Here is a 56962-nt window from a genome sequence, read left to right on the forward strand (position 1 = left end):
CATAGCGTGTCGGAGCTGAGCCGCCACAATTGCCTGATCGGCAGCTCCGACATCTGGCAACTGGAGCAGAACGGGCGGGAGTTTTCCCAGCGAGTACAGGGGAACTGGCGCTGCAACAGTGGGCAAGCGGTGCTCGACGCGGCGCTGCAAGGGGTGGGCTTGTGCCAATTGCCGGACTATTACGTGCTGGAACATTTGCACAGCGGTGCGTTGATCTCGCTGCTGGAGGCGCATCAACCGCCGAATACGGCCGTCTGGGCACTGTATCCGCAGCAGCGGCACCTATCGCCGAAGGTGCGCAAGTTGGTGGATTATTTGAAGGGGGGGTTGGCTGAGCGGCCTGAATATCGGGGTTAGGCCAGTTTCTGCCCGGAGTTTATCCGGTGCCTGCATGATCGCCTTCGCGAGCAAGCCCGCTCCCACATTGACCCTGTGTCTGGCCACACTCTTATGATCAACATAGACCTATTGTGGGAGCGGGCTTGCTCGCGAAGGGCGCGACGCGGTGTTCGAACATAGATAGGAATTTACTAGCGACGATTCGCCCACCGCTGACGCAACCACTCCAGGTCTTCCGGCCGGGTGACCTTGATGTTGTCCGAGCGCCCTTCAATCAACCGAGGCGCCTGCCCCGCCCATTCCATGGCAGAGGCTTCGTCGGTAATCACCGCATCCGCCACCAGGCTGTCAGCCAGGGCCCGATGCAAGGCACCGAGGCGGAACATCTGCGGCGTGTAGGCTTGCCAGATCACGCTGCGATCAACGGTTTCCAGCACACGGCCATGCTTGTCGACGCGCTTGAGGGTGTCGCGCGCCGGGACGGCCAGCAGGCCGCCAACCGGGTCGTTCGCCAACTCGCTAAGCAATGTGTCCAAGTCGTCTCGGGACAGGTTGGGCCGGGCGGCGTCGTGCACCAGCACCCAATCGAAATCATCGGCGCCCTGCTCGTGAAGATGCAACAAGGCATTGAGTACAGAATCCGAACGTTGCTCGCCACCGTCGACGCGCTGGATGCGTGTGTCGTTGGCACAGGCCAGGGTCGGCCAGTAAGGATCGTCGTGGGCAAGGCTGACCACCACACCCTTGACGGTGGGGTGATCGAGGAAACAGCCGAGGCTGTGTTCAAGAATTGTGCGTCCGCCCAACTGCAGGTATTGCTTGGGACGGTCGGCGGCCATCCGGGCACCAACGCCCGCGGCGGGAATCACGGCCCAGAAGGCCGGTAGACGAATGCTCATTGGGCCAACTGGTAGAGGGTTTCGCCCTCCTTGACCATGCCCAATTCATGGCGAGCCCGCTCTTCAACGGTCTCCATGCCTTTTTTCAACTCGGTCACTTCGGCGTCCATCACCCGATTACGTTCCAGCAACGCCTCGTTCTCAGCGTGTTGATCGGCAATTTGCTGAGTCAGGTCGGCCACTTGCGCCAGGCTGCCATTACCCACCCACAGGCGGTACTGCAGGCCGGCCAGCAACAGGAGCAAGACAAGAAACAACCAATTGGGACTGCGCATCGAATATCAGGTATCCAGTGAAAAAAGACCGCCATGCCAAACTTTGAAGCGTCTGATAGCACGAAGCCTGGAGAACCCAGGCTTGTGCTTGATAAGGCATCAGGTTAGAGGCAAAACCGCCGTCATGGCGACCTTTACGACCTAACCCGCTGTCTTTTTACCATTTACCGCTTAACCGCGAAACTCGGCGCGACCGTTGTACTTGGCCTTGCCATTCAACTGCTCTTCGATACGCAGCAGTTGGTTGTACTTGGAAACGCGGTCGGAGCGGCACAGCGAACCGGTCTTGATCTGGCCTGCCGCGGTGCCCACGGCCAGGTCGGCAATGGTCGAATCTTCGGTTTCACCGGAGCGGTGGGAGATCACGGCGGTGTAGCCGGCAGCCTTGGCCATCTGGATGGCTTCCAGGGTTTCGGTCAGGGTGCCGATCTGGTTGAACTTGATCAGGATCGAGTTGGCGATCTTCTTGTCGATGCCTTCTTTCAGGATCTTGGTGTTGGTCACGAACAGGTCGTCACCCACCAGTTGGGTCTTCTCGCCGATCTTGTCGGTGAGGATTTTCCAGCCGGCCCAGTCGGACTCGTCCAGGCCGTCTTCGATGGAGATGATCGGGTAGCGTTCGGTCAGGCCCTTGAGGTAGTCGGCGAAACCCTCGGCGGTGAACACCTGGCCTTCGCCGGACAGGTTGTACTTGCCGTCTTCGTAGAACTCACTGGCGGCGCAGTCCAGGGCCAGGGTGACGTCGGTGCCCAGCTTGTAGCCAGCATTGGCCACGGCTTCGGAGATCACTTTCAGCGCGTCTTCGTTGGACGCCAGGTTCGGTGCGAAACCGCCTTCGTCGCCAACGGCGGTGCTCAGGCCACGGGCTTTCAGCACGGCCTTGAGGTGATGGAAAATCTCGGTGCCCATGCGCAGGCCTTCGGAGAAGGTCTTGGCGCCAACCGGCTGCACCATGAATTCCTGGATGTCGACGTTGTTATCGGCATGCTCGCCGCCGTTGATGATGTTCATCATCGGCACCGGCATCGAATAGACACCTGGGGTACCGTTGAGGTTGGCGATGTGGGCGTACAGCGGCAGGTCCTGGTCCTGGGCGGCGGCCTTGGCGGCGGCCAGGGACACGGCGAGGATTGCGTTGGCACCCAGGGTGGCTTTGTTCTCGGTACCGTCGAGCTTGATCATCGCGTGATCGAGGGCTTTCTGGTCGGCAGGATCCTTGCCCAGCAGCAGTTCGCGGATCGGACCGTTGATGTTGGCAACGGCTTTGAGCACGCCCTTGCCCAGGTAACGGCTCTTGTCGCCATCACGCAGCTCCAGCGCTTCGCGCGAGCCAGTGGAAGCACCGGACGGCGCGCATGCGCTGCCGATGATGCCGTTGTCGAGAAGCACGTCCGCTTCAACAGTGGGGTTGCCACGGGAGTCGAGAACTTCACGACCTTTGATGTCGACGATTTTTGCCATTGTTGTAAACACTCCAAAGTTGACTAGACGTTGCAGAAAACGTGCTCGCTCTCAGTTGCGATTCAGCCAAAAGAGACCGAATGGGAGCGCTTCGCGCTCCAGCGGGAGCAAGCTCCCTCGCCACAGCAAGCCATGCTCCCACAAGAGCAGTGCGGCCAGCGGGCCAGAGCGATAATCGAGCGGTACTTTACCGGAGAAAACCGCGTTACGCGGTTTCTATCGTCGGAAAACCCTTGACCAGCTCATCCAGCGACTTGAGCTGAGACAGGAAAGGTTCCAGCTTGTTCAAGCGCAAGGCACAAGGGCCGTCGCACTTTGCGTTGTCAGGGTCAGGGTGGGCTTCAAGGAACAGGCCAGCCAGGGACTGGCTGATACCGGCCTTGGCCAGGTCGGTGACCTGGGCACGACGACCACCCGCGGAATCGGAGCGACCGCCAGGCATTTGCAGCGCGTGGGTCACGTCGAAGAACACCGGGTACTCGAACTGCTTCATGATGCCGAAGCCGAGCATGTCCACCACTAGGTTGTTGTAGCCGAAGCTCGAACCCCGCTCGCAGAGGATCAACTGGTCGTTGCCAGCCTCCTCGCACTTGCTCAGGATGTGTTTCATTTCCTGGGGCGCGAGGAACTGGGCCTTCTTGATGTTGATCACCGCGCCAGTCTTGGCCATCGCGACCACCAGGTCGGTCTGGCGCGACAGGAAGGCCGGCAACTGGATGATGTCGCAGACCTCGGCGACGACCGCGGCCTGGGCAGGCTCGTGGACGTCGGTGATGATCGGCACGCCGAAGGCTTGCTTGATGTCCTGGAAGATGCGCATGCCTTCTTCCAGGCCCGGGCCACGGTAGGACGTCACGGACGAGCGGTTGGCCTTGTCGAAACTGGCCTTGAACACATAAGGGATCCCCAGTTTCTGGGTGACCTTCACATACTCCTCGCAGACCTGCATCGCCATGTCGCGGCTTTCCAGTACGTTCATGCCGCCGAACAGCACCATGGGCTTGTCGTTGGCAATCTCGATATCGCCGACGCGGATGATTTTCTGGGCCATCGTCTTATGCCTTTTTCTGGTGTTGAGCCAAAGCGGCCTTCACGAAACCGCTGAACAACGGATGACCGTCCCGTGGCGTCGAGGTGAACTCGGGGTGGAACTGGCAGGCGACGAACCATGGATGGTCCGGGGACTCGACCACTTCCACCAGCGCGCCGTCACCGGAACGACCGGAAATCTTCAGGCCGGCCTCGATCAGTTGTGGCAGCAGGTTGTTGTTCACTTCGTAGCGATGACGGTGACGCTCGACGATCACATCCTTGGCGTAGCAATCGTGCACCTTGGAGCCGGCTTCGAGCAGGCATTCCTGGGCACCGAGACGCATGGTGCCGCCCAGGTCCGAGCTTTCGGTACGCACTTCCACGGCGCCGGTGGCATCTTCCCACTCGGTGATCAGGCCGACGACCGGGTGGCCGCTGGCGCGATCGAATTCGGTGGAGTTGGCGTCTTTCCAGCCCAGCACGTTACGGGCGAACTCGATGACCGCCACTTGCATGCCCAGGCAGATCCCCAGGTAAGGCACCTTGTTTTCACGAGCGTATTGCACGGCGGTGATCTTGCCTTCCACGCCCCGCAGGCCGAAGCCGCCCGGCACGAGGATCGCATCGGCGCCTTCGAGCAGGCCGGTGCCCTGGTTCTCGATGTCTTCGGAATCGATGTAGCGCAGGTTGACCTTGGTGCGGTTGCTGATACCGGCGTGACTCATCGCTTCGATCAGCGACTTGTAGGCGTCCAGCAGCTCCATGTACTTGCCGACCATGGCGATGGTGACTTCGTGTTCCGGATTGAGCTTGGCATCGACCACGGCGTCCCATTCGGACAGGTCGGCGCCGGCACACTGCAGGCCGAAACGCTCGACGACGAAGTCGTCCAGGCCTTGGGAATGCAGGATGCCCGGGATCTTGTAGATGGTGTCGGCGTCTTCCAGGCCGATGACCGCGCGCTCTTCGACGTTGGTGAACTGGGCGATTTTGCGGCGCGAAGAAATGTCGATCGGGTGATCGGAGCGGCAGATCAGCACGTCCGGCTGCAGGCCGATGGAACGCAGTTCCTTGACGGAATGCTGGGTAGGCTTGGTCTTGGTTTCGCCGGCGGTGGCGATGTACGGCACCAGTGTCAGGTGCATCAGCATCGCGCGCTTGGCGCCGATTTCGAAACGCAACTGGCGGATGGCTTCGAGGAACGGCTGGGACTCGATATCGCCCACGGTACCGCCGATTTCCACCATCGCCACGTCGGCGTCGCCGGCACCCTTGATGATGCGGCGCTTGATTTCGTCGGTGATGTGCGGGATGACCTGGATGGTCGCGCCCAGGTAGTCACCACGACGTTCCTTGCGCAGCACGTGTTCGTAGACACGGCCGGTGGTGAAGTTGTTGTTCTGGGTCATGGTCGTGCGGATGAACCGCTCGTAGTGGCCCAGGTCCAGGTCGGTCTCGGCGCCGTCGTGGGTGACGAACACTTCACCGTGCTGGAACGGGCTCATGGTGCCCGGGTCGACGTTGATGTACGGGTCCAGCTTGAGCATGGTGACCTTAAGTCCCCGCGCCTCCAGGATGGCCGCCAATGAAGCCGAGGCAATGCCTTTCCCCAATGAAGAAACAACACCGCCCGTGACGAATATGTAGCGCGTCATGAAAAACCCTAGAAGTCTGCGTTAAAGCGGTCCGAGCCGCCGGGGAAAGCGAAGGAAGGCCGAAGCCCCCGATCACCTGCATTAATCACAGTGCACCTTTCAAAAAAACCGCCGCGTTGGGACAGACCGGAAGTGAAATCACCGGTACGTTGCTCGCTACACATTTTTTGGAATCGCCCAGCAAAGACTGCTTGGTAATCGGCAACTCCTGCAATTCAGGCGAATCCACAGAAGTTGTATCAAGAAGGGAGCGTAGTCTACCGGAAAGCCCCTTTCAGCTCAAACCCAGATCTTGGTTTCCTGGCGTCCAGATCAATTGCCAACTGCCATCAGCCTGTGCATCGAGGCCGGCCAGGTTGGCCACCGCCAGCAATTGCTCGCCCTGATAGAGCAGCGGCAATCGGTCGCGAACGAACGCCGGCACGCCCTTTTCGTTGAGCAAACGCTTGAGATCACGATGACCACGGCCAGGTAGCACCATCACTTCGCCGCCTTGACGATAGCGCACGCTAAGCGGTCCCGCAGGCGGCTTGCCGTTGAGCACCAGCTGACCATTGCCCGGCAAGCGCAGCGCAACCGCCGGATCCGCCCAATCGACGGCGCCTGGCGGCGAAGACAGCCAGTGGTCGGATAACCACCAGACCCGCCCGCCGGCCCGGTGCAATTCGCCACCGGCCAGGCGCCAGACTGGCCGGGAATCGTCCGCGGCATCGCGCAACGAATCCCAGCTCGCCCAGTGATCGCTGTCGGGCAGCAGGGTCAGCGGCGCCAGCCAGTGGCTCAAGGCATTGCGCTGACGGGCCGGCGACAACGCCCGCAAAGGCGCCAGCGCCAGGGATTGCAGCCCAAGCCAGTCGAACGCACACGGGGTGGCGGCCTGGGCCAGGTCGATCCGCGCCAAGTCGTCCAGCAAGCCTTGGGCCTCGCCCATGTGCGCTGCGCTGCGAGCCAGGGTTGACGAGGCTTGCGGCCAGTGCTCGGCCAGCATCGGAAAAACCCGCTGGCGCAGGTAATTGCGCGCGTACCGGTGATCGTCATTGGACGGGTCGTCGATCCAGCTCAAGCCTTGCTGTGCCGCATAGGCTTCCAGCTCCAAGCGGGACACATCGAGCAACGGCCGCAGCAGATGCCCCTGGCCCAATGGCCGCTGCCGTGGCATCGCCGCCAGCCCCCTCACCCCCGCCCCCCGCAGCAGGCGAAACAACAGGGTCTCTGCCTGATCATCAAGATGTTGGGCGGTGAGCAGCACTTCATGACTGCCGATCGCCGCGACGAAGGCGGCGTAACGCGCCTCGCGGGCAGCGCGCTCGACACTGGCGCCGGGACGCACGTGTACATTCACCACGTCCAACGGCACGCCCAGGGCCGCACAGACCGAACGGCAATGCTCCGGCCATGCATCGGCCACAGCTTGAAGGCCGTGATGCACATGGATGGCGCTCAGCGCGGGCAAGGCGTGGTGTTGCGAAAGGGTCGCGAGCAGGTGCAACAGGACGGTGGAGTCGAGACCACCGGAGAAGGCGATGCGCCAGGTGGCGGCGTTGCGCCAGGGAATGAGCTGGGTCAGCAGGCGGCTTGGCAGATCGTTGCTTGCGTTCATCGGTCTCAGCCTTGGCACAAATCAAATGTGGGAGCGGGCTTGCTCGCGAAGGCGGTAAATCAGTCAACACATGGGTTGAATGTTAAACCGCTTTCGCGAGCAAGCCCGCTCCCACATCGGCTCCCCACAACTGCTGGAGGCTTGGTCAGATCAGAGACCGTAGCTCATCAACCGCTCATAGCGACGGGTCAGCAGCGCGTCGTTGTCGAACTTCTTGAGCATCGACAGCTGCGAACTCAGCTCCGCACGGATCAGTGCAGCGGCTGCGGCTGGGTCGCGATGGGCGCCGCCCACTGGCTCGTTGATCACTTTATCAACGATGCCCAGCCCCTTGAGACGCTCGGCGGTAATGCCCATGGCTTCGGCGGCATCCGGCGCCTTCTCGGCGGTTTTCCACAGGATCGAGGCGCAGCCTTCCGGCGAGATCACCGCGTAAGTGGAGTATTGCAGCATGTTCAGCTGGTCGCAGACACCGATGGCCAACGCACCGCCGGAACCGCCCTCGCCAATCACGGTGGCAATGATCGGGGTTTTCAGCCGCGCCATGACGCGCAGGTTCCAGGCAATCGCTTCGCTCTGGTTGCGCTCTTCGGCATCGATGCCTGGGTAGGCACCCGGGGTGTCGATGAAAGTCAGGATCGGCATCTTGAAGCGCTCGGCCATTTCCATCAGGCGGCACGCCTTGCGGTAGCCCTCCGGACGCGGCATGCCGAAGTTGCGGCGCACCTTCTCACGCACTTCGCGACCTTTCTGATGACCGATGACCATCACCGGCTGGTCGTCCAGGCGGGCAACGCCGCCGACGATCGCGGCGTCGTCGGAGAAGTGACGGTCGCCGTGCAGCTCATCGAACTCGGTGAAGATGTGGTCGATGTAGTCCAGGGTATAGGGACGACGAGGGTGCCGCGCCAGGCGGGCAATCTGCCAACTGGTCAGCTTGCCAAAGATGTCTTCGGTCAGCGTGCGGCTTTTGTCCTGCAGACGAGAGATTTCATCGCCGATATTCAGCGAATTGTCATTACCGACCAAGCGCAACTCTTCGATCTTGGCTTGCAGGTCGGCGATCGGCTGTTCGAAATCTAGAAAATTCGGGTTCATAGGCGTCCGTCTAGGGTCGACGTCCAAGAGAGCTTGGGCCGGCCGGTTGTCTATTCGCGCCTACCTTAAGGGAGAGGCGCGTTCAGGTCGAGATTAAAAATTCGGGTCGAGATCAGGGGCTTTCCGGTTTCAACAGTGGCCCCTGGCCGTCAACGGTATTGGAGGAAGACGTTGTCTTTGCCGAACTGGTCACGCAAGGCTTGAATCAACGCATCCGCCGGATCGATCCGCCAGCCTTCGCCGAACTGCAGCACGGCCTTGGCATCGGGGCGTACGTACTCCATGGTGATCGGGCAAGCACCGCGATGGCGCTTGAACAACTCGCCCAACCAGCGTAGCTGATCGCCCTTCAGATCCTGGGTCTGCAACTTCAGGCGCAGGCTCTCGGCCAGGTTGGTGCGGGCATCTTCCATGCTCATCACCCGCTTGACCCGCAGCCGCAGGCCACCGGAGAAGTCATCGTTACTGACCTCGCCTTCCACCACCACCATCGCGTCGGTCTGCAACAACGACTGCGCCGAATGGAACGCGTCGGCGAACAATGAGGCCTCGATACGCCCGGAGCGGTCGTCGAGGGTGATGAAGCCCATCTTGTCGCCCTTTTTGTTCTTCATTACCCGCAGGGCGATGATCATGCCGGCGACGGTCTGGGTGTCGCGCGCCGGCTTGAGGTCAATGATGCGCTGGCGGGCGAAACGGCGGATCTCGCCTTCGTATTCGTCGATCGGGTGACCGGTCAGGTACAGGCCCAGGGTGTCTTTTTCACCCTTGAGACGTTCCTTGAGCGTCAGCTCCTTGGCCTTGCGATGGTTGCCGTAGACATCGGCGTCCTCCTCGACGAACAGCCCGCCGAACAGGTCGGCGTGGCCGCTGTCGTGGGTGCGGGCGGTCTGTTCGGCGGCCTTGATCGCCTCTTCCATCGCCGCCAGCAAGACCGCGCGGTTGCGGTCGATGTTGGCCTGGTAGGCCTTCGGCTCGTCGTGGAAGTAAGGTCCGAGCCGGTCCAGGGCGCCACTGCGGATCAAACCGTCGAGGGTGCGTTTGTTGATGCGTTTGAGGTCGACCCGCGCGCAGAAGTCGAACAGGTCCTTGAACGGCCCATCTTGGCGCGCTTCGGTGATGGCTTCCACCGGCCCCTCGCCCACGCCCTTGATCGCGCCGAGGCCATAGATGATCCGGCCCTCGTCGTTCACCGTGAACTTGAACTCCGAAGCGTTCACGTCCGGCGCGTCGAGGCGCAGCTTCATGGTTCGCACTTCTTCGATCAAGGTCACGACCTTGTCGGTGTTGTGCATATCCGCCGACAGTACCGCCGCCATGAACGGCGCCGGGTAATGCGCTTTCAGCCACGCGGTCTGGTACGACACCAGGCCATAGGCGGCGGAGTGGGATTTGTTGAAGCCGTAGCCGGCGAATTTTTCCACCAGATCGAAAATGTTACCGGCCAGGTCAGGGTCGATGCCGTTGGTCGCGCAACCTTCAATGAAACCGCCGCGCTGCTTGGCCATTTCCTCGGGCTTTTTCTTACCCATGGCCCGGCGCAGCATGTCCGCGCCGCCGAGGGTGTAACCGGCCATGACCTGGGCAATCTGCATCACCTGTTCCTGATACAGGATGATGCCATAGGTCGGTGCCAACACCGGTTTCAAGCCTTCGTACTGATAATCCGAGTGCGGGTAGGCCAGCTCGGCGCGACCGTGCTTACGGTTGATGAAGTCATCCACCATGCCCGATTGCAGAGGCCCCGGACGGAACAGGGCCACCAGTGCAATAAGGTCTTCCAGGCAGTCGGGCTTGAGCTTTTTGATCAGCTCCTTCATGCCCCGGGATTCAAGCTGGAACACCGCCGTGGTTTCGGCTTTTTGCAATAGGCTGTAGGTCGGCTTGTCATCCAGTGGGATGAAGGCAATGTCCAGCGGTTCTTCGCCGACCTTGGCCCGGTCGCGGTTGATGGTCTTCAGCGCCCAGTCAATGATCGTCAGGGTCCGCAGGCCGAGGAAGTCGAACTTCACCAGGCCTGCCGCCTCGACGTCGTCCTTGTCGAACTGGGTCACCAGGCCGTCGCCTTCTTCGTCGCAATAGATCGGCGAGAAGTCCGTCAGCTTGGTCGGCGCGATCACCACGCCACCGGCGTGCTTGCCGACGTTACGCACCACGCCTTCGAGCTTGCGGGCCATCTCCCAGATTTCCGCGGCCTCTTCGTCGACCTTGATGAAGTCCCGCAGGATTTCTTCCTGCTCGTAGGCTTTCTCCAGGGTCATGCCGACTTCGAACGGAATCATCTTCGACAGACGATCCGCCAAACCGTAGGACTTGCCCTGCACCCGCGCCACGTCACGCACCACCGCCTTGGCGGCCATGGAACCGAAGGTGATGATCTGGCTCACCGCGTTGCGGCCGTACTTCTCGGCCACGTAGTCGATCACCCGGTCGCGACCGTCCATGCAGAAGTCGACGTCGAAGTCGGGCATGGAGACCCGTTCCGGGTTGAGGAAACGTTCGAACAGCAGGTCATATTCCAGCGGGTCGAGGTCGGTGATCTTCTGCACGTAGGCCACCAGCGACCCGGCACCCGATCCACGGCCAGGACCCACCGGCACGCCGTTGTTCTTGGCCCACTGGATGAAGTCCATCACGATCAGGAAGTAACCGGGAAAGCCCATCTGGATGATGATATCCAGTTCGAAATTCAACCGATCGACATAGACCTGGCGCTTGGCCTCGTAGTCTTCGGTGGTGTCCTTGGGCAACAGGACACTAAGGCGCTCTTCGAGACCGTCGAAGGACACCTTGCGGAAATATTCATCTATGGTCATGCCATCGGGAATCGGGAAGTTGGGCAGGAAGTGCTTGCCCAGCTTCACGTCGATGTTGCAGCGCTTGGCGATCTCGACGGTGTTTTCCAGCGCCTCGGGCAGGTCGCTGAACAACTCGGCCATTTCCTCAGCGCTCTTGAGGTATTGCTGATTGCTGTAGTTCTTTGACCGACGCGGGTCGTCGAGGGCGCGGCCCTCACCGATGCAAACCCGCGTTTCGTGGGCTTCGAAATCTTCCTGCTTGATGAACCGCACATCGTTGGTCGCCACCAGCGGCGCGCCGATCTTGTCGGCCAAGGCCACGGCGGCGTGCAGGTGTTCTTCGTCATTGGGACGGCTGGTGCGCTGCACTTCGATGTAGAAGCGATCCGGAAACACCGCCATCCAGTCGCGGGCCAGGGTCTCGGCTTCCTCGGGGTTGCCGCTGAGCAGGGCCAGGCCGATTTCACCTTCCTTGGCCGCGGACAACATGATCAGCCCTTCGCTGGCCTCGGCCACCCACTCGCGTTCGATGATGATCGAGCCGTTGCGCTGACCGTCGATAAAGCCGCGGGAAATCAACTCGGTGAGGTTGCGATAACCGAGGGCGTTCATCACCAACAGGCTGATCCGGCTCAGCGGCGCGTCCGGGTCCTTGTTCGACAGCCACAGGTCGGCGCCACAGATCGGCTTGATCCCGGCGCCCATGGCAGCCTTGTAGAACTTGACCAGCGAACACATGTTGTTCTGGTCGGTGACCGCCACGGCAGGCATGTTCATGCCCACCAGGGTCTTGACCAGGGGCTTGATCCGCACCAGACCGTCGACCAGGGAGTATTCAGTGTGCAGGCGTAGATGAACGAATGAAGCCGGCATAGTGATCCTGCGTTAAGTCATGAAAACAACAAGGCCCGGATTGTACCGGGCCTTGGGTAAAACATCAGCCAGCAACCCATTCTCTTGAGGATTGAACCCGTGGCGAGGGAGCTTGCTCCCGCTGGGCTGCGCAGCAGCCCCCTTCTTATGGGCGCTTCGCACCCAAGCGGGAGCAAGCTCCCTCGCCACGATCAGGTGAACCCCTCGCTCACGATCAACCCATCACGGGCTTCATAAGCCAGCCGCACCGGAGCGAACGAACGCCTGTGGATCGGCGTTGGCCCAAGGCGCGCCAGGGCTTCGAGGTGCACGGGGGTCGGGTAGCCCTTGTGGCTGCCGATGCCGTAGCCCGGGTAGATCAACTCGAAGGCGGCCATTTCCCGGTCGCGACTGACCTTCGCCAGGATCGAGGCCGCGGCGATGGCCGGTACCTTGCCGTCGCCCTGGATCACCGCTTCGGCGCGCATCGACAGTTTCGGGCAGCGATTGCCATCGACCATCGCCAGCTTCGGCGTGATATGCAGCCCTTGCACGGCACGCTGCATGGCGAGCAGGGTGGCGTGCAGGATATTGAGTTCATCGATTTCTTCGACTTCGGCCCGGGCGATGCACCAGCTCAGGGCCTTCTCGCAGATTTCGTCGTAGAGTTTTTCGCGACGGGCTTCCGTGAGTTTCTTCGAATCATTCAGGCCGAGGATTGGCCGCTTAGGGTCGAGAATCACCGCCGCCGTCACCACCGCGCCACACAAAGGGCCGCGCCCCACTTCATCGACACCGGCCACCAGCTCTTCCACTTCGGCGACCAGGTTGAAGTCCAGGCCCATCTGTAGCTTTACGTTGCTCATGGTTTTGCGCCAATCAGGGTCAGTACCGCGTCAGCCGCCTGGTTGGAGGCATCGCGACGCAGGGTACGATGGATTTCGTCAAAGCCCCGGGTCTGTTCCTCGCCGCCATCGATCAAGGGCAACAGCGTAGTGGCCAGCGCCTCGGCGGTCGCATCGTCTTGCAGCAGTTCCGGCACCAACAGACGCTGGGCCAGCAGGTTCGGCAAGGAGACGTAGGGGCTCTTGACCATGCGCTTGAGAATCCAGAACGTCAGCGGCGCCAGGCGATAGGCGACCACCATCGGGCGTTTGAACAGCAACGCCTCAAGGGTAGCCGTGCCAGAGGCAATCAACACGGCGTCACAGGCCGCCAGTGCGTCATGGGAGCGACCGTCGAGCAACGTCACCGGCAAATCGCGACCGTCCAACAAGGCTTCCAGTTGGACGCGACGCTGGGCACTGGCACACGGCAGGACAAACCGCACACCGGGGCGCAGCGCCAGGAGGCGTTCGGCGGCGTCGAAGAACAAGCCCCCCAGGCGACTCACTTCGCCGCCCCGACTGCCGGGCATCAAGGCCACCAGCGGTCCTTCGGACAGGCCCAACGCCTGGCGAGCGGCCTCGCGGTCGGCTTCCAGGGGAATGGTGTCGGCCAGGGTGTGCCCGACAAACCGCACCGGCACGCCCTTTTCTTCGTAAAAGCGGGCCTCGAACGGCAGCAGCGTCAGCATCAGGTCGCAGCCTTCGCGGATCTTCAGCACGCGCTTCTGCCGCCAGGCCCAGACCGAGGGGCTGACGTAGTGCACGGTCTTGATCCCGGCCTGACGCAACTTGAGTTCAATATTGAGGGTGAAATCCGGCGCATCGATGCCGATGAACACATCCGGTTTTTCGTCGATCAGGGTCTGGATCAGCTTCTTGCGTCGAGCCAGCAGCTCACGCAGGCGACCGAGCACTTCCACCAGGCCCATCACCGACAGGCGTTCCATCGGAAAATAGGAGGTCAGGCCCTCGGCCTGCATCAAAGGCCCGCCAACGCCGATGAATTCCACCGCGGGGTGCTGCGCCTTGAGCGCTCGCATCAGACCCGCGCCCAGAATGTCACCGGAAGCCTCTCCCGCCACCAGTGCAACGCGCACGTTAGCCATGGTCAGCGAGTGATGCCGCGGGTCGAAGACTGGATGGAATCGCGGAAAATCGCGACTTCCGGGTGCTGTGCCGACGCCTCGGCCAGTTCGGCGAGCGCCTGCTCGACGGTCAGGCCCTGGCGGTACACCACTTTGTAGGCACGGCGCAGCGCGGTAATCGCCTCTTCGCTGAAACCCCGACGGCGCATGCCTTCGAAGTTCATGCTGCGGGCTTCGGCCGGGTTGCCGAACACCGTGACATAGGCCGGGACATCCTTGCCGATGGCGGTGCCCATGCCAGAAAAGCTGTGGGCGCCGATATGGCAATACTGGTGCACCAGGGTGAACCCGGACAGGATCGCCCAATCGTCCACGTGCACATGACCGGCCAACGCGGTGTTGTTGACCAGGATGCAATGGTTGCCAATCACGCTGTCATGGCCGATGTGTGCGTAAGCCATGATCAGGTTGTGGTCGCCCAGGGTCGTTTCGGAACGGTCCTGGACAGTGCCACGGTGAATCGTCACGCCTTCGCGGATCACGTTGTGATCGCCAATGACCAGGCGGGTTTCTTCACCTTTGTACTTGAGATCGGGCGTGTCCTCGCCTACCGAGGAAAACTGGTAGATGCGATTGTGACGACCAATCCGGGTCGGTCCCTTGAGAATTACGTGGGGACCGATCACCGTACCCTCGCCGATTTCCACACCTGCGCCGATAATCGACCACGGGCCGACCTCGACATCGGCGGCCAGGACGGCCGTCGGATCGATGATTGCGCGAGGGTCAATCAAACTCATAGTTTGCGTTCCGCACAGATGATTTCAGCGGAGCAGACTGGCTTGCCGTCGACCGAAGCCTGGCATTCGAACTTCCAGATCTGGCGCTTGCAACTGATGAACTTGGCTTCGAGGATCAATTGATCGCCCGGAGTGACCGGCTGGCGGAAGCGCAGCTTGTCAGAGCCGACGAAGTAATAGAGCGTGCCGTCGGCAGGCTTTACGTCGAGCATTTTGAAACCAAGGATCCCGGCAGCCTGGGCCATCGCCTCGATGATCAATACGCCCGGCATGATTGGGTGCGCGGGGAAGTGACCATTGAAGAACGGCTCGTTGATGCTGACATTCTTATAGGCGCGAATGCGCTTGCCTTCAACGTCCAGGTCCACCACCCGATCCACCAGCAGGAACGGGTAACGGTGAGGCAGGTATTCGCGAATCTCGTTGATGTCCATCATTTCGGGGGGAAGCCTATGTAAAGATTGGGAGCGCACGAGTGACGCGCACTCCGCTAGCAAATCAAGATGCCCTAACGGCTGTGCACACTTGATATGGAAATGGTATCAGCCATCTGATGAAGCATTACCGCCAGGGGTCACGTCCCCTACACGCTTTTCCACCTGCTTGAGGCGCCGCGCGATGTCGTCGAGCTGGCGGATACGCGCCGCGCTCTTGCGCCATTCGGCTGCCGGCTGCATGGCTGTGCCGGAAGAATAGGCACCCGGCTCGGTAATCGAGTGGGTCACCATGGTCATCCCGGTCAGGAACACGTTGTCACAGATATCGATATGGCCCACCAGGCCTACGCCACCGGCGAGCATGCAGTGCTTGCCGATCTTGGTGCTGCCGGAGATGCCCACGCAGGCGGCCATGGCGGTGTGGTCACCGACCTGGACGTTGTGGGCGATCTGGATCTGGTTGTCGAGCTTGACGCCATTGCCGATGACCGTGTCGGCCAAGGCACCGCGGTCGATCGCAGTGTTGACGCCGATCTCCACGTCATCGCCAATGGTGACACCGCCGATCTGGGCGATCTTCTGCCAGATGCCCTTCTCGTTGGCAAAACCGAACCCTTCCCCGCCCAGCACGGCACCGGACTGGATCACCACCCGCTTGCCGATGCGCACGTCGTGATACAGGGTGACCCGTGGCGCCAGCCAGCCGCCTTCGCCGATCTCGCTGCGCGCACCAATGACACAATGGGCGCCCAGCGTGACACCAGCGCCGATTCGGGCCGCGCTTTCGATGACCACGAACGGGCCGACGCTGGCCGTGGGGTCAACCACGGCATCTGCGGCGATCACAGCGCTGGGATGAATACCGGCGGCCGATGTCGGCTTGGGATCGAACAGATGGGAAATGCGGGCATACGCCAGGTACGGATCGGGCACGATCAAGGCATCGCCGGCAAAACCATCGGCATCGGCAGCCTTGAGCAACAACGCAGCCGCCCGGCAGTCAGCCAGATACTTGCGGTACTGGGGATTTGCCAGAAAGCTCAACTGAGCTGGGCCAGCCTCTTGCAAAGTGGCTAGCCCAGTAATTGCCTTCTCCGGGTCGCCACGCAGGGTGGCGCCGAGGAACTCGGCCAACTGGCCGAGCTTGATAGTCGCTGTCATGGATTACTTCAGCTGATTCATGCGCTCGATCACTTGGCGCGTGATGTCGTATTGAGGCTTGACATCGATCACTGCGCCACGCTCGAACACCAGGTCAAAACCACCTTTCTTGATGACTTCTTCCACAGCGCTGTCGAGTTTCGGCTTGAGTTGCTTGAGCATTTCGCGGTCAGCAACAGCTTTCGCTTCGTTCAGCTCCTTGGACTGGAACTGGAAGTCACGGGCCTTTTGCTTGAATTCAAGCTCCAGACGTTCGCGCTCACCCTGGGCCATCTTGTCGCCACCGGCGACCAGACGGTCCTGGATACCCTTGGCGCTGCTTTCCAGGCCCTTGAGCTTGGTCAGTTGCGGGCCGAATTTTTTCTCGGCATCCACGGCGTATTTCTTCGCCGCGTCGGATTCCAGCAGGGCCATCTGATAATTCAGCACGGCAATCTTCATGTCGGCAAAAGCCGGACCGGCAACCAGTACGGTCGCCAGGAGAACCAATTGAGTCAACTTACGCACGATGCACTCCTACAAAATCCATTGTCGTTATCTTGGGCCGGACGCTTAGAACGTCTGGCCGAGGGAGAATTGGAACACTTGGGTTTCAGCGTCATCCGGTTTCTTGATCGGCATCGCCAACGCGAAGCTCAAAGGACCCAGTGCGGTGACCCAGGTCACGCCCACACCGACGGAGCTGGCCAGGTTGCTGAGGCTGATGTCGTTGCACTCTGCGTTGGATGACGTGCCATTGTTGTTGGTAGGTTTATCGCAACTGGAATCGAATACGTTACCCACGTCCCAGAATACCGAGGTACGCAGGGAGCGCTGATCCTTGACGAACGGCATGGGGAACAGCAATTCAACCCCGCCCTGAATCAGGACGTTACCACCGAATGGCAGCGGATCCTGATCCGGGTCCCGGATGGTCCCCTGGTTGCCAGTCTCAGCTGCACCGCGACTCGGCGTACTGCGTGGGCCTAAGGTACTGTCCTTGAAGCCACGTACCGAGTTGAAACCACCGGCGTAGTAGTTCTCGTAGAACGGCAGGCCGTCGGTCGAACCGTAGCCATCGCCATAACCAAGCTCGGTGTGCAGGCGCATGGTGTAGTTGTCAGACAGCGGCTGGAACAGCTGGCCGCGGTAGTCGAGCTTGAAGAACGACAAGTCGCTGCCAGGCGTGGTGGTTTCCAATACCAGGCTCTGGGAACGGCCACGGGTTGCCAGCACACCCTTGTTCAAGGTCGACTCGGACCAACCAACAGAGGCTTTGAAGTTCAGGTACTTGTCGCCTTCCTTATCGACGAAATCGAAGATCTCGTCAACGGTGTAGCGACCGGTGCTGATCTCGTCCTGCTGGGCGGTGAGGCCGAATGTAAGACGCGAAGTCTCGCTGATTGGATAACCTACGTTGACGCCGGCACCCAAGCTGTCTACTGCATAGCTGGAGACATCGGAATCGAGTTCGTCATAGTCGGTGGTGCGGTAGAAGGCGTTGTAGCCCAGGCTCACGCCGTCAGCGGTCCAGTAGGGGTCCACGAAACCGAAGTTATAGCGGGTCTGGTATTCGCTGCGGGTCAAGCCGATGCTGACCTTGTTACCGGTACCCAGGAAGTTGTTCTGGGTGATCGAGCCACCGAGGATCAAGCCGGCACTCTGGGCGAAACCGACGCTGGCGGTGATCGAACCGGAAGCCTGCTCTTCGACGCTGTAGTTCACATCGACCTGGTCATCGACGCCCGGCACGGCCGGCGTCTCGACGTTGACTTCCTTGAAGAAGCCCAGGCGCTCGAGACGGGTCTTGGACTGGTCGATCAGGTAGGTCGACGCCCAGCCACCTTCCATCTGGCGCATTTCACGGCGCAGCACTTCGTCCTCGGACTTGGTGTTGCCACGGAAGTTGATGCGGTTGACGTAGGCACGCTTGCCCGGGTCCACGGCGAAGGTGATGTCGACGGTATGGTCTTCATCGTGCGGCTGCGGCACGCCGCTGACGTTGGCGAAGGTGTAGCCCTCGTTACCCAGGCGGCGGGTGATCAGCTCGGACGTGGTGGTCATCAGCTTGCGCGAGAACACCTGGCCCTTCTGCACCAGCAACAGCGACTTGACCTGGTCCTCGGGAACCTTCAGGTCACCGCTGAGCTTGACGTCACGAACGGTGTACTTCTCGCCTTCGTTGACGTTGACGGTGATGTAGACGTGCTTCTTGTCCGGGGTGATGGACACCTGGGTCGAAGCGATGTCCATGTTGATGTAGCCACGGTCCAGGTAGTAGGAACGCAGGCGCTCCAGGTCACCGGAGAGTTTTTCACGGGCGTACTTGTCGTCGTTCTTGAAGAACGACAGCCAGTTGGTGGTCTTGAGTTCGAACAGGTCGATCAGGTCTTCATCCGGGAAAACCGTGTTGCCCACCACGTTGATGTGCTGGATGGCCGCCACGGTGCCTTCGTTGATGTTGACCTTCAGGCCGACGCGGTTGCGCGGCTGCGGCACCACTTCGGTGTCGACGGTGGCCGAGTAGCGGCCCTGGGCGACGTACTGGCGTTGCAGCTCGTTACGCACGCCTTCGAGGGTGGCGCGCTGGAAGATCTCGCCTTCGGCCAGGCCGGACTGCTTGAGGCCTTTCATCAGGTCTTCAGTGGAGATCGCCTTGTTGCCTTCGATCTCGATACTGGCGACCGACGGGCGCTCGACTACCGTGATGACCAGGACATTGCCGTCACGGCCCAGCTGGATATCTTGAAAGAAGCCGGTCTTGAACAGCGCACGCGTGGATTCCACCAGGCGCCGATCATCCGCCTGCTCGCCGACGTTCAACGGCAAGGCACCAAAGACGCTACCCGCGGAAACCCGCTGGAGGCCGTTGACGCGAATATCAGAGATAGTGAAGGACTCGGCGTGAACTTCGGCGATCATCAATACGGTGAGAACCGCAGTTAGCAGCAGACGTTTCATGAAGTCCTTTCTTATTCCAACTGGCAATAAACAAACTGCCGCAAAATGCGGCAGATTCGCAATTCAGCGAAGCGTTACAGACGACCCAGATCGTTGACGAGGGCAAGCAACATGACCCCGACCACCAAGCTGATACCGATCTGTATCCCCCAACCTTGCACCCGATCCGACAAGGGACGACCACGCGCCCACTCGATCAGATAAAACAGCAGATGCCCCCCATCCAGTACCGGGATGGGCAGCAAATTCAGAACCCCCAGGCTAATGCTCAGATAAGCAAGGAAATTCAGGAAATCAGCGACGCCCGACTGGGCAGAAGCGCCCGCCACTTTAGCAATGGTTATCGGTCCACTCAAGTTTTTTACCGAGAGCTCGCCGAACAACATTTTCTTGAGCGAGTCCAGCGTCAGGATGCTCATGGTCCAGGTACGACGCGCACCCTCGCCAATCGCCGCCACAGGGCCGAAACTGACTTCGCGGATCATTTCCGGTGGCCAGTCGACCGCCTTGACGCCCGCCCCCAGGTAACCGGTCGGCGCCTTGCTTTCGCCACGGGCGGCCAGGGTCACCGGGACGTCGATTGGAGCACCGTCGCGCTCGATGCGCAGCAAAATCTTGGTATCAGGACGTACACGAACCGAATCGACCACCTGCTGCCAGTCGCTGACCGGCTGGCCATCGAGGGCCAGCAACCGATCGCCGGTCTTCAGGCCGGCAGCCTGGGCCGGGCCTTTCGGGTCGAGTTCGGCGAGAACCGGCGGCAACGCCGGACGCCAAGGCTTGATCCCCAGGGAACGGATCGGATCCGGCTCGTCGGCGCCCTTGAGCCAGTTGTCCAGGATCAGTTCGCGAGGCGAATCCACCGTGGAACCCTGCTCGCGCACCATTAACTGCAACGAACCGCTCTCACCCAGGCGACGTACCAGCTGCAGGTTGACCGCCGCCCAGCCCGATGTCGGCTCGCCGTCGATCGCGACGATTTCCTGCCCGGCACCCAGCCCGGCACGAGCGGCAACGCTGCCAGCCTCTACGCCACCGATGACCGGACGCACCTGCTCGCTACCCAGCATCGCAAGGCCCCAGAAAAACACCAAGGCCAGCAGGAAGTTGGCAATCGGTCCCGCCGCGACGATGGCGATACGCTGGCGGACGCTCTTGCGATTGAAGGATTGGTCGAGCTGATCGGCCGGGACTTCGCCTTCGCGCTCGTCGAGCATCTTGACGTAGCCGCCCAACGGGATAGCCGCCACGACGAACTCGGTGCCTTGCTTGTCGTGCCAACGCAGCAATGGCATGCCAAAGCCCACGGAAAAACGCAGGACCTTGACGCCACAGCGACGCGCGACCCAGAAATGACCGAATTCGTGAAAGGTGACCAACACCCCCAGCGCAACCAGGGTGCCGACAATCATATAGAGCGCGCTCATCTGTTTTCTCCGCAATCCTGTCCAAGGCAACCCTGGCTAACGTATCGCAGCTTCAACGCCCGTGGCGCTGCAGCCATTGGCCCGCCAACTCACGAGCCCTGGCATCCGCCGTGAATACCGTATCGAGGTCCTCGACCGAAACCACGGCTTCGAGGTTCAAGACTTCCTCGATGATACTCGCGATCTCGAGATAACGGACACGTCCATCGAGAAACGCGGCAACGGCCACCTCATTGGCAGCGTTAAGCATGGCCGGTGCACTGTTGCCCGCCTCGGCCGCCTGGCGCGCCAGGCGCAGGCAGGGGAAACGCTGCTCATCGGGCGCCTGGAAATCCAGGCGCGCGATGGCGAACAAATCCAGCGGCGCAACGCCCGAGTCGATGCGCTCCGGCCAGGCCAGGGCGTTGGCGATCGGCGTGCGCATGTCCGGATTGCCCAACTGGGCCAGCACCGAACCGTCGACGTAGTCCACCAGGGAGTGAATCACGCTCTGGGGGTGAATCACCACCTCGACCTGCGCCGGCTTGGCATCGAACAGCCAGCAGGCCTCGATCAGCTCCAGCCCCTTGTTCATCATGCTGGCCGAATCCACCGAGATCTTGCGCCCCATGGACCAGTTCGGGTGCGCACAGGCCTGCTCGGGAGAAACATGCACCAATTCTTCCAGCGGCGTCTGCCGGAACGGACCACCGGAGGCCGTCAGCAAAATCCGCCGAACCCCTACCGCACCGAGACCACGGGAAAAATCCTGCGGCATGCATTGAAAAATCGCATTGTGTTCGCTGTCGATGGGCAACAACACCGAGCCGCTTTTGCGTACAGCCTGCATGAACAGTGCGCCGGACATCACCAGCGCTTCTTTATTGGCCAGCAGGATCTTCTTGCCGGCTTCCACCGCCGCCAGCGTCGGACGCAAGCCCGCCGCACCGACGATCGCCGCCATCACGGCGTCGACTTCGGGGTCGGAAGCCACTTGGCAGAGGCCCTCCTCCCCTACCAACACGCGGGTTTGCAAGCCGGCTGCGCGCAGATCGTCCTGCAACGCCCGCGCCACGCCAGCCTCAGGCACCACGGCAAACCGCGGGGTGTGGCGAATGCACAACGCCAGCAATTCACTCAAGCGCGTGAAGCCACTGAGGGCAAACACCTGGTAGCGCTCCGGATGCCGACCGATGACGTCAAGCGTACTCAGGCCAATCGAACCGGTCGCGCCAAGAACAGTGATCTGCTGGGGGCGACTCACGATGCCGCCACCCACAACAGCACCGCAAAGATCGGGATCGCCGCCGTCAGGCTGTCGATGCGATCCAGCACGCCACCGTGACCGGGCAACAGGTTACTGCTGTCCTTGATCCCGGATTGACGCTTGAACATGCTTTCGGTCAGGTCGCCGACCACCGACACAAAGACGATCAGGGCCGCGCCAATAAGGCCCATGAACAGTTGCGCGACCGTCCAGTCCCGTACGAAGCCGACCACCGTGGTGATCACCAGGCTCAGGACCAGGCCACCATAGACCCCTTCCCAGCTCTTGCCGGGACTGACTTTCGGCGCCAGCTTGCGCTTGCCGAAGGCCTTGCCGGAGAAGTAGGCCCCGACATCGGCGCCCCAGACCAACACCATCACGGCCATGATCTGCCAGTTGCCCAGCGGACCTTGCTTGATCCAGATCAGCCCCTGCCAGGCCGGCAGCAGGATCAACAGGCCGATGACCAGCTTGGTCGCCGCGTTGGCCCAGTGATGCGTGGTCCGTGGGTAGGTCAGGACCAGGAAGGTCGCCGTCGCCCACCACAGCACCGCAGCACCCAGCACCCAAGGCGCGAGGCCGGGCACCACGTACATGATGAACAGCATGGCCGCCACGGTCGCTGCGTAGGCCACCCGCGCCGACTGTGCAGGAAAACCCGCCAGCCGCGCCCACTCCCATGCGCCCAGGGTCACGACCAGCCCGATGAACAGCGCAAAACCGGCGCCTTCGAGCAGGAAGAAACCACCCAGGGCGATGGGCAACAGGATCAAGGCAGTGATGATTCGTTGTTTAAGCATTAAATCCGGGCTCCAGCTTCGATCTGCTCGCTCGTTTTACCGAAACGACGCTGACGGGAAGCGAAATCGGCCAATGCGGTGCGCATGGCTTCGTGTTTGAAGTCCGGCCAGAACAGGTCGGAGAAGTACAGCTCGGCATAAGCCAATTGCCAGAGCAGGAAGTTGCTGATGCGATGATCGCCACCGGTACGGATGCACAGGTCCGGCAACGGCAGGTCACCGGTCGCCAGGCAAGTCTGTAGCAGCTCAGGGGTGATGTCTTCTGGACGCAAGTGCCCGGCCTGGACTTCCCGCGCCAGCCGCTGCGCAGCCTGGGCAATGTCCCATTGGCCACCATAGTTGGCGGCGATTTGCAGGACGAACCGATTGGCACCCGCCGTCGCGGCTTCGGCTTCACGCATCGCAGCCTGCAACTCAGGATGGAAGCGCGAGCGGTCACCGATGATGCGCAAGCTGATCTTGTTATCGCTGAGGCGCTTGGCCTCGCGACGCAGGGCCTTGAGGAACAGGTCCATCAAGGCGCTGACTTCATCCGCCGGGCGCTGCCAGTTCTCGCTGGAGAAGGCGAACAGGGTCAGCACCTCGACCCCTGCCTCGGCGCACACCTCGATGACCGCACGAACAGCGTCGACCCCCGCCTTGTGCCCGGCGACGCCAGGCATAAAGCGTTTCTTGGCCCAGCGGTTGTTGCCGTCCATGATGATCGCCACGTGGCGCGGCACCGCGAACGGCACGGCCTGCTTGGTCTTTTCCATGAAAACGAGACCCTTATACGGCCATCAGGTCTTTTTCTTTCTCGTCCGTGGCCTTGGTGATCTGGGCCTCGGATTCCTTGGTCAGCTTATCGATATCAGCGATGGCACGACGCTCTTCGTCTTCACTGATTTCCTTATCCTTGACCAACTTCTTCAGCTCACCCAACGCGTCACGACGGATATTGCGCACAGCGACACGCGCATCTTCCGCTGCGCTACGGGCTTGTTTGGTGAAGCCTTTGCGCGTCTCCTCGGTGAGGGCCGGCATCGGGATCAGCAGCAGCTCCCCCAGGTTAGTTGGGTTGAGGTTCAGGCCGGCGCTCTGGATCGCCTTGTCTACAGCAGCGAGCATGTTGCGCTCGAAAGCCACGACCTGCAGGGTGCGCGAGTCTTTCACGGTGACGTTGGCAACGCTGCTCAGCGGTGTGTCAGTGCCGTAGTAAGGCACCATGACGCTGCCGAGGATGCTGGGGTGAGCCTTGCCGGTACGAATCTGGCCGAATGCGTGGTTCAGGGAGTCCAGGGATTTCTGCATGCGCTCTTGAGCGTCTTTTTTGATTTCATTGATCATTGTTGAGCTTCCTCGATCAGTGTTCCTTCGGCGCCGCCATGGACGATATTCAGCAGGGCGCCCGGCTTGTTCATGTTAAAGACGCGCAACGGCATCTTGTGGTCGCGGCACAGGCAGATAGCCGTCAGGTCCATGACACCCAGCTTGCGATCCAGCACTTCATCGTAGGTCAGATGATCGAACTTCTCGGCATGCGGGTCCTTGAACGGGTCAGCGGTATACACGCCGTCGACCTTGGTTGCCTTGAGCACGACATCGGCATCGATCTCGATCGCTCGCAGGCAGGCGGCCGAATCCGTGGTGAAGAACGGATTACCGGTACCGGCGGCAAAAATCACCACTTCCTTGGAATTGAGGTGGCGCATGGCTTTGCGGCGGTCGTAGTGATCGGTCACGCCAACCATGGAAATGGCCGACATCACGATGGCCGAGATATTGGCACGCTCCAGCGCGTCGCGCATAGCCAGGGCGTTCATCACAGTGGCCAGCATGCCCATGTGGTCGCCCGTGACCCGATCCATGCCGGCCGCGCTCAGCGCTGCGCCGCGGAACAGGTTGCCGCCGCCGATGACCAGGCCGACCTGAACGCCGATCCCGACCAACTGGCCGACTTCCAGGGCCATGCGATCCAGCACTTTCGGATCGATCCCGAACTCTTCCGAGCCCATCAGGGCCTCGCCGCTAAGCTTGAGTAGAATGCGTTTATAGCGAGCCTGATAACCACTGCCCTGCTGAGCCATTGCGAATCTCTCCTGCGGCGTATGTGTTCAAAAAATTCTTTGCAAGCTGTTTTCAGCCTGCGTTCACTCTAGCCTTTGCACGAAAAGTGCCTGCGCGACGATCATACTGCGTTGAAAACTGGCTCGGAATGCTCATTTACAACCAGTAAACTCCGCTTCCTCGCCAGTTTTCGCCTTGCCTGATCGCCGCTCGGCGACTTTTCGTACAAAGCCAAGCTTGACGCTGACACAGCGCCATCGGAACACGGCTTTGTAAGCCAGTTCCGACAGGAAACCAATAAAAATCGGCATCCCCATCCAAAAAGAGGCTGCGCGCATTAAGCGGGCAGCCTCTTCAGGGCGACAGTTATACAAACTGTCTTATTGCTTGCTGGCAGCCAGCTGAGCAGCTACTTCTTCAGCGAAGTTGTCTACTGGCTTCTCGATGCCTTCGCCCACTTTGAAGTAAGTGAAGGAAACGATTTCAGCGCCGCCCTTCTTGGCCAGTTCACCGACCTTGATTTCAGGATTCTTGACGAACGCCTGCTCAACCAGGCTGGCTTCAGCCAGGAACTTGGTGATACGACCGGCAACCATTTTTTCAACGATTTCGGCAGGCTTGCCTTTGATCTTGTCTTCGTTGAGCTGCATGAACACGGCTTTTTCGCGCTCGATGGCATCAGCGGAAACTTCCGACGGCAGCAGGAACTCAGGGTTGCTGGCAGCGACGTGCATTGCGATGTCCTTGGCCAGCTCGACGTTGCCGCCTTTGAGGGCCACAACAACACCGATCTTGTTGCCGTGCAGGTAAGAACCGACAACATCGCCTTCGACACGAACCAGACGACGGATGTTGACGTTTTCGCCTACTTTGGCAACCAGGGCCTCACGAGCCGATTCCTGAGCGGCGATCAGCGGAGCTGCGTCGGTCAGTTTGTCAGCGAATGCTTTTTCGACGCTGGCGGCAACGAATGCTTTGAAGTCGTCTTGCAGGGCCAGGAAGTCAGTCTGCGAGTTGACTTCGATGATAACGGCAGCTTTACCGTCATCCTTGATACCGATAGCGCCTTCAGCGGCAATGTTGCCAGCTTTCTTGGCAGCCTTGATGGCGCCCGAAGCACGCATGTCATCAATGGCTTTTTCGATGTCGCCGCCAGCCTTGGTCAAGGCTTTCTTGCAATCCATCATGCCTTCGCCGGTACGCTCGCGCAGTTCTTTGACCAACGCTGCAGTAATCTCTGCCATTTCAAAATCCTCTTGGATAGGTTTTCAACCATTCCACCCGATCGAACGGGCGATCAATTCTTCCTGGAAAACCACTGCTTATAGGCCACGGCAGGTTACAAACAAGTCACTGCGCTGGCGGCAAATGGTTTTCGAGGTGGCAAAAAGGGGGCCAAGCCCCCTTTTTGCTTACTGAGTCAACGCCAGGGGCGTCGATTACTCAGCAGCTGCTGCCGGAGCTTCTTCAGCGAAGACTTCGGTGCCGCCGTTAACGTTGTTGCGACCACGGATTACAGCGTCAGCCATCGAACCCATGTACAGCTGGATGGCGCGGATGGCGTCATCGTTGCCTGGGATGATGTAGTCAACGCCTTCCGGGCTGCTGTTGGTGTCGACAACGCCGATGACCGGGATACCCAGCTTGTTGGCTTCGGTGATCGCGATGCGCTCGTGGTCAACGTCGATCACGAACAGTGCGTCAGGCAGACCGCCCATGTCCTTGATACCGCCCAGGGAGCGGTCCAGCTTCTCAAGATCGCGAGTGCGCATCAGCGCTTCTTTCTTGGTCAGCTTGGCAAAAGTACCGTCTTCGGACTGGACTTCAAGGTCACGCAGACGCTTGATGGAAGCGCGAATGGTCTTGAAGTTGGTCAGCATGCCGCCCAACCAGCGGTGATCGACGTACGGCGAACCGCAACGTGCTGCTTCTTCAGCAACGATCTTGCCAGCGGAACGCTTGGTGCCGACGAACAGAATCTTGTTTTTGCCCTGGGCCAGGCGCTCTACGAAGGTCAGTGCTTCGTTGAACATCGGCAGGGTTTTTTCAAGGTTGATGATGTGGATCTTGTTACGCGCGCCGAAAATGTACTTGCCCATTTTCGGGTTCCAGTAACGGGTCTGGTGACCGAAGTGCACACCGGCCTTCAGCATATCGCGCATGTTGACTTGGGACATGATAGTTCCTTGATAAGTCGGGTTTGGCCTCCACGTATCCCAATGACCAACCAGCGGCTATATAAGCCGAAGGCACCCAGGTCATCGTGTCGACACGTGTGTGGATTTAAGCTTACGGGGTCATCCCCGGAAAGCGGCGCATTTTATACCACAGCAAGGGCGAAAACGGAACACGGATTCTCAAATCCCTGTGGCGAGGGGATTGTGGGAGCAAGGCTTGCCCGCGAAAAGGCGATGCGGTCCTTTAGAAATCGAGTCGCCTGGATCGCGAGCAAGCTTTGCTCCCACTCTCGCGCCCTGGCCACAGAGTTCCGGGCTGGGGAGTTCTTTGCGCTGATCGTCTGTTAGAATCGCCTCTTTCAGGGCCACGCGAGTCATCATCCGCTGCCCATTTCGTTTTGAACAGCGCCGTCGGGCGCAGAGAGAGCCTGTATGACCGTTACCCTCAAGACGCCTGAGGACATCGCCAAAATGCGTGTCGCCGGCAAACTCGCCGCCGAAGTGCTGGAGATGATCGCCGACTACGTCAAGCCGGGCGTGACCACCGAAGAGCTGGACCGTATCTGCCACGACTACATCGTCAACGAGCAGAAAGCCATCCCCGCCCCGCTCAACTACAAAGGCTTCCCGAAGTCGATCTGCACGTCGATCAACCACGTGGTCTGCCACGGCATCCCCAACGAAAAACCGTTGAAGGATGGCGACACCCTGAACATCGACGTCACCGTCATCAAGGACGGCTATCACGGCGACACCAGCCGCATGTTCCATGTCGGCAACGTGCCGGAGTGGGCCGAGCGCCTGTCCAAGGTCACCCAGGAATGCATGTACATGGCCATCGAACTGGTGAAACCGGGCTGCCGCCTGGGCGACATCGGCGAAGTGATCCAGAAGCATGCGCAGAAGAACGGTTTCTCGGTGGTGCGCGAGTTCTGCGGCCACGGCATCGGTAAGGTGTTCCACGAAGAACCGCAGATCCTGCACTACGGCCGCGCCGGTACCGGCATGGAGTTGCAGGCGGGCATGACCTTCACCATCGAGCCGATGATCAACCAGGGCCGCGCCGACACCAAGGTGCTGGGCGACGGCTGGACCGCCATCACCAAGGACCGCAAGTTGTCGGCCCAGTGGGAACACACCCTGCTGGTCACCGAGACCGGCTACGAAATCTTCACCCTGCGCAGCGATGACACCATCGCGCGCGTTTCCGCCTGATCCGTACCCAGCCTATAGATCCAACAGATATAGATAGAAAGGAAAGCCATTCAATGCCGCAGGTGGATCCCGAACTCTTCGACCGCGGCCAGTTCCAGGCTGAACTGGCCCTGAAGGCAAGCCCCATCTCGGCATTCAAGAAGGCCATCCGCCAGGCCCACGAAGTGCTCGACCAGCGCTTTCGCAATGGCCGGGACATTCGTCGGCTGATCGAGGACCGCGCCTGGTTCGTCGATAACATCCTGCAAAAGGCCTGGGAGCAGTTCGATTGGAGCGAGGATGCCGACATCGCCCTGGTGGCGGTGGGCGGCTATGGGCGCGGCGAGCTGCACCCCTACTCCGACATCGACCTGCTGATCCTGCTGGACAGCGCCGATCATGAAATTTTCCGCGACTCCATCGAGCGCTTCCTGACGCTGTTGTGGGACATCGGCCTGGAAGTCGGCCAAAGCGTGCGTTCGGTGCAGGAATGCGCCGACGAGGCCCGCGCCGACCTGACAGTGATCACCAACCTGATGGAAAGCCGCACCGTTGCCGGCCCCGAGCACCTGCGCCAGCGCATGCTCGATGTCACCAGCACGGCGCACATGTGGCCCAGCAAGGACTTTTTCCTGGCCAAGCACGCCGAGCAGAAGGCCCGTCACCACAAGTACAACGACACCGAATACAACCTGGAACCCAACGTCAAGGGCTCGCCCGGCGGGCTGCGTGACATCCAGACGATCCTGTGGGTCGCCCGCCGCCAGTACGGCACGCTGAACCTGCGCGCCCTGGCCGGGGAAGGTTTCCTGGTGGAAAGCGAAAACGCCTTGCTGGCCTCGTCCCAGGAATTCCTGTGGAAGGTCCGCTACGCCCTGCACATGCTCGCCGGGCGCTCCGAGGACCGCCTGCTGTTCGATCACCAGCGCTCCATCGCCGGCCTGCTGGGTTTCGAGGGGCAGGATGCCAAGCAGTCCATCGAAAACTTCATGCAGCAGTACTACCGGGTAGTGATGAGCATCGCCCAGCTCAGCGAACTGATCATCCAGCACTTCGAGGAAGTCATCCTCGCCCCCGAGGACGAAGAACCGCCGCTGCCGATCAACTCACGTTTTCAGTTGCACGACGGCTACATCGAAGCGCGTAACGCCAACGTGTTTCGCCGCACGCCCTTCGCCATGCTCGAGATTTTCGTGCTCATGGCCCAGCAGCCGGAAATCAAGGGTGTACGCGCCGATACCATCCGCCTGCTGCGGGAAAACCGTCATCTGATCGACGAGGATTTCCGTCACGACATCCGCAACACCAGCCTGTTCATCGAGCTGTTCAAATGCAAGATCGGCGTGCACCGCAACCTGCGCCGGATGAACCGCTACGGGATCCTCGGGCGCTACCTGCCGGAGTTCGGCTTCATCGTCGGGCAGATGCAGCACGACCTGTTCCACATTTATACGGTCGATGCCCACACGCTGAACCTGATCAAGCACCTGCGTAAATTGCAGTACACCCAGGTGTCGGAGAAATTCCCACTGGCCAGCAAGCTCATGGGCAAGCTGCCCAAGCCCGAGCTGATCTACATGGCCGGGCTGTACCACGACATCGGCAAGGGCCGCCAGGGCGACCATTCCGAGATCGGCGCGGTGGACGCCGAGGCGTTCTGCCAGCGCCATCAACTGCCTCTGTGGGACAGCCGGCTGATCGTCTGGCTGGTGCAGAACCATTTGGTGATGTCGACCACCGCCCAGCGCAAGGACTTGTCCGATCCGCAGGTCATCCATGACTTCGCCCAGACCGTTGGCGACGAAATCCGCCTGGATTATCTCTATGTGTTGACCGTGGCCGATATCAACGCCACCAATCCAACCCTGTGGAACTCCTGGCGCGCCAGCCTGTTGCGCCAGCTCTACACCGAGACCAAGCGGGCCTTGCGCCGCGGCCTGGAAAACCCGGTGGACCGCGAAGAACAGATCCGTCGTACCCAAAGCGCAGCCCTGGACATCCTGGTCCGCGGCGGCACCGACCCGGACGATGTCGAGCAGCTCTGGTCGCAATTGGGCGATGATTACTTCCTGCGCCACACCGCCGGCGACGTGGCCTGGCACAGCGACGCGATCCTGCAGCAACCGGCCGATGGCGGGCCGCTGGTGCTGATCAAGGAAACCACCCAGCGTGAGTTCGAGGGCGGTACGCAGATCTTCATCTATGCCCCGGACCAGCACGACTTCTTCGCGGTGACGGTGGCGGCGATGGACCAGCTCAACCTCAACATTCATGACGCCCGGGTCATTACGTCCACCAGCCAGTTCACCCTCGACACCTACATCGTGCTCGACACCGACGGCGATTCGATTGGCGACAACCCGGCGCGGGTCAAGCAGATTCGCGACGGCCTCACCGAGGCCCTGCGCAACCCGGCGGACTACCCGACCATCATCCAGCGCCGGGTGCCGCGCCAGCTCAAGCACTTCGCCTTCGCGCCGCAAGTGACGATTCATAACGACGCCCAGCGCCAGGTCACGGTGCTGGAACTCAGCGCGCCGGATCGCCCGGGCCTGCTGGCGCGGGTCGGCCATATTTTCCTGGAGTTCGACCTGTCGCTGCAAAACGCCAAGATCGCCACCCTCGGCGAACGGGTGGAAGACGTATTTTTCATTACCGATGCTCAGAACCAGCCATTGTCCGATCCGCAACTGTGCAGCCGCTTGCAGGAAGCGATCGTGCAGCACTTGAGCGTCAACCAGGAACCTGATGCCCACCTGACACGCATCAGCATCTGAACGAACACATGTCCCCTGTGGGAGCGAGCCTGCTCGCGATGGCGGCGGAACATCCAGCATTGATGCTTCCTGATACACCGCTATCGCGAGCAGGCTCGCTCCCACATTGAAAGAGGCCCTCAATGAACAACGCTCTGAACCAGCTCCAGCCCTACCCGTTCGAAAAACTCCGCGCCCTGCTCGGCAGCGTCACGCCCAACCCGGACAAGCGCCCAATCGCGCTGTCCATCGGCGAGCCCAAGCATCGCTCGCCAAGCTTCGTGGCCGAGGCCCTGGCCAGCAATCTGGAAAAGATGGCCGTGTACCCGACTACCCTCGGCATCCCGGAGCTGCGTGAAGCCATCACCGGCTGGTGCGAGCGCCGCTTCAATGTGCCAAGCGGCTGGCTCGACCCGGCGCGCCACGTGCTGCCGGTCAATGGCACCCGTGAAGCCCTGTTCGCCTTCACCCAGACCGTGGTCAACCGGGGCGACGACGCCTTGGTGGTCAGCCCGAACCCGTTCTACCAGATCTACGAAGGCGCGGCGTTCCTGGCCGGGGCCAAGCCGCACTACCTGCCGTGCCTGGACGCGAACGGCTTCAACCCGGATTTCGATGCCGTCTCGCCGGACATCTGGAAACGCTGCCAGATCCTGTTCCTGTGCTCCCCGGGCAACCCGACCGGTGCGCTGATCCCGGTGGACGTGCTGAAGAAGCTCATCGCCCTGGCTGACGAATACGACTTCGTCATCGCCTCGGACGAGTGCTACAGCGAATTGTATTTTGACGAACAGACCCCGCCGCCAGGCCTGCTCACCGCTTGCGTCGAACTCGGTCGCAAGGACTTCAAGCGCTGCGTGGTCTTCCACAGCCTCTCCAAGCGCTCCAACCTGCCGGGCCTGCGCTCCGGTTTCGTGGCTGGTGACGCGGACATCCTCAAGGGCTTCCTGCTGTACCGCACCTACCACGGCTGCGCGATGCCGGTCCAAACCCAACTGGCAAGCATTGCCGCGTGGAACGACGAAGTGCATGTGCGGGCCAACCGTGCGCTGTACCGGGAAAAGTTCGACGCCGTGCTGGAAATCCTCAGCCCAGTGCTGGACGTGCAACGCCCTGATGGCAGCTTCTATCTGTGGCCGAACGTGGCGGGCGACGACGCAGCCTTCTGCCGAGATCTGTTCGAACAGGAGCACGTGACCGTCGTGCCGGGTTCCTACCTCTCCCGCGACGTGGACGGCGTCAACCCAGGCGCCGGCCGCGTGCGCATGGCCCTGGTCGCGCCATTGGCTGAATGCGTGGAAGCGGCGGAGCGAATCCGCGCGTTCATCCAGCGTCGGGGTTGATGGCTATATCGCACTGAAGCGGACCGCTGTTGTGGCGAGGGAGCTTGCTCCCGCTGGGCTGCGCAGCGGCCCCTGAAGCAGTCAACTCAATCTGCCTGACATACCGCGCTGCCCGGTTTCAGGGCCGCCTCGCGCTGGAGCGCCAGCCCGGCCCAGAGGGAGCAAGCTCCCTCGCCACAGGGGGCTGGTGTCGCCCCCATATCTGCGAACACCACAAATCCCCTGTGGGAGCGGGCTTGCTCGCGAAAGCGGTGGTTCAGCTTGCACCCATGTTGAATGGGCCTACGTCTTCGCGAGCAAGCCCGCTCCCACAGAGGGTTGATGTTGATCGCGCGTCCTGTGAACAACACACAACCACTGTGGGAGCAAAGCTTGCTCGCGATGAGGCCGGCACTTATTGCATCAAGTCCGAAGCTCTACCCGATCCAGGCACTTATTCGCCAACAACATCCCCAACTCAATCATCTGCGCCACTCCCAATGCTACATGTCGTCGCGAGCCGTCCTGATCGAAGGCAAGGTCATTGAGCATTGCATTGGCCGAAGCCAGGGTTTCGCTGAGGTTGGCCAGCAACACTTCGGTGTCGATACCGTCAGCCACAGTGAATAACTGTACTGAGGGCTTGGGTTCTGGCTTGCTGTCGTCAGGTTTGAGGTATTGATCCAGCACACGATCAGCTGCCTCTTGCAGCTTTTCGGGGGCATAGTCGCCGTAGGGAAAAGTGGAGGCTGATTTTGGTGGGTTTGGAGTTTCTTTGATCATTTGGATGCTCCTTGGGTGTTGGAGCCGCCACAAAGCCTTCTCACGGACTAGAGAGTGGCAGCCGTACGCGGGGTGAGAATCCGGGTCAAACACCCACTAAATACCCGGCCATGTCGAAACATGCCCGCGCACAGCCGCCATAACATGATGTATGGACGAAACGCGCCTGCACTTTATATGGCGGGCGCTTATGCGCATAGTGGGTATTCGGATTCTCACGTCCGGTCGCTGAATTGGTAGCGACACCCAGAGGCTAGAGCCCTCGCTTCCGACGGACAACCTTAAAAACGTGTCGGAAACTTCGGTGCGTCTGACAGACCATAAGCGCTTATTCAGACAAGAAAAGAAATAAAACGCACCTCATCAAAGCAAGCCTTTGATTTTACGGGTTTAACACCTCAACAAAACTCATGCCGCCCTGTTTCAAGAATCAAGCTCGCTTGAATTCGCTGATACCAGTAGCCATGATCGCCCCCGTCACCAGTGAACGCTGGCAGGAGTCTGGGTCCCTCTCCGGGTTGACCCAGCCACGCAGACGGGGCAGAGCAAGCTCAGTTGCGTGTCGATTGAAGCCGCCTTCGGGCGGCTTTGCTTTTTATGAGGTCTGGCTAGCTGCACATGCCGCCTTGCTTGTCTATGCCGAGCCCGACGAAGTGATCGCCGTGAGCAGAAAGAATTTCGCCACCTCACCGGTATCGATTCGTGCAGCAAGCGTTCCGTCGATATGGACAGCGACATAGCAGTCGCGACCCGGGAACCCCGTGTCTCGAGTCACGACTACGGTTCCGTATGTCTCTTTCGGCTTTGCGGAGAAGGCAAGGATCGGTCTTTCGGAACCGGCTTCGCTTCGCCTGGAGAAACTGGCGACGTAGAACACCCCGCCAGCAAAGCAATAGCTACCGCGCCTACGAACAATCTCATGGGTTCCCCCCTACGGAAGATGGACCCAAGATATCGGACACGGAGCGCACGGCAGGACCGCAAGCTGTCGCTTGTGAATGCTTGCAAAAGTCCCACCACGGGACTACATTCTCATCCATGAGAATTATCGCCATCAGTCATCTGAAAGCCTTCTGGGAGAAATACCCAGATTCCGAACAGCAGCTTAAGGCTTGGCTTGACGATGCCAAAAAAGCCACTTGGACCACCCCAAACGACATCAAGGCGCAATACGGTAACGCAAGCATTCTCAAGAGTCGCCGCGTGGTGTTCAACATCAAGGGTAACGACTACCGCCTGGTGGTCGCCATTGCCTACCGCTTCGGCGCTGTGTACATCAAGTTTGTCGGCACTCATCGTCGGTACGATGAGATCGACGCAAACACCGTGGAAATGGAGTAATCACCATGAACATTCGCCCAATCCGCACCGATGACGAATACCGGGTAGCTCTCAAAGAGATCTCTCCCCTATTTGAGAATGAGCCTGAACCTGGCACCCCGGAAGGCGATGCTTTTGAAGTCATGGTCACTCTGATCGAGGCATACGAAGCCAAGCATTTCCCGGTGGATCTGCCTGACCCAATTGAAGCCATCAAGTTTCGCATGGAGCAATCCGGACTCACCGCGGCCGATCTGGCTCCCGCTATCGGAAAAACGAACCGCGTATACGAGGTGCTCAACCGTAAACGCTCGTTAACTCTGCCCATGATCTGGAAGCTTCACGATATGTTCGGCATCCCTGCAGAAAGCCTGATAAAGCCAGTAAAAGCTGCCTGATACTAGCCCGGCCCGCCGGGCTTTTTATGTCTTCCAGAAACGACAAAGCCCACATCTGCGGGCTTTGTCGTTAGGGTAAGGATCAGAAAATGGATGTGATCTCGATGATCGCAAATTGTTGACCTTCTGGATCCCTTTCCGGGTTGACCCAGCCACGCAGGCGGGGCAGAGCAAGCTCAACTGCGTGTCGATTGAAGCCGCCTTCGGGCGGCTTTGCTTTTTATGAGGATAGGGATGTACCCGCACTAAGCCAGCCCCAGAGTCTGATATTGGGGCGCAAAAGACAGGCAAGAAAAAGCCGAACTTTCGCTCGGCTTCAAGAATAGACAGGGCCAGTAGGCCCTCATGAAACATCAACAACCAAAAGGTTGGGGGGTTAGCCGCTGCCTAACCATCCCATTACTTACCCTTTACGGGCTGACCATGGGCGGTGCTACGCGGACCTCATCTGGATTTAACGAGCGGGGAGGCTCATGCACACTCGTGGCAAACATTAGAGAAGGGTGTACATCTTGTAAAGCCCATCATAAGGCTAGGTCCGCCTTGCAATGCCAACTACACACATCCCGCAACAGCTTGCCGTTGAAGTGCCATATTAACCGCCTAACATCAGCTTGGCCGTTACACCTATGTCGCAGCCCTGCCCTGTGGAATGAGCCAGTGGGAGCAAAGCTTGCTCGCGATGAACGATGGCACAGTGTTGCAGTTGAACCGTGTCGCCTGTATCGCGAGCAAGCTTTGCTCCCACAAGCTCGCTCCCACAGGTTTTGTAGCGCATCAACCTGGGCCGCCGCGAAACCGTCCGGTCATGGCATAATCCTTCACCTTTTATTTCTAGCACCTGCAAAGGGGGCAGTTCCTTGACCGATTCAAGCAAAACGTTGCACCTTTTCGGCATCAAAGCCTGTGACACGATGAAAAAGGCGCGCACCTGGCTCGATGATCACGCTGTGCATTACGATTTTCATGACTACAAGACCGCCGGCATCGACCGTGAGCACCTGACCCAATGGTGCGACGAGCATGGCTGGCAAGTGGTGTTGAACCGTGCCGGTACGACCTTTCGCAAACTCGACGACGAACGCAAAGCCGATCTCGACCAGACGAAAGCCATCGAACTGATGCTCGCCCAACCCTCGATGATCAAGCGCCCGGTGCTCGATCTCGGTGACCGAACCCTGATTGGCTTCAAGCCAGATATTTATGCGGCAGAGATCAAGTAAGCCTGCCCAGTCCATTTTGTAGAGGTAATTTCATGTCCACTACCCTGTTCAGCCTGGCCTTCGGCGTCGGCACCCAAAACCGTGAAGGCGCCTGGCTGGAGGTGTTCTACGCACAGCCGATGCTCAAGCCGTCGGCTGAGATCGTTGCCGCTATCGCGCCGATCCTGGGCTACAGCGAAGGCAACCAGGCCATCACCTTCACCACCGCCCAGGCTTCGCAGTTGGCTGAGGCACTGCGCAACGTCGATGCCGCGCAAGCCAAGCTGCTGACCCGCCTGGCCGAAAGCCACAAGCCACTGGTCGCCACCTTGCTGGCCGAAGATGCCCAACTGAGCTCCACGCCTGAGGCCTACCTCAAGCTGCACCTGTTGTCCCATCGCCTGGTCAAGCCCCACGGCCTGAACCTGGCCGGCATTTTCCCGCTGCTGCCGAACGTGGCCTGGACCAGCCAGGGCGCGATCGACCTGGCCGAACTGGCCGAGCACCAGCTCGAAGCCCGCTTGCGCGGCGAGCTGCTGGAAGTGTTCTCGGTGGACAAGTTCCCGAAAATGACCGACTACGTGGTCCCAGCCGGCGTGCGCATCGCCGATGCCGCACGTCTGCGCCTGGGCGCCTATGTGGGCGAAGGCACCACGGTCATGCACGAAGGTTTCGTCAACTTCAACGCCGGCACCGAAGGCCCGGGCATGATCGAAGGCCGTGTCTCGGCGGGCGTGTTCGTCGGCAAGGGCTCGGACCTGGGCGGCGGTTGCTCGACCATGGGCACCCTGTCGGGCGGCGGCAACATTGTGATCAAGGTGGGCGAAGGCTGCCTGATCGGCGCCAACGCCGGTATCGGTATCCCGTTGGGCGACCGCAACACCGTGGAGTCGGGCCTGTACGTGACCGCCGGCACCAAAGTGAAGCTGCTGGACGAAAACAACCAACTGGTCAAAGTGGTCAAGGCCCGCGACCTGGCCGGCCAGCCCGACTTGTTGTTCCGTCGCAACTCCGAAACCGGTGCAGTGGAATGCAAGACGCATAAGTCGGCCATCGAGCTGAACGAAGCACTGCACGCTCACAACTAAGCTTCACTCCCTCACCTGTGGGGGCGAGCTTTTTTTGTGGGAACTGAGCTTGCTCGCGATGGCAGCGACACGGTTTACCGCGAGACCGTGTCATCGTTCATCGCGAGCAAGCTTGGCTCCCACAAATAAAAGCCCGCTCCCACAGGGTCCGGCGTAACTCCAGCAGGGCCCGAAAGCATGTTGATCCAATCCCCTTGGCGCGCCGACTTCCCGGCCATCGCCGCCCTGCAACGGCAAGGCCAGACCTACCTGGACAGCGCCGCCACCACGCAAAAACCCCAAGCCCTGCTGGACGCCCTGACGCACTATTACGCTAACGGCACGGCCAACGTGCACCGTGCGCAACATTTGCCCGGAGCGCTGGCCACCCAGGCATTCGAAGACAGTCGCCTCAAGGTTTCGCAATGGCTCAACGCGAGGGACTGCGGACAGATCGTTTTCACCCACGGCGCCACTTCGGCGTTGAACCTGCTCGCCTACGGACTGGAACATCTGTTCAACCCTGACGATGAAATTGTTGTCAGCGCCCTGGAACATCACGCCAACCTGTTGCCTTGGCAGCAACTGGCCGAGCGTCGCGCGTTGAAGCTCGTAGTGCTGCCGCTGGATGCCGATGGGGTGATCGATACCAATGCCGCCGCCGAGCTGATCGGGCCGCGCACGCGCTTGTTGGCCGTGAGCCAGCTATCCAACGTCCTCGGCACGTGGCAGCCATTGCCGGCATTGCTGGCGATGGCCAAGGCGCAAGATGCGCTGACGGTGATCGATGGCGCCCAGGGTGTCGTCCATGGCCGCCACGATGTGGAGGCACTGGGCTGCGATTTCTATGTATTTTCCAGTCACAAGCTGTACGGCCCCGAAGGCCTGGGGGCGTTGTTCGGTCGCACCGAAGCGCTCAGCAAACTGCGTCACTGGCAATTTGGCGGCGAAATGGTCCAGCAAGCCGATTACCACAGCGCCACCTTCCGCCCGGCGCCGCTGGGTTTCGAGGCCGGCACACCGCCCATCGCCAGCGTGATTGGCCTGGGGGCGACACTCGACTACCTGTCCGGTCTCGACGGGCAAGCGGTCATCGACCATGAAACAGCGTTGCACGACTATTTGATTAGCGGCCTGCTGGCGCGCAACGGCGTGCGCCTGGTCGGCAACCCACGCCTGGCCCTGGTCAGCTTCGTGGTCGAAGGTATCCACAACGCCGACCTGGCGCACCTGCTGACCGAGCAAGGCATCGCTGTGCGCGCCGGGCATCACTGCGCAATGCCGCTGTTCAAGCATTTGAAGCTGTCCGGGGCGATTCGGGTGTCGCTGGCGCTGTACAACGACTCCGCCGATCTCGAACGTTTCTTCGAAGCCCTGGACCAGGCCTTGGAGATGCTGCGATGAGCCTGCCCGCCGACGCCCTCACCGCGTTGCAGGTTTTCCAGGAAGCCTCCGGCTGGGAACAACGCGCCCGGCTGCTGATGCAATGGGGCGAACGCCTGCCGCCCCTGAGCGATGCGGACAAGTGCGAGGCCAACCTCGTCCACGGCTGTGAGAGCCAGGTGTGGCTGGTGGGTCGCTTGCACGACGGGCACTGGCAGTTTTCCGCCAGCAGCGATGCGCGGGTGATCCGGGGGTTGGTGGCGTTGTTGCTGGCGCGGGTCAATGGCTTGTCCGCTGACGAGTTGCAGCAGGTGGATTTGCCGGATTGGTTCAATCAGTTGGGGTTGTCGCGACAGCTGTCGCCGTCGCGCAGCAATGGGTTGAATGCGGTGTTGAAGCGGATGCGCGAGTTGACGCAATAACTGTGGCGAGGGAGCTTGCTCCCGCTTGAGTGCGAAGCGCTCATGAAAATGGGGACTGCTGCGCAGTCCAGCGGGAGCAAGCTCCCTCGCCACAGGCTCACCACTCCCTTAGTGAGCAGCGTTGCATTACTGACCGGGCTTGACCCGATCCGCCGGCCGTCGCACACCCGCCACGATCTTATCCACAGCCTTGGTCGCCGCGACCATGCCGAACGTCGCCGTGACCATCATCACCGCGCCAAACCCACCCGCGCAGTCGAGCTTGACGCCGTCACCGACAAAACTCTTCTGCAAGCAAATGCTGCCGTCCGGCTTCGGGTAGCGCAGTTGTTCGGTAGAGAACACGCAAGGCACGCTGTAGTGGCGGGTCACGGTGCGGGAAAAGCCGTAGTCGCGGCGCAAGGTGGAGCGCACCTTGGAGGCCAGTGGATCGTTGAACGTACGGTTCAAGTCGCAGACCTGGATCAGCGTCGGGTCGATCTGCCCACCCGCGCCGCCGGTGGTGATGATCTGGATCTTGCGGCGCTTGCACCAGGCGATCAGCGCGGCCTTGGCGTTGACGCTGTCGATGCAGTCGATCACGCAATCGATGTTCGGCGTGATGTACTCGGCCATGGTGTCGCGGGTGACGAAGTCCGCCACCGCGTGCACCGTGCAGTCGGGGTTGATCCCGCGCAACCGCTCGGCCATGACCTCGACCTTGGGCTTGCCGACGGTGCTGTCCAGGGCGTGCAACTGACGGTTCGCGTTGCTCACGCAGACATCGTCCAGGTCGAACAGCGAAATCTCGCCCACGCCGCAACGGGCAATGGCTTCCGCCGCCCAGGACCCGACACCGCCGACGCCGACAATCGCCACATGGGCCGCCCGCAGGCGCTCCAGGCCTTCGATGCCATACAAACGGGCGATGCCGGCAAACCGTGGATCTTCTGTACTCATGACCATTACCCCAAAAACCGGCGCGCATTATAGGGCTTTGTCGCGGCAATTTAAGCAAAACCTCTGTGGGATTTGTGTTCCAACCGACCAGCACCAGGGGCCCATGGTGGTCGTTTTGCTATAAGATAACCGCCATTTTGTAAGCGTCGGCCGAATACCATCCAACGGTCGAACTCAGGACCTGTGGGAGCGGGCTTGCTCGCGAAGGCGTCATCACTGACGCTAAGAGCTTCGCGAGCAAGCCCGCTCCCACATGGACTGCGATCTCCTTTCCAGCTTCCGGAGTTTTCCATGACGGCCCACGCCGACCTCTCGCCGACCCTGCAACTCGCCTGCGACCTGATTCGCCGTCCGTCCGTGACGCCGGTGGATGCCGATTGCCAAAACATCATGATGCAGCGCCTGGGCGACGCCGGTTTCAAGCTTGAGCCGATGCGTATCGAGGATGTGGATAACTTCTGGGCCAGCCATGGCAAGCATGACGGGCCGGTGCTGTGCTTCGCCGGGCACACCGACGTGGTGCCGACCGGTCCGGTGCAGGCCTGGCAGCTCGACCCGTTCAACGCGGTCATCGACGAGCAGGGCATGCTCTGCGGCCGTGGCGCGGCGGACATGAAAGGCAGCCTGGCGGCGATGGTCGTGGCGGCCGAGCGGTTCGTCGCCGACTACCCGGACCACAAGGGCTCGCTGACTTTCCTGATCACCAGCGATGAAGAAGGCCCGGCCCACCACGGCACCAAAGCCGTGGTCGAACGCCTCAAGGCCCGCCAGGAACGCCTGGACTGGTGCATCGTCGGCGAGCCGTCGAGCACCACGTTGGTGGGCGACGTGGTCAAGAATGGCCGGCGCGGCTCCCTCGGCGCGAAGCTGACCGTGCGCGGCAAGCAAGGCCACGTGGCTTATCCACACCTGGCGAAGAACCCGATCCATCTGGCCGCGCCGGCCCTGGCTGAATTGGCGGCCGAGCATTGGGACCACGGCAACGATTTCTTCCCGCCGACCAGTTTCCAGATTTCCAACCTCAATTCCGGCACCGGTGCGACCAACGTGATCCCCGGTGACCTGGAAGCGGTGTTCAATTTCCGTTTCTCCACCGAATCCACCGTCGAAGGCCTGCAACAACGCGTCGCCGATATCCTTGACAAGCATCAACTGGACTGGCACATCGACTGGGCCTTGTCCGGCCTGCCATTCCTCACTGAGCCGGGTGCCTTGCTGGACGCCGTGTCGTCGAGCATCAAGGACGTGACCGGACGCGAAACCAAAGCCTCCACCAGCGGCGGCACGTCCGACGGTCGTTTCATCGCCACCATGGGCACGCAAGTGGTAGAACTGGGGCCGGTCAACGCGACCATCCATCAGGTCAACGAACGTGTGCTGGCCGCCGATCTCGACGTGCTCACCGAGATCTACTACAAGACGCTGATCAAGTTGCTCGCCTAATGCTTGCCTGTCCGATCTGCAGTGAGCCGCTGAACGCGGCGGACACCGGCGTGGTGTGCCCGGCCGGGCATCGGTTCGACCGTGCGCGGCAGGGTTACCTGAACCTGCTGCCGGTGCAGCACAAGAACAGCCGCGACCCTGGCGACAACCAGGCGATGGTCGAAGCTCGCCGCGACTTTCTCAACGCCGGGCATTACGCCCCGGTCGCCCGGCGCCTGGCCGAGCTGGCCGCCGAACGTGCGCCTGGGCGCTGGCTCGACATCGGTTGCGGTGAAGGCTACTACACCGCGCAAATTGCCGAAGCGCTGCCCAATGCCGATGGCTATGCCCTGGACATCTCTCGCGAAGCGGTCAAACGAGCCTGCAAGCGTAACCCGCAACTGACCTGGTTGATCGCCAGCATGGCCCGGGTGCCGCTGGCGGACGGCTGTTGCCAGTTCCTGGCCAGCGTTTTCAGCCCGCTGGACTGGCAGGAGGCCAAGCGCTTGCTCAGCCCCGGCGGCGGACTGATGAAAGTCGGCCCTACCGCCGGCCACCTGATGGAATTGCGCGAGCGTCTCTACGACGAAGTGCGCGAATACACCGACGACAAGCACCTGGCCCTGGTACCACCGGGCATGGAGCTGGATCACAGCGAAACCCTCGAATTCACACTGGTGCTCACCGATGGCCAGGACCGCGCCAACCTGCTGGCGATGACGCCCCATGGCTGGCGCGCCAGTGCCGAACGCCGTGCCAGCGTGATCGAGCAGGCCGAGCCGTTCGAAGTCACGGTGTCGATGCGCTACGATTATTTCATTCTTCAATAATGACCTTTTGGCCTCGGGCAATCGCCTGGGGCCAGTTAAATCCGCGAATGGATTTTTCAAGACCGCAGCGAGGACATCCATGCGCCAACCCGATATCGAGATTTACCTGAAGGACGCCGACGTCGACCACAAGGCCATTGCCCACTGGCTCGGCCAGGCCCTGGGCCCTTGCAGCGACTGGGTACAGAAAGGCCAGACCTACAAGTGCAAGGCTGGCAACATCCCGGTGACCTGGCTGCCGAAGGCCGTGGGCAAATGGAACAGCCTGTACCTGGAAAGCGACCAGACCCCGTGGGAAGACGACATCGCCTGCGCCCGCGCCGCCTTCGCCGCGCTGAACGTCGAAGTGCGCTGCGCGCCTGGCTCCTGGGTGGAAGAGGAAGGGGAAGAATCGGCGGACCGCTGGATTCGCATCAGCGCCGATGGGGAAGAAGAGATTACCTGGAAGACGGCGTGACCCTAGTCTCAGGTCCAACCTGAACCTAAATGTGGGAGCGGGCTTGCTCGCGAAAGCGGTATATCAGGCAATATTTTCATTGGCTGACACACCGCTTTCGCGAGCAAGCCCGCTCCCACAAGGGATTTGCAGTGACTGCAAGAACGGGTTACAACCCCACCACATCCTCAGCCTGCAAGCCCTTCTGCCCTTCCACCACCGCGTACTCGACCTGCTGGCCTTCAGTCAGTGAACGGTGGCCTTCGCCGCGAATCGCGCGGTAATGCACGAATACATCCGCGCTGCCTTCACGCTGGATGAAGCCGTAACCCTTCGCATCGTTGAACCACTTCACACTGCCGGTTTCCCGTGCTGCCATGATGCTCACTCCCATCTCTTATTATTAAGTCGGCTTTTCCCGCCCGACTGCAAAAGGCAAAGCCGTACGAACCCAAGCCACCGTCCGGCCGTCCATGGAGAAGACCGGAGCAGTAACCGGCCGAGTATATGACACCCGGAAAAACTCTCAACTGACTTTACTTCGGCGCTTTTTTGCCGATTTTCGATGAATCCGGCACACTAGCGAGCCCGAGCAGCCGCTCGGTTTTATCCACTCATGCAGAAGCCGTATGACCCGCTCCCCGTTCCGCCGTCTTGTGTTTGGCACCCTGCGCCGACTGTTGTACCTCTGGGTTCGCTCCGAGACGATCAACCAGTCGTCCTTCACCCTCAACCTCGACCGCAGTCGTCCGGTGTTCTACGTCCTGCAAGATCCCTCGCTCACCGACCTGGCGGTGCTCGACACCGAATGCACCAAGGCCGGCCTGCCCCGTCCGGTGCTCCCGGTCTCGGTGGGCAACCTGCTGGAGCCGGCGGCGTTTTTCTACCTGACGCCAGCGCCAGACTGGATCGGGCGCCAGGACAAGCGCGGTGCGCCGCCCACCCTGACGCGGCTGGTCGACGCCCTGACCCACAACGCCGCCGAAGATGCACAGATCATCCCGGTCAGCGTGTTCTGGGGGCAGTCGCCGGACAGCGAATCCAGCCCCTGGAAGCTGTTGTTTGCCGACAGCTGGGCCGTCACCGGGCGCCTGCGTCGCCTGCTGAGCATCATGATCCTGGGGCGCAAGACCCGCGTGCAATTCTCCGCGCCGATCCACCTGCGCGAATTGATCGAACACGACAAGGGTCACGAACGCACCGTGCGCATGGCCCAGCGGATTTTGCGGGTGCACTTCCGCAATCTGAAGGCGGCGGTCATCGGCCCTGACATTTCCCACCGACGCCACTTGGTCAAGGGCCTGTTGAACCAGCCGCTGGTCAAGCAGGCGATTGCCGAGGAAGCCGAGCGGGAAAAGATCTCCCCGGAAAAAGCCAAGGCCCAGGCCCTGCGCTACGGCAACGAAATTGCCTCGGACTACACCTACACCGCGATCCGTTTCCTGGAAGTGGTGCTGAGCTGGTTCTGGAACAAGATCTACGACGGCATCAAGGTCAACCACATCGAAGGCGTGCAGAACGTCGCCCAGGGCCACGAAGTCATCTATGTGCCGTGCCACCGCAGCCACATCGACTACCTGCTGCTGTCATACCTGCTGTTTCGCAACGGCCTGACGCCGCCGCACATCGCTGCCGGCATCAACCTCAACATGCCGGTGATCGGCGGCCTGCTGCGCCGTGGCGGGGCGTTTTTCATGCGCCGCACCTTCAAGGGCAACCCGCTCTACACCGCGGTATTCAACGAATACCTGCACACGCTGTTCACCAAAGGCTTTCCGGTGGAATACTTCGTCGAGGGCGGTCGTTCGCGCACCGGGCGCATGCTGCAACCCAAGACTGGCATGCTCGCCATCACCCTGCGCAGCTTCCTGCGTTCGTCACGCATGCCCATCGTCTTCGTGCCGGTCTACATCGGTTATGAACGGGTATTGGAAGGCCGCACCTACCTGGGCGAACTGCGCGGGGCCAGCAAGAAAAAAGAATCGATCTTCGACATCTTCAAGGTCATCGGCGCCCTCAAGCAGCGCTTCGGCCAGGTGGCGGTGAACTTCGGCGAACCCATCAAGCTGGCGGAATTCCTCGACAGCGAACAACCGGATTGGCGCCAACAGGAATTGGGCCCGCAATTCAAACCGGCCTGGCTCAACGCGACCACCCACCGCCTCGGCGAACGCGTGGCCCGGCACCTGAACGAAGCCGCGGCCATCAACCCGGTCAACCTCGTCGCCCTGGCGCTGCTGTCCACCAGCCGCCTGGCCCTGGACGACCGCGCCATGGCCCGGGTGCTCGACCTGTACCTGGCGTTGTTGCGCAAAGTCCCGTACTCGCCCCATACCACCCTGCCCGAAGGCGATGGCCAAGCGCTGATCAAGCACGTCAAAGGCATGGACCTGCTGTCGGAACAGAGCGATGCCCTGGGCAAGATTCTGTACCTGGACGAGCAGAACGCGGTGCTGATGACCTACTACCGCAACAACGTGCTGCACATCTTCGCCCTGCCGGCGTTGCTGGCGAGCTTCTTCCAGAGCAGCTCGCGCATGAGCCGCGAACAGATCCTGCGCTACACCCATGCGTTGTACCCGTACCTGCAATCGGAGCTGTTCATTCGCTGGTCGCTGGAAGAACTGGACGGCGTGGTCGACCAGTGGCTCGACGCGTTCGTCGAACAGGGCCTGCTGCGTTTCGAAAACGACCTGTACCTGCGTCCGGCGCCAAGTTCGCGGCACTTCGTGCTGCTGACGTTGCTGTCGAAAAGCATCGCCCAGACCTTGCAGCGCTTCTACATGACCGTCTCGCTGCTGCTCAACAGCGGTCAAAACACCGTCAGCGCCGAAGAACTGGAAGACCTCTGCACCGTCATGGCCCAGCGCCTGTCGATCCTGCATGGCCTGAATGCGCCGGAATTCTTCGACAAGAGCCTGTTCCGCCACTTTATCCAGACGATGCTCGACCTCGACGTGCTGCGCCGGGACGAAGCGGGCAAGCTCAGCTATCACGAGCTGCTCGGCGAACTGGCCGAAGGTGCGGCCAAGCGGGTGCTGCCGGCGGAGATTCGTTTGTCGATCCGCCAGGTGGCATTGCATCGCAGTGAAGACGCGGCGGAGGTCGCCGTCAACCCCGACCTTTGACGCATGCCGATCACTCACCGTGAACAGAGAACGGTTCTGGTGAGTGCATCGGTCGATAGACAGGCGTACTCCGACGTTGCGCAGCGGCCAAAGCGACGTCAAACGGAGAAAAGACCTACAGAGAACTTTGGAGCAGCTCTCTAGGATGGGCTTACGTCAATCTCGACGTATTGAAAAGGAATTCAACTCATGAAACACGCAATCAACGTAACACTGCGTCTGCCAGACGATTATCAAGTCCCACAAACAGGCGCAGGGGACTATGCAATTTCCATCGAAAAAAAGACCGGCCTGCCAGGCGCCTATCCTGCCATCAGCTCCAACGTATTTCCGGCGGGAACACCTCTGGTCTTTTCCTTCCACATCGTTCCCGGTTTCGACCCGGCTGTCCCAGGGGATGAGTTCTCGGCGAAGATGCAAATCAACCATGAAGGCACTGACCTTCTAGCCGATAACGAACACACCTTCATTTGGAATGGAGGCGATCAAGACGTTGAGATCGATCTGAGCCTGGCGCCCTCGTCGGCCAATGAAACTGATCGTTCGATCGCGTCCAACGTCTGAGTCGTTACGTTTCGGCTGGATTTTTAGTGCCGAATCCTCCAGATTCTCTTTGACGCCAGCGTGTTGCTGGCGTCAAAGGAAAGGTACTTCCACATGAAAAAATGTCTTCTGCTTGCATTCACTTCACTGCTGGCCGCGTGCCAATCATCAACGCCACCCGCCGCCTCCGTCGCGAGCCTCGATGGCGAAGTCTTCTATCTGCAACGCATCGCCCTGCCGCCCAACGCCACCTTGAGCGTGAGCCTGCAGGACGTTTCCCTGGCCGACGCTCCCGCGGTGGTGCTCGATGAGCAGCGCGGCCCGGTCAAAGGCCAGGTCCCGTTGCCGTTCCACCTCAGTTATGATCCCAACCAGGTCAAGCCCGGCCATCGTTATGCCGTGAGCGCCCGCATCGAAGTGGACGGCCAGTTGATGTTCATCACCACTGAACAGCATACGGTCCAACTCGATGGCAAAGATCCGCAGCCGTTGAAGATTCGCGTCAACGCCGCACGCTGATTCCTTTTAAATTCCATCAAGGAAGCTGCCATGCTCCGCTCTACCCTTCGTTTCACCGGCCTGTGTGCCGGCCTGTTGATCTGCGCCAATGCCATGGCCCTGTCCCTGGGCGAACTGTCGCAACAAGATGCCACGGGTGGCCTCAAGGACGCCTTGACCCAAGGCGCACAGGTGGCGGTCAAGCAACTGGGCACACCCGGCGGCTTCAGCAACAACCCGGACGTGAAGATCGAACTGCCAGGCAAGCTGGGCAAAGTTGCCAGCAAGATGAAGGCCTTCGGCATGGGCGAGCAGGTCGATCAACTGGAAACCAGCATGAACCAGGCTGCTGAGGCCGCAGTGGTCCAGGCCCAGCCGATCCTGGTCAATGCCGTGAAGAACATGAGCGTGAGCGATGCCAAGGGCATCTTGAGCGGCGGCAACGACTCGGCCACGCAATACCTGAACAAGAGCAGCCGCGAGCAGATCCGCGCCAAGTTCCTGCCCATCGTCAAGCAAGCCACCGACAAGGTCGGCCTGGCCCAACAATACAATGCCTTCGCCGGCCAGGCCGCCACTTTCGGCGTGCTGGATGCCAAGAGCGCCAACATCGAAAACTACGTGACCGAACAGGCGCTGGACGGCTTGTTCGAAATGATCGGCAAGCAGGAAGCCACCATTCGCCAGAACCCGGCGGCTGCGGCGACCAGTTTGGCGAAGAAGGTGTTCGGTACGCTCTAAGCCAAGCGCAAAAACACTGTGGGAGCGAGCCTGCTCGCGATGAATACACCGTCTATCTGACAAACCACAATCCTGTGGCGAGGGAGCTTGCTCCCGCTGGGCTGCGCAGCGGCCCCAAGCTTTTGCGGTTGCTGCGCAACCGAGCGGGAGCAAGCTCCCTCGCCACAGGTTAGGTGTACACCTGTTGATCAGGTTTTCTTGACCCTGAACCACGCCGCATACAACGCTGGCAGGAACAACAGCGTCAACGCCGTGGCCACGATCAGGCCGCCCATGATCGCCACCGCCATCGGCCCGAAGAACAAACTGCGCGACAGCGGGATCATCGCCAGCACCGCCGCCAGTGCGGTGAGCACGATGGGGCGGAAGCGTCGCACCGTGGCTTCGATGATCGCCTGCCAAGGCGCCAGCCCGGCCTTGATGTCCTGCTCGATCTGGTCCACCAGGATCACCGAGTTGCGCATGATCATCCCCGACAGCGCAATGGTGCCCAGCATGGCGACGAAGCCGAACGGCTGGCGGAACACCAGCAGGAACAGCGTGACGCCGATCAATCCCAGGGGCGCCGTAAGGAACACCATGGCCGTGCGTGAGAAGCTGCGCAGTTGCAGCATCAGCAGCGTCAGCACCACCACGATGAACAACGGCACACCGGCATTCACCGATTTCTGGCCACGGGCCGAATCCTCCACCGTACCGCCCACTTCCAGCAGGTAACCGTCCGGCAGCTCGGCGCGAATCGGGTCCAGGGTCGGGAAGATCTGTTGCACCAGGGTTGCCGGTTGTTCCTTGCCGTAGATATCGGCCCGCACGGTCACGCTCGGCAGCCGATTGCGGTGCCAGATCACGCCCTCCTCGAAACCGTATTCCAACGTCGCGATCTGCGACAAGGCAACACTCTTGCCGTTGTCGGTCGGCACTGCCAGGCTCGGCAGCAACGACAACTCGGTGCGCTCATGCACCGTACCGCGCAGCAAAATCTCGATCAATTCATTGTCTTCCCGGTACTGGCTGACGCTGGAGCCGGTGAGGGAGCTGCGCAGGAAACTCGCCAGGTGGGTGGTGCTGACACCCAGGGCCCGGGCGCGGTCCTGGTCAACGTTGAGGTACACCACCTTGCTCGGCTCCTCCCAGTCCAGATGCACGTTGACCACGTAGGGGTTTTCGCGAACTTTTGTCGCCACTTTCCGCGCCAGGGCCCGGACTTCTTCGATGTGCTCACCCGTGACGCGGAACTGCACCGGATAGCCGACCGGCGGGCCGTTTTCCAGGCGCGTGACCCGCGAGCGCAGGGTCGGAAATTGCTCGTTCAGGGTCGAAATCAACCAACTGCGCAACGGCTCGCGATCTTCGATGGTCTTGGCCAGCACCACGAACTGGGCGAAGCTGGAGGCCGGCAGCTGTTGGTCCAACGGCAGGTAGAAACGCGGTGAACCGGTGCCGACGTAGGCTACGTAATTGTCGATGCCGGCATGGTCCTTGAGCAGCGCTTCCAGGCGCTTGACCTGTTCGGCGGTGTTGCTCAGGGAGGCGCCTTCCTGCAGTTTCAAGTCGACCATCAGTTCCAGCCGCCCCGATGCCGGAAAGAACTGCTGCGGCACGAAACGGAACAACGCCACCGAGCCGACAAACAACAGCACGGTCAGCAGGATGACGGTTTTGCGCCGACGCACGCACCACTCCACCATCCGCCGGACACGCTGATAGAACGGCGTGCCGTAAGGGTCGGTCTGGCCGTCAGTCGTGCCATGTTTGGCCGCGTGAATTTTCGCCAGGTCCGGCAGGAGTTTTTCCCCCAGGTACGGTACGAACACCACGGCAGCCACCCAAGAGGCCAGCAATGCCAGTGTCACCACCTGGAAAATCGAGCGGGTGTATTCGCCGGTGCCCGATTGCGCGGTGGCGATCGGCAGGAAGCCCGCCGCCGTAATCAAGGTACCGGTGAGCATCGGGAATGCGGTGCTGGTCCAGGCGAAGCTGGCCGCCTTGATCCGGTCGAAACCCTGCTCCATCTTGATCGCCATCATCTCCACCGCAATGATCGCGTCGTCCACCAGCAACCCCAGGGCCAACACCAGCGCACCGAGGGAAATCTTGTGCAGGCCGATCCCCAGGTAATACATGGCGGCGAAGGTCATCGCCAACACCAGCGGAATCGCCAGGGCCACCACCATCCCGGTGCGCAACCCGAGGGAGAAGAAGCTCACCAGCAACACGATCGTCAGGGCTTCCACCAGCACCTGGACGAACTCACCGACCCCGGTCTTTACCGCCGCCGGCTGGTCCGACACCTTGTGCAATTGCATGCCGGCCGGCAGTGAGTTCTGGAGGCGAGCAAAGTCGACCTCAAGGGCCTTGCCCAGAATCAGGATATCCCCGCCTTGCTTCATCGCCACGGCCAGGCCAATGGCGTCCTCGCCCATGAAGCGCATGCGGGGCGCTGGCGGGTCGTTGAAACCGCGGCGCACGTCCGCCAGGTCGCTGATACGGAACGTCCGGTCGCCGACCCGGATCGGGAAGTTGCGGATCTCCTCCACGGTCTGGAAATTCCCCGAGACCCGTAGCTGCAAACGCTCGCTGCCGGTTTCGAAGAAGCCGGCGGTGGAAACCGTGTTCTGCTCTTCAAGGGCCTGCTGGACCGCCGCCAAGGGCAGGCCGAGGGTCGCCAGCTTAACGTTCGACAACTCGATCCAGATCTTCTCGTCCTGCAAACCGATCAGTTCGACCTTGCCCACATCCTTGACCCGCTGCAGCTGGAGCTGGATGCGATCGGCGTAGTCCTTGAGCACGGCATAGTCGAAGCCTTCGCCAGTCAGCGCGTAGATATTGCCGAAGGTGGTGCCGAATTCATCGTTGAAGAACGGCCCCTGGACATCCGGCGGCAAGGTGTGGCGAATGTCGCCGATCTTCTTGCGCAACTGATACCACAGCTCGGGAATCTGCGCCGAATGCATGGAATCACGCGCCGCGAAAGTCACCTGGGATTCCCCCGGGCGGGAGAACGAGACGATCTTTTCGTAATCGCCGGTTTCCATCAGCTTCTTTTCGATACGCTCGGTGACTTGGCGCGACACTTCCTCGGCCGTCGCTCCCGGCCACACGGTGCGAATGACCATGGCCTTGAAGGTGAACGGCGGATCCTCGCTCTGGCCGAGCTTGGTGTAGGAAAGCGCCCCGACGATGGCCAGCAACAGCATCAGGAACAGTACGATCTGGCGGTTACGCAACGCCCATTCGGAAAGATTGAAACCCATTGGGATTACTCCTTGGCCGCCAGGTTGACCACGCGGTTGGAGCGATCCACCGGCCGCACCTGCTGGCCGTCGAGGAGCACATGTATGCCAGCCGCCACCACCCAGTCATTGGCGCTCAAGCCTTCGAGCACCGGCACGTTTTTTTCGCCAAAGGCACCCACGCGCACCGGGGCTTTCTTGACCGTGTTGTCCGGGTTGACGACCCAGACGTAGGTGGCGCCATTCTCGGCAGTGAGGGCTGATAGCGGCACTGACAGCGGCGCCTTTTCAGCCGTCTGGATAAACACCCGGGCACTTTGGCCCAGCTCCGCCGGAACACTGCCGGCGGTGAAGGCCACGCGGGCGGCGAAGGTGCGGGACTTGGGGTCGGCGGCCGGCGACAGCTCACGAATCCGCCCGCTGAAGCGCTGGTCAGGCTGGCTCCACAACTCGACCGACACCGGCTGGCCAATCTTGAACCGGCCAAAGCTCTGTTCCGGCAGGCTGATCAGCACTTCACGCTCGCCATCGGTGGCCAGGGTAAAAACGGTTTGCCCGGCCGAAACCACCTGCCCGACTTCCACCGAGCGCCGGGCCACCACGCCATCCTGGGGCGCACGCAGCACCGAATAGCTGGCCTGGTTGTTGGCGACATCGAACTCGGCCTTGATCTGCTTGAGCCGCGCGGTGCCGGAGCGGTAGAGGTTTTCGGCGTTGTCGTATTGGGAGCGGCTGACCATCTGCCGCTCCATCAAGGTCTTGTAGCGGTCACGTTCGGCGCGGACCAGGTTCAGGTTGGCCTCGGCGGCGGCGACCTGGGCACGGGTCGCTTCCAGTTGCAGGCGCACGTCCTCGGGGTCGAGCTCGGCCAGCGGTTGATTGGCCTTGACCCGCTGCCCCTCTTCCACCAGTCGTCGGCTCACCTTGCCGCCAATGCGAAAGGCCAGTTCAGGCTCGAAACGTGCCCGCACTTCGCCAGGGTAACTGTCCATCGCCTGGGCCGACGGCTCGGGCTTGACCACCATGGCGGGACGCACGGCGACGGGCACCGGCTCGTCATGACCGCACGCAGACAATAAAAAAGCCAGGGCGACTGGCATGACGAGGGGCAGGGCATAGCGGAACATGGCGAGTGACCTTTCGCTAATGGTGCTTGGAATAATTATACTGGCGAGTATGTTATTAATAGCAAACTCACCAGTCCAGTATTAAAGCGAAGAATGTCGAACAATCCTTCAACCCCTAGCGGCCCAGGCCGCCCCAAGGACCTGGCCAAGCGCCAGGCTATTCTCGACGCGGCGAAACGCCTGTTCCTGAGCATGGGGTATGCCAATACCAGCATGGACGCCGTCGCCACCGAGGCGGGAGTTTCGAAGCTGACGGTCTACAGCCATTTCAACGACAAGGAGACGCTGTTTTCCGCTGCCGTGATGGCCAAATGTGAAGAGCAGGTGCCATCGCTGTTTTACGAATGGCCTGACGGCGTTCCCATCGAACACGTGTTGCTGAACATTGCCCGCGGGTTCAACCAACTGATCAACAGCGATGAATCGTTGAACCTGCATCGCCTGATCATGGCCCTGGGCAGCCAGGACCCGAAGCTGTCGACGATTTTCTACGAAGCCGGTCCGCAACGGATGCTCTCAGGCATGGAGCGGCTGCTGACCAAGGTCAACCAGAGCGGCGCCCTGAGCATCGATAAACCGCGCAATGCCGCCGAGCATTTCTTCTGCCTGATCAAGGGCGCGGCGAACTTCCGCTTGTTGTCAGGCTGCGGCCCGGCCCCGGAACCGGAAGCCGCCGAGGCTCATGTGCAGGAAGTGGTGGGGTTGTTCGTGCGGGCTTATCGGCCTTAGCCTTTCGCTGGCTGGAAGGGCCCCATCGCGAGCAAGCTCGCTCCCACAGGGTTTGATGAACACCACAGATCCAATGTCGGAGCGGGCTTGCTCGCGAAGACGGCGGCCTATTCAACACCTTCCCCAACTGACCCACCGCTTTCGCGAGCAAGCCCGCTCCCACAGTTTGATCGACGGGGTTCACAGAATCAGCGCCCGCCACCGGCCCCTGTGGGAGCGAGCCTGCTCGCGATGCAGGCAACTCGGTCTCAAGGCTTGAGCGCTTTCTTCGGATAGATGTCGTAGCGACTGGACTTGCCATCGAGCCCATGGCTCGGCTTCGGCCCTTCGATGCACGGGGCCTTGCGTGGACGCTTGACCACCACTCGATGAGTCGCCAAGGCCAGGGCCGCGGCGAGCAGCGCCGGGGCGTCCGGGTCATCGCCCACCAGGGGCCGGAACAAGCGCATCTCCTTCTTCACCAAGGCGGTTTTCTCACGATGAGGGAACATCGGGTCCAGGTAGATCACCTGGGGCGGTTCGCCTTCCCAGTTGCGCATCACCTCGATGGAGTTGCCCTTGAGCAAGCGCATGCGCGCCACGATCGGCGCCACGTCGAAGTCCTCTGCGCCACGGGCCAGGCCATCCTCCAACAAGGCCGCGATCAGCGGCTGACGCTCGATCAAGCTCATTTCACAGCCCAGGCTGGCCAGCACAAACGCATCCTTGCCCAACCCGGCGGTGGCATCCAGCACCCGCGGGCGCACACCTTGGGCGATCCCGACTGCCTTGGCGATCATCTGGCCACTGCCGCCGCCGTACAACCGCCGATGGGCCGCCCCACCCTCGACGAAGTCCACGCGCACCGGCCCTGGCGCATCCGGGCCCAACTGCTGCAACTGCACCCCTTGCTCACCGACCTGCAAGGCGAACTCGCCTTCGTCCCCTTGCAAAGGCAGGCCAAGCCGCTCGGCCCAGTGTTCGGCCTGCGGTTGGAAGGCCGGGGCCAGGGCCTCGACATGGATGCGGCAGGCCGCGGGTTGCTCACTCATGGAAGTTGTTCACTTATGGAAAACATGCTCAAAAAATTAAGGATCGGCAAAAACGGCCGATAACAACGGTGAACGGCATTTTGCCAGAGCTGAGCGTCGACCGAGAAAAATGTCAGACATTCAATCCACATCGATAGGCGTTATCTCCCCTTACGGCGATTACAGCCTGCGTAACACCCAAGCGCTGAGCGGCGTCAGTCACCTGTGGCAGGATTTTTTTGCCCGGGCCCTGGCCGATCAACTGGGTGATAACGCACCGGCACCTGGCAGCTACCAGCCAGAGCCCCTCGATGAGGCCGTTGAACCGACCCTCGGCGCCGAACTGCTGGCGCATATCGTCAGCCAGCGCACCTGCGAAGTGACCGAAACACAGGTCAAGCCGCCAGAACCGCTGTTCCTGCCCATCGCCGAATTCGAACTCGACCTGCTGGATAAACCCTTCCCGCCGTTCCCGCCAGAAGAAATCGTTGCCCAGCAACACCAGCAGACCTTCGAAAGCAACTGGGTCCGCCCACTCGTCCTCACCGCCGGCCAACCACTGCCGGAACCGGGCCCGGCGCCACAACCGCGTCCGTTGCACCTGCCGATCGCCGAATTCGAACTCGAGCTGCTGGACAAGCCGTTCCCGCCGTTCCCGAAAGAGGAATTGGTGGCGCAGCAGAAACAACTGGACTTCGACACCCGCTGGGCACGTCCGATCGTGCTGCAGAACCTGCGCATCGCCGCTTAAATCAGCGACAGATCCACCATGGCCCCACATCCAGATGAAAATGGTTGCGGTGCGCCGCGTTGTAATCCGGGCTCAAGACCACACTGAACATATCGCAGGCGCCATCCCGAGCCTGACGCAAGAAGCGCGCATCGGCCGTGTCCTTGGGCCAGTCCCTGAGCACGCTGATCGTGCGCCCATCGGCCAGGCGAAACCCGGCGATGTCCAGCGCGCTGGCGGTGGCGTGCTGGCTGCGCGCCCCGCTCTCACGCCCGTACATGTTGCGACAGGCGAAACTGCCCAAGTGATCGACCCGCGTCACTTTCTGCCCGTAGACCGCCATTGCCGCCGGCTGCAACCCGTGACGCTCGAACAACGCAAACGCCACCGCCAGCGGGCAACTGGCGAGGAAGCTGCTGCTCAACGCCACCTCACCGCCCTGCACCCTCAACACATTGGTCAATGGGCATGTGGTATTGGCGCCGCTGTCGGCCTGGCGCGCGGTGCGCAGCCCGGAGGTAGCGAGGGCCTGGTCGCACAGCTGCGGGTCGTTGCGCAGGGCCATGAGTTTGAAACGGGTGAGCAGATTGGGCGCCAGGTTGACGTCCAAAGGCGCCCAGGGATTCCATTGGGGCGGCAGCGCCACCCAGCCGCGCCATACCCCCAGCACGGCAAGGCCAATGAGTAGGGCCACGACCGCAAGCGCTTTCAAAAACCGCACGATATTGCCTCGGGCATCAACCCTTGAATAATTGGTTGGCCTGCTTGAACGGCATCGAGCGGCGCGTGAAGGTGAATGTGCCCTGCTCCTGGATCTCCTCGGCGGCGCGGAAGAACTCGCCATACGCGGCCAGGGCCAGCGCCGAGCCGACACTGATGCGCTTGACGCCCAGCTCGCTCAACTGCGCCACCGTCAGGTCCAGCGCCCCGGACATCAGCACGTTCACCGGTTTTGGCGCCACGGCCTGCACCACCGCGAGCACTTGTTCGGCGCTGCTCAGCCCCGGGGCGTACAACACGTCGGCCCCCGCGTCCGCGAAGGCCTTGAGGCGGCGTATGGTGTCGTCGAGGTCCGGATTGCCATGCAGGAAATTTTCCGCCCGGGCCGTCAGCAGGAAAGGAAACGGCAAGCTGCGCACGGCCTCAGCGGCGGCCTTGACCCGAGCTACCGCGTGGTCGAAGCAATAGATCGGGCTGTCTTCGCGCCCCGTGGCATCCTCGATCGAACCACCCACCGCGCCGGCCTCCGCGGCTCGGAGCAGGCTGCGGGCGCAATCCTCGGGGGCATCGGCAAAACCGTTCTCCAGGTCGACGGCCACCGGCAGGTCAGTGGCCGCGACAATCGCCCGCACGTTAGCCAGCGTGTCATCCAGCCCCAGCGCGCCATCGGGTCGGCCCAGGGAAAAGGCGTGACCGGCACTGGTGGTCGCCAAGGCTTCAAAACCCAGGCTGGCCAGCATCTTGGCCGAACCGGCGTCCCACGGGTTGGGAATGACAAAAGCCCCTTCGCGTTCGTGCAAGGCCTTGAACGCCTGGGCTCGACGAATGTGCGCTTCCATGTAGTTCGCTCCTGAGCAGAGAGGGAGTGGGCCTCAGAGCAAACCCAGTTGCTCGGCGGCGGGCTCTCTATATAGCGCAGGCAGGGCCGGCAAGCCAGGCAATCGATGCATCAATCGCTCGTGAAAACGTTGCGCGAGCCTGGCGGCCAGCCGGTTGTCGGCGGTGTGCAGGAAGATATAGGGCGTGCGCCCTTCTTCGATCCAGCCGGCGATTTTCTCCACCCACGGCGTCAGGAACGGCTCGTTGGCTTCGAGCGCCGGATGACCGATGAAACGCACTTGCGGACATTGGGTGAACGCCGCGGGCCGGGGCGGCACGCGGGGCTTTTTCGATTGTGCGTGAAGCACGGCGGGATCAAGGGAGGTGCAACTGAACAAGGCCCGGGGATCGAGGCAGATGCGTTCGACGCCGCGATCGAGCAACAGGCGATTGAGCCGTCGTTCGGCGTCGCCCTTGGCAAAGAACTCGTCGTGACGGACTTCGACCGCCAAGGGGCGCTGCAAGGCGTCGATGAACCCCGCCAGTTCCGGCAACCGATTCGGGGTAAAGGCCTTGGACAGTTGCAGCCAATACGGCGCAACGCGCTCGCCCAAGGGGCTGAGTAGTTGCAGGAAGGTTTCAGTGGCCGTCAGCCGTTCGCGCAGGTCGCCATTGTGGCTGATGTCGCCAGGAAACTTGGCGGTGAAGCGAAAGTGCTTGGGCATGATCTCGGCCCAGCGCTGCACGGTCGGCGCAGACGGGCTGGCATAGAAGGTCGTATTGCCTTCCACGGCATTGAACACTTGGGAATAGAGATCGAGGAAATCGGTGCTTTTCGCATCCTGGGGATAAAGGTGATCGCGCCAGGCGTTTTCGCTCCAGGACGGGCAGCCCAGGTAGTAAGGCAAGACCATCAGATGTAGAGATCGAGTCCCAGCACTTCCATATCCCAATCGACGAAACCGGCGGTGCTCAGGTAGCTCGCCAGGGCCGTGGAGACACTGCGGCTCATCGCACGGTGATAAAGCATGTCTTGCTGACGGGCGGGGAGATTGCTCAGGCGTTGCGCAGAGGCTTTGGCGGCGCGGGCGGCCAGTTGCTCTTCAGACGGAAATTCCACCTCGCCATCGATGTCATCGAAGTTTTCCGGCTCGCTGGCTTTACCCGCACGAGGCCGACGCTTGATGGGGTAGGA

Annotated in this window: 53 protein-coding genes (2 of these 53 cut by a window edge); 19 read left to right on the forward strand and 34 right to left on the reverse strand. The window is 61.0% G+C overall.

The window, feature by feature from the left end; translation table 11 throughout:
* A protein-coding gene (locus tag M1D99_RS24090) for a LysR substrate-binding domain-containing protein (RefSeq protein ID WP_186705509.1) crosses the window boundary here: on the forward strand, positions 1-357 show its 3' portion. 540 nt of this gene lie to the left of the window's left edge; the window shows 357 of its 897 coding nt (coding positions 541-897); its start codon lies beyond the left edge, outside the window; it ends in the stop codon at positions 355-357.
* Positions 358-530: 173 nt separating this feature from the next.
* On the opposite strand, the gene ispD is transcribed toward M1D99_RS24090, so the two are convergent.
* From ispD to rpsB, 24 genes are all read right to left on the reverse strand, one after another.
* Positions 531-1238 (reverse strand): 2-C-methyl-D-erythritol 4-phosphate cytidylyltransferase, encoded by a 708-nt coding sequence (gene ispD, locus M1D99_RS24095; RefSeq protein WP_186705508.1) that lies wholly within the window; start codon positions 1236-1238, stop codon positions 531-533.
* Positions 1235-1513 (reverse strand): cell division protein FtsB, encoded by a 279-nt coding sequence (ftsB, locus tag M1D99_RS24100; RefSeq protein ID WP_003184873.1) that lies wholly within the window; start codon positions 1511-1513, stop codon positions 1235-1237. Before ftsB ends, ispD begins: the two co-directional genes overlap by 4 nt.
* A gap of 171 nt (positions 1514-1684) precedes the next feature.
* Positions 1685-2974, reverse strand: a complete 1290-nt coding sequence (gene eno / locus M1D99_RS24105) for a phosphopyruvate hydratase (RefSeq protein ID WP_013692387.1) — start codon at positions 2972-2974, stop codon at positions 1685-1687.
* A 205-nt stretch (positions 2975-3179) separates the two neighbouring features.
* Positions 3180-4025 (reverse strand): 3-deoxy-8-phosphooctulonate synthase, encoded by an 846-nt coding sequence (kdsA, locus tag M1D99_RS24110; RefSeq protein ID WP_053118876.1) that lies wholly within the window; start codon positions 4023-4025, stop codon positions 3180-3182.
* Positions 4026-4029: 4 nt separating this feature from the next.
* Positions 4030-5661, reverse strand: a complete 1632-nt coding sequence (locus M1D99_RS24115) for a CTP synthase (RefSeq protein ID WP_003184880.1) — start codon at positions 5659-5661, stop codon at positions 4030-4032.
* A gap of 274 nt (positions 5662-5935) precedes the next feature.
* Positions 5936-7261 (reverse strand): tRNA lysidine(34) synthetase TilS, encoded by a 1326-nt coding sequence (gene tilS, locus M1D99_RS24120; protein ID WP_458130875.1) that lies wholly within the window; start codon positions 7259-7261, stop codon positions 5936-5938.
* 150 nt (positions 7262-7411) lie between these two features.
* On the reverse strand, positions 7412-8359 hold the full coding sequence (locus tag M1D99_RS24125; protein WP_053182408.1) for an acetyl-CoA carboxylase carboxyltransferase subunit alpha: 948 nt from the start codon (positions 8357-8359) through the stop codon (positions 7412-7414).
* A 149-nt stretch (positions 8360-8508) separates the two neighbouring features.
* Positions 8509-12030, reverse strand: coding sequence for a DNA polymerase III subunit alpha (gene dnaE, locus M1D99_RS24130; protein ID WP_458130876.1), 3522 nt, complete (start codon positions 12028-12030; stop codon positions 8509-8511).
* Between the two features lie 191 nt (positions 12031-12221).
* A complete protein-coding gene (gene rnhB / locus M1D99_RS24135; protein WP_458130877.1) occupies positions 12222-12875 on the reverse strand; it encodes a ribonuclease HII in 654 nt (217 codons plus the stop codon).
* The gene (gene lpxB, locus M1D99_RS24140) at positions 12872-14002 is read right to left on the reverse strand and encodes a lipid-A-disaccharide synthase (protein WP_458130878.1); all 1131 of its coding nucleotides are present in this window, start codon (positions 14000-14002) and stop codon (positions 12872-12874) included. The genes rnhB and lpxB overlap by 4 nt, the downstream gene beginning before the upstream one ends.
* A 2-nt stretch (positions 14003-14004) precedes the next feature.
* Positions 14005-14781, reverse strand: a complete 777-nt coding sequence (gene lpxA / locus M1D99_RS24145; protein WP_186705503.1) for an acyl-ACP--UDP-N-acetylglucosamine O-acyltransferase — start codon at positions 14779-14781, stop codon at positions 14005-14007.
* Positions 14778-15218, reverse strand: a complete 441-nt coding sequence (gene fabZ / locus M1D99_RS24150) for a 3-hydroxyacyl-ACP dehydratase FabZ (protein ID WP_003184897.1) — start codon at positions 15216-15218, stop codon at positions 14778-14780. The genes lpxA and fabZ overlap by 4 nt, the downstream gene beginning before the upstream one ends.
* A 105-nt stretch (positions 15219-15323) precedes the next feature.
* A complete protein-coding gene (gene lpxD / locus M1D99_RS24155; protein ID WP_186705502.1) occupies positions 15324-16379 on the reverse strand; it encodes a UDP-3-O-(3-hydroxymyristoyl)glucosamine N-acyltransferase in 1056 nt (351 codons plus the stop codon).
* Between the two features lie 3 nt (positions 16380-16382).
* Positions 16383-16886, reverse strand: a complete 504-nt coding sequence (locus M1D99_RS24160) for an OmpH/Skp family outer membrane protein (RefSeq protein WP_003184901.1) — start codon at positions 16884-16886, stop codon at positions 16383-16385.
* Between the two features lie 45 nt (positions 16887-16931).
* The gene (bamA, locus tag M1D99_RS24165) at positions 16932-19319 is read right to left on the reverse strand and encodes an outer membrane protein assembly factor BamA (protein ID WP_186705501.1); all 2388 of its coding nucleotides are present in this window, start codon (positions 19317-19319) and stop codon (positions 16932-16934) included.
* Positions 19320-19393: 74 nt separating this feature from the next.
* Complete coding sequence (gene rseP, locus M1D99_RS24170; RefSeq protein WP_434572085.1) at positions 19394-20746, reverse strand: RIP metalloprotease RseP; 1353 nt, start codon at positions 20744-20746, stop codon at positions 19394-19396.
* Positions 20747-20798: 52 nt separating this feature from the next.
* Entirely contained in the window at positions 20799-21989 is a 1191-nt protein-coding gene (gene ispC / locus M1D99_RS24175) for a 1-deoxy-D-xylulose-5-phosphate reductoisomerase (protein WP_411386606.1), read from the reverse strand.
* Positions 21986-22792 (reverse strand): phosphatidate cytidylyltransferase, encoded by an 807-nt coding sequence (locus M1D99_RS24180; RefSeq protein ID WP_434572088.1) that lies wholly within the window; start codon positions 22790-22792, stop codon positions 21986-21988. Before M1D99_RS24180 ends, ispC begins: the two co-directional genes overlap by 4 nt.
* A complete protein-coding gene (uppS, locus tag M1D99_RS24185; RefSeq protein ID WP_186705497.1) occupies positions 22792-23547 on the reverse strand; it encodes a polyprenyl diphosphate synthase in 756 nt (251 codons plus the stop codon). The genes M1D99_RS24180 and uppS overlap by 1 nt, the downstream gene beginning before the upstream one ends.
* 13 nt (positions 23548-23560) lie before the next feature.
* Positions 23561-24118, reverse strand: coding sequence for a ribosome recycling factor (gene frr, locus M1D99_RS24190; RefSeq protein WP_060739001.1), 558 nt, complete (start codon positions 24116-24118; stop codon positions 23561-23563).
* The gene (pyrH, locus tag M1D99_RS24195) at positions 24115-24858 is read right to left on the reverse strand and encodes a UMP kinase (protein ID WP_186705496.1); all 744 of its coding nucleotides are present in this window, start codon (positions 24856-24858) and stop codon (positions 24115-24117) included. The genes frr and pyrH overlap by 4 nt, the downstream gene beginning before the upstream one ends.
* A gap of 132 nt (positions 24859-24990) precedes the next feature.
* Positions 24991-25176 carry a hypothetical protein gene (locus M1D99_RS24200; protein WP_458130879.1) on the reverse strand — a complete coding sequence of 62 codons (186 nt, stop codon included), beginning with the start codon at positions 25174-25176 and terminating at the stop codon, positions 24991-24993.
* Between the two features lie 42 nt (positions 25177-25218).
* On the reverse strand, positions 25219-26082 hold the full coding sequence (tsf, locus tag M1D99_RS24205) for a translation elongation factor Ts (protein WP_024619613.1): 864 nt from the start codon (positions 26080-26082) through the stop codon (positions 25219-25221).
* Between the two features lie 195 nt (positions 26083-26277).
* Entirely contained in the window at positions 26278-27015 is a 738-nt protein-coding gene (gene rpsB / locus M1D99_RS24210; RefSeq protein ID WP_003198231.1) for a 30S ribosomal protein S2, read from the reverse strand.
* Positions 27016-27447: 432 nt separating this feature from the next.
* Here rpsB and map point away from each other — a divergent pair, with 432 nt between their 5' ends.
* From map to dapC, 3 genes are all read left to right on the forward strand, one after another.
* Positions 27448-28230: a type I methionyl aminopeptidase gene (gene map / locus M1D99_RS24215; RefSeq protein WP_186705495.1), complete on the forward strand. Its 783-nt coding sequence runs from the start codon at positions 27448-27450 to the stop codon at positions 28228-28230.
* 53 nt (positions 28231-28283) lie between these two features.
* Positions 28284-30986 carry a [protein-PII] uridylyltransferase gene (locus M1D99_RS24220; protein ID WP_186705494.1) on the forward strand — a complete coding sequence of 901 codons (2703 nt, stop codon included), beginning with the start codon at positions 28284-28286 and terminating at the stop codon, positions 30984-30986.
* Between the two features lie 122 nt (positions 30987-31108).
* Positions 31109-32308, forward strand: coding sequence for a succinyldiaminopimelate transaminase (dapC, locus tag M1D99_RS24225; protein ID WP_198796343.1), 1200 nt, complete (start codon positions 31109-31111; stop codon positions 32306-32308).
* A gap of 402 nt (positions 32309-32710) precedes the next feature.
* Here dapC and M1D99_RS24230 read toward each other — a convergent pair whose 3' ends face one another.
* Positions 32711-33070: a DUF6124 family protein gene (locus M1D99_RS24230; protein WP_434572094.1), complete on the reverse strand. Its 360-nt coding sequence runs from the start codon at positions 33068-33070 to the stop codon at positions 32711-32713.
* A gap of 1038 nt (positions 33071-34108) precedes the next feature.
* Here M1D99_RS24230 and M1D99_RS24235 point away from each other — a divergent pair.
* The 6 genes from M1D99_RS24235 to M1D99_RS24260 all read left to right on the forward strand — a co-directional run bounded on the left by M1D99_RS24235 (position 34109) and on the right by M1D99_RS24260 (position 38862).
* Positions 34109-34411, forward strand: a complete 303-nt coding sequence (locus M1D99_RS24235) for a type II toxin-antitoxin system HigB family toxin (RefSeq protein WP_434572096.1) — start codon at positions 34109-34111, stop codon at positions 34409-34411.
* 5 nt (positions 34412-34416) lie between these two features.
* Positions 34417-34788, forward strand: coding sequence for a helix-turn-helix domain-containing protein (locus M1D99_RS24240; RefSeq protein ID WP_434572098.1), 372 nt, complete (start codon positions 34417-34419; stop codon positions 34786-34788).
* An 860-nt stretch (positions 34789-35648) separates the two neighbouring features.
* On the forward strand, positions 35649-36011 hold the full coding sequence (locus M1D99_RS24245) for an ArsC family reductase (RefSeq protein ID WP_186728925.1): 363 nt from the start codon (positions 35649-35651) through the stop codon (positions 36009-36011).
* Positions 36012-36043: 32 nt separating this feature from the next.
* Complete coding sequence (gene dapD / locus M1D99_RS24250) at positions 36044-37078, forward strand: 2,3,4,5-tetrahydropyridine-2,6-dicarboxylate N-succinyltransferase (protein ID WP_186705492.1); 1035 nt, start codon at positions 36044-36046, stop codon at positions 37076-37078.
* Between the two features lie 177 nt (positions 37079-37255).
* Positions 37256-38461, forward strand: a complete 1206-nt coding sequence (locus tag M1D99_RS24255; protein ID WP_458130880.1) for an aminotransferase class V-fold PLP-dependent enzyme — start codon at positions 37256-37258, stop codon at positions 38459-38461.
* On the forward strand, positions 38458-38862 hold the full coding sequence (locus M1D99_RS24260) for a SufE family protein (protein WP_434572102.1): 405 nt from the start codon (positions 38458-38460) through the stop codon (positions 38860-38862). Before M1D99_RS24255 ends, M1D99_RS24260 begins: the two co-directional genes overlap by 4 nt.
* A 126-nt stretch (positions 38863-38988) precedes the next feature.
* Here M1D99_RS24260 and tcdA read toward each other — a convergent pair whose 3' ends face one another.
* On the reverse strand, positions 38989-39807 hold the full coding sequence (tcdA, locus tag M1D99_RS24265) for a tRNA cyclic N6-threonylcarbamoyladenosine(37) synthase TcdA (RefSeq protein WP_030139502.1): 819 nt from the start codon (positions 39805-39807) through the stop codon (positions 38989-38991).
* Positions 39808-40092: 285 nt separating this feature from the next.
* On the opposite strand from tcdA, the gene dapE reads away from it, so the two are divergent.
* From dapE to M1D99_RS24280, 3 genes are all read left to right on the forward strand, one after another.
* The gene (gene dapE / locus M1D99_RS24270) at positions 40093-41244 is read left to right on the forward strand and encodes a succinyl-diaminopimelate desuccinylase (protein ID WP_186705489.1); all 1152 of its coding nucleotides are present in this window, start codon (positions 40093-40095) and stop codon (positions 41242-41244) included.
* A complete protein-coding gene (locus M1D99_RS24275) occupies positions 41244-42053 on the forward strand; it encodes a putative RNA methyltransferase (RefSeq protein WP_186705488.1) in 810 nt (269 codons plus the stop codon). The genes dapE and M1D99_RS24275 overlap by 1 nt, the downstream gene beginning before the upstream one ends.
* A 79-nt stretch (positions 42054-42132) precedes the next feature.
* Positions 42133-42510 carry a hypothetical protein gene (locus M1D99_RS24280; RefSeq protein ID WP_186705487.1) on the forward strand — a complete coding sequence of 126 codons (378 nt, stop codon included), beginning with the start codon at positions 42133-42135 and terminating at the stop codon, positions 42508-42510.
* A gap of 148 nt (positions 42511-42658) precedes the next feature.
* Here the strand turns inward: M1D99_RS24280 and M1D99_RS24285 are convergent, their stop codons facing one another.
* A complete protein-coding gene (locus M1D99_RS24285) occupies positions 42659-42868 on the reverse strand; it encodes a cold shock domain-containing protein (RefSeq protein ID WP_207965472.1) in 210 nt (69 codons plus the stop codon).
* Positions 42869-43118: 250 nt separating this feature from the next.
* Between M1D99_RS24285 and plsB the strand changes: the two genes are divergently transcribed.
* From plsB to M1D99_RS24305, 4 genes are all read left to right on the forward strand, one after another.
* Positions 43119-45617 carry a glycerol-3-phosphate 1-O-acyltransferase PlsB gene (plsB, locus tag M1D99_RS24290; RefSeq protein WP_458130881.1) on the forward strand — a complete coding sequence of 833 codons (2499 nt, stop codon included), beginning with the start codon at positions 43119-43121 and terminating at the stop codon, positions 45615-45617.
* Positions 45618-45806: 189 nt separating this feature from the next.
* Positions 45807-46181 carry a hypothetical protein gene (locus M1D99_RS24295; RefSeq protein WP_434572110.1) on the forward strand — a complete coding sequence of 125 codons (375 nt, stop codon included), beginning with the start codon at positions 45807-45809 and terminating at the stop codon, positions 46179-46181.
* A gap of 93 nt (positions 46182-46274) precedes the next feature.
* Entirely contained in the window at positions 46275-46679 is a 405-nt protein-coding gene (locus tag M1D99_RS24300) for a YbaY family lipoprotein (protein WP_434572111.1), read from the forward strand.
* A gap of 30 nt (positions 46680-46709) precedes the next feature.
* Positions 46710-47399, forward strand: a complete 690-nt coding sequence (locus M1D99_RS24305) for a DUF4197 domain-containing protein (RefSeq protein WP_434572112.1) — start codon at positions 46710-46712, stop codon at positions 47397-47399.
* A 188-nt stretch (positions 47400-47587) separates the two neighbouring features.
* Here the strand turns inward: M1D99_RS24305 and M1D99_RS24310 are convergent, their stop codons facing one another.
* Positions 47588-50653: an efflux RND transporter permease subunit gene (locus M1D99_RS24310; RefSeq protein WP_434572114.1), complete on the reverse strand. Its 3066-nt coding sequence runs from the start codon at positions 50651-50653 to the stop codon at positions 47588-47590.
* 5 nt (positions 50654-50658) lie between these two features.
* Entirely contained in the window at positions 50659-51759 is a 1101-nt protein-coding gene (locus M1D99_RS24315; RefSeq protein WP_434572116.1) for an efflux RND transporter periplasmic adaptor subunit, read from the reverse strand.
* Between the two features lie 93 nt (positions 51760-51852).
* Between M1D99_RS24315 and M1D99_RS24320 the strand changes: the two genes are divergently transcribed.
* Positions 51853-52488: a TetR/AcrR family transcriptional regulator gene (locus tag M1D99_RS24320; RefSeq protein WP_186705480.1), complete on the forward strand. Its 636-nt coding sequence runs from the start codon at positions 51853-51855 to the stop codon at positions 52486-52488.
* Positions 52489-52736: 248 nt separating this feature from the next.
* Here M1D99_RS24320 and M1D99_RS24325 read toward each other — a convergent pair whose 3' ends face one another.
* Positions 52737-53519 carry a class I SAM-dependent methyltransferase gene (locus M1D99_RS24325; protein ID WP_186705479.1) on the reverse strand — a complete coding sequence of 261 codons (783 nt, stop codon included), beginning with the start codon at positions 53517-53519 and terminating at the stop codon, positions 52737-52739.
* Between the two features lie 109 nt (positions 53520-53628).
* On the opposite strand from M1D99_RS24325, the gene M1D99_RS24330 reads away from it, so the two are divergent.
* Positions 53629-54249, forward strand: coding sequence for an energy transducer TonB (locus M1D99_RS24330; protein WP_434572120.1), 621 nt, complete (start codon positions 53629-53631; stop codon positions 54247-54249).
* Position 54250: 1 nt separating this feature from the next.
* Here the strand turns inward: M1D99_RS24330 and M1D99_RS24335 are convergent, their stop codons facing one another.
* The 4 genes in view from M1D99_RS24335 to M1D99_RS24350 are tightly spaced (at most 33 nt apart) and all read right to left on the reverse strand, a layout consistent with a single transcriptional unit that may run on beyond the window.
* The gene (locus M1D99_RS24335) at positions 54251-54949 is read right to left on the reverse strand and encodes an extensin-like domain-containing protein (protein WP_411386593.1); all 699 of its coding nucleotides are present in this window, start codon (positions 54947-54949) and stop codon (positions 54251-54253) included.
* Positions 54950-54965: 16 nt separating this feature from the next.
* The gene (locus tag M1D99_RS24340) at positions 54966-55787 is read right to left on the reverse strand and encodes an isocitrate lyase/PEP mutase family protein (protein ID WP_411386592.1); all 822 of its coding nucleotides are present in this window, start codon (positions 55785-55787) and stop codon (positions 54966-54968) included.
* A gap of 33 nt (positions 55788-55820) precedes the next feature.
* The gene (locus M1D99_RS24345; RefSeq protein WP_458130882.1) at positions 55821-56681 is read right to left on the reverse strand and encodes a DUF72 domain-containing protein; all 861 of its coding nucleotides are present in this window, start codon (positions 56679-56681) and stop codon (positions 55821-55823) included.
* Positions 56681-56962, reverse strand: the 3' portion of a protein-coding gene (locus M1D99_RS24350) for a hypothetical protein (RefSeq protein ID WP_186705474.1). 27 nt of this gene lie beyond the right edge of the window; only the last 282 of its 309 coding nucleotides appear in the window; its start codon lies beyond the right edge, outside the window; its stop codon occupies positions 56681-56683. The genes M1D99_RS24345 and M1D99_RS24350 overlap by 1 nt, the downstream gene beginning before the upstream one ends.

Source organism: Pseudomonas sp. R3-41, assembly GCF_054161485.1.

Excerpts from the sequence above, each read along its gene's own strand:
- M1D99_RS24310 (WP_434572114.1), bottom strand. The coding sequence starts at position 50,653 with ATGGGTTTCAATCTTTCCGAATGGGCGTTGCGTAACCGCCAGATCGTA.
- M1D99_RS24275 (WP_186705488.1), top strand. The coding sequence starts at position 41,244 with ATGCTTGCCTGTCCGATCTGCAGTGAGCCGCTGAACGCGGCGGACACC.
- plsB (WP_458130881.1), top strand. The coding sequence starts at position 43,119 with ATGACCCGCTCCCCGTTCCGCCGTCTTGTGTTTGGCACCCTGCGCCGA.
- dapE (WP_186705489.1), top strand. The coding sequence starts at position 40,093 with ATGACGGCCCACGCCGACCTCTCGCCGACCCTGCAACTCGCCTGCGAC.
- M1D99_RS24220 (WP_186705494.1), top strand. The coding sequence starts at position 28,284 with ATGCCGCAGGTGGATCCCGAACTCTTCGACCGCGGCCAGTTCCAGGCT.
- M1D99_RS24340 (WP_411386592.1), bottom strand. The coding sequence starts at position 55,787 with ATGGAAGCGCACATTCGTCGAGCCCAGGCGTTCAAGGCCTTGCACGAA.
- lpxB (WP_458130878.1), bottom strand. The coding sequence starts at position 14,002 with ATGGCTAACGTGCGCGTTGCACTGGTGGCGGGAGAGGCTTCCGGTGAC.
- tilS (WP_458130875.1), bottom strand. The coding sequence starts at position 7,261 with ATGAACGCAAGCAACGATCTGCCAAGCCGCCTGCTGACCCAGCTCATT.
- M1D99_RS24285 (WP_207965472.1), bottom strand. The coding sequence starts at position 42,868 with ATGGCAGCACGGGAAACCGGCAGTGTGAAGTGGTTCAACGATGCGAAG.
- lpxD (WP_186705502.1), bottom strand. The coding sequence starts at position 16,379 with ATGACAGCGACTATCAAGCTCGGCCAGTTGGCCGAGTTCCTCGGCGCC.
- lpxA (WP_186705503.1), bottom strand. The coding sequence starts at position 14,781 with ATGAGTTTGATTGACCCTCGCGCAATCATCGATCCGACGGCCGTCCTG.
- ispD (WP_186705508.1), bottom strand. The coding sequence starts at position 1,238 with ATGAGCATTCGTCTACCGGCCTTCTGGGCCGTGATTCCCGCCGCGGGC.
- rpsB (WP_003198231.1), bottom strand. The coding sequence starts at position 27,015 with ATGTCCCAAGTCAACATGCGCGATATGCTGAAGGCCGGTGTGCACTTC.
- pyrH (WP_186705496.1), bottom strand. The coding sequence starts at position 24,858 with ATGGCTCAGCAGGGCAGTGGTTATCAGGCTCGCTATAAACGCATTCTA.
- M1D99_RS24260 (WP_434572102.1), top strand. The coding sequence starts at position 38,458 with ATGAGCCTGCCCGCCGACGCCCTCACCGCGTTGCAGGTTTTCCAGGAA.
- tsf (WP_024619613.1), bottom strand. The coding sequence starts at position 26,082 with ATGGCAGAGATTACTGCAGCGTTGGTCAAAGAACTGCGCGAGCGTACC.
- rseP (WP_434572085.1), bottom strand. The coding sequence starts at position 20,746 with ATGAGCGCGCTCTATATGATTGTCGGCACCCTGGTTGCGCTGGGGGTG.
- ftsB (WP_003184873.1), bottom strand. The coding sequence starts at position 1,513 with ATGCGCAGTCCCAATTGGTTGTTTCTTGTCTTGCTCCTGTTGCTGGCC.
- dnaE (WP_458130876.1), bottom strand. The coding sequence starts at position 12,030 with ATGCCGGCTTCATTCGTTCATCTACGCCTGCACACTGAATACTCCCTG.
- M1D99_RS24315 (WP_434572116.1), bottom strand. The coding sequence starts at position 51,759 with ATGTTCCGCTATGCCCTGCCCCTCGTCATGCCAGTCGCCCTGGCTTTT.
- rnhB (WP_458130877.1), bottom strand. The coding sequence starts at position 12,875 with ATGAGCAACGTAAAGCTACAGATGGGCCTGGACTTCAACCTGGTCGCC.
- M1D99_RS24255 (WP_458130880.1), top strand. The coding sequence starts at position 37,256 with ATGTTGATCCAATCCCCTTGGCGCGCCGACTTCCCGGCCATCGCCGCC.
- fabZ (WP_003184897.1), bottom strand. The coding sequence starts at position 15,218 with ATGATGGACATCAACGAGATTCGCGAATACCTGCCTCACCGTTACCCG.
- tcdA (WP_030139502.1), bottom strand. The coding sequence starts at position 39,807 with ATGGTCATGAGTACAGAAGATCCACGGTTTGCCGGCATCGCCCGTTTG.
- map (WP_186705495.1), top strand. The coding sequence starts at position 27,448 with ATGACCGTTACCCTCAAGACGCCTGAGGACATCGCCAAAATGCGTGTC.
- dapC (WP_198796343.1), top strand. The coding sequence starts at position 31,109 with ATGAACAACGCTCTGAACCAGCTCCAGCCCTACCCGTTCGAAAAACTC.
- eno (WP_013692387.1), bottom strand. The coding sequence starts at position 2,974 with ATGGCAAAAATCGTCGACATCAAAGGTCGTGAAGTTCTCGACTCCCGT.
- M1D99_RS24300 (WP_434572111.1), top strand. The coding sequence starts at position 46,275 with ATGAAAAAATGTCTTCTGCTTGCATTCACTTCACTGCTGGCCGCGTGC.
- M1D99_RS24305 (WP_434572112.1), top strand. The coding sequence starts at position 46,710 with ATGCTCCGCTCTACCCTTCGTTTCACCGGCCTGTGTGCCGGCCTGTTG.
- M1D99_RS24345 (WP_458130882.1), bottom strand. The coding sequence starts at position 56,681 with ATGGTCTTGCCTTACTACCTGGGCTGCCCGTCCTGGAGCGAAAACGCC.
- kdsA (WP_053118876.1), bottom strand. The coding sequence starts at position 4,025 with ATGGCCCAGAAAATCATCCGCGTCGGCGATATCGAGATTGCCAACGAC.
- M1D99_RS24325 (WP_186705479.1), bottom strand. The coding sequence starts at position 53,519 with ATGAGTGAGCAACCCGCGGCCTGCCGCATCCATGTCGAGGCCCTGGCC.
- M1D99_RS24240 (WP_434572098.1), top strand. The coding sequence starts at position 34,417 with ATGAACATTCGCCCAATCCGCACCGATGACGAATACCGGGTAGCTCTC.
- bamA (WP_186705501.1), bottom strand. The coding sequence starts at position 19,319 with ATGAAACGTCTGCTGCTAACTGCGGTTCTCACCGTATTGATGATCGCC.
- M1D99_RS24180 (WP_434572088.1), bottom strand. The coding sequence starts at position 22,792 with ATGCTTAAACAACGAATCATCACTGCCTTGATCCTGTTGCCCATCGCC.
- frr (WP_060739001.1), bottom strand. The coding sequence starts at position 24,118 with ATGATCAATGAAATCAAAAAAGACGCTCAAGAGCGCATGCAGAAATCC.
- uppS (WP_186705497.1), bottom strand. The coding sequence starts at position 23,547 with ATGGAAAAGACCAAGCAGGCCGTGCCGTTCGCGGTGCCGCGCCACGTG.
- M1D99_RS24200 (WP_458130879.1), bottom strand. The coding sequence starts at position 25,176 with ATGCGCGCAGCCTCTTTTTGGATGGGGATGCCGATTTTTATTGGTTTC.
- M1D99_RS24295 (WP_434572110.1), top strand. The coding sequence starts at position 45,807 with ATGAAACACGCAATCAACGTAACACTGCGTCTGCCAGACGATTATCAA.
- dapD (WP_186705492.1), top strand. The coding sequence starts at position 36,044 with ATGTCCACTACCCTGTTCAGCCTGGCCTTCGGCGTCGGCACCCAAAAC.
- M1D99_RS24330 (WP_434572120.1), top strand. The coding sequence starts at position 53,629 with ATGTCAGACATTCAATCCACATCGATAGGCGTTATCTCCCCTTACGGC.
- M1D99_RS24280 (WP_186705487.1), top strand. The coding sequence starts at position 42,133 with ATGCGCCAACCCGATATCGAGATTTACCTGAAGGACGCCGACGTCGAC.
- M1D99_RS24235 (WP_434572096.1), top strand. The coding sequence starts at position 34,109 with ATGAGAATTATCGCCATCAGTCATCTGAAAGCCTTCTGGGAGAAATAC.
- M1D99_RS24320 (WP_186705480.1), top strand. The coding sequence starts at position 51,853 with ATGTCGAACAATCCTTCAACCCCTAGCGGCCCAGGCCGCCCCAAGGAC.
- M1D99_RS24230 (WP_434572094.1), bottom strand. The coding sequence starts at position 33,070 with ATGATCAAAGAAACTCCAAACCCACCAAAATCAGCCTCCACTTTTCCC.
- M1D99_RS24125 (WP_053182408.1), bottom strand. The coding sequence starts at position 8,359 with ATGAACCCGAATTTTCTAGATTTCGAACAGCCGATCGCCGACCTGCAA.
- M1D99_RS24115 (WP_003184880.1), bottom strand. The coding sequence starts at position 5,661 with ATGACGCGCTACATATTCGTCACGGGCGGTGTTGTTTCTTCATTGGGG.